Raw genomic sequence first — 55,796 nt, forward strand, 5'->3', positions numbered from 1 at the left:
CACGAGGTGGTCGAGATCGGCCAGAAGACCCCCAAACGCACCGCGACCGACAGCCTGTCCGCGGGGCAGGTGGGCTACATGGTCTGCAACATCAAGTCGCTCGGCAACGTGCACATCGGCGACACCGTGACCACCGCGCGGGGCCAGCAGGCCGAGCCGCTGCCGGGCTACGAGCAGCCGAAGCGGATGGTGTTCTGCGGGCTGTACCCGTCGGACGGGCAGGACTTCGAGCAGCTCCGCGAGGCGCTCAGCAAGCTGCAGGTGAACGACCCGAGCTTCGTGTTCGAGCCGGAGACCTCCGACGCGCTCGGCTTCGGTTTCCGCTGCGGCTTCCTGGGCCTCTTGCACATGGAGATCGTGCAGCAGCGGCTGGAGCAGGAGGCCGACATCGACCTCGTGCAGACCGCGCCGAACGTCACGTACAAGATCCAGCGGAAGAACGGCGAGTGGATCGAGGTCCACACGCCGACCCGTGTCCCCGAGATGGGCGACATCGAAAGCTTCGAGCAGCCGGTCGTGCGGGTCAGCTTCGTGATGCCGGCGGAGTACGTGGGCGGGATCATGAAGCTGTGCGCCGACCGCCGCGGCGCTTTCGTGCGGCAGGAGTACCTCAGCCCGATCCGCGTGATGCTGGTGTACGACATCGCCCTCGCCGAGGTGGTGTACGACATGCACGACAAGCTCAAGAGCACGACCAAGGGCTACGGCACCATGGACTACGAGCTCCGCGGCTACGAGCAGGGCGACCTCGTGCGGATGGACATCCTGGTCAAGGGCGAGCGGATCGACGCGCTGTCGATTGTGTGCGACCGCCGCGACGCCGACTCCCGCGGCCGGGCGATCATCAAGAAGCTCCGCCAGGAGATCCCCCGGCACATGTTCGAGGTCGCGCTGCAGGCGGCCATCGGCACGCGGATCATCGCCCGCGAGACCATCAGCGCGATGAGCAAGAACGTCACGGCCAAGTGCTACGGCGGCGACATCAGCCGCAAGCGGAAGCTGTGGGAGAAGCAGAAGGAAGGCAAGAAGCGGATGAAGTCGATCGGCCAGGTCGACATCCCGCAGAAGGCGTTCCTGGCGGTGCTGGAGACCGGCGATGGCGACAAGCAGGGCTGAGGCCAACGAAGGGCCGCGCGGCGCATCCGCGACGCTTCATGGGTTGGTTGCAGCCACGAACAGCGCGGGCCTGTTACTCGGCCGCGGCGTTTGGCTCGGGGCCGCGGGAGCCTAGTTCGCGGTCGAGGTCCAGCAGGGACGACGGGTCGTCCTTCACCAGGTTGAACTTGTGCACGATGTCGCGGAGGGACTTTTCCTCTTCGACTTGTTCTTTGACAAACCACTCGAGCTCCACGAGGGCGGCGAACGCCTTCTGCTCGATGGCCAGCTCGAACAGGTTGTCGATCTGGCTGGTGACGGTCCGCTCCTGCTCCAGCGCGGCCTCGAACACCTGCGGGATGCTTTCGTAGTCCTTGCGGGGCTCGGCCAGCGCCTGCAGCACGACGCGGCTGCCGCGGGCGGTGAGGAAGTCGTACAGCCGCATGGCGTGGTCGTTCTCCTCGGCGCTCTGGGCACGCATCCAGGCGGCGCAGCCGAGGAACTGCTCGTGCTCGAGGTAGGCCGACATCGCCAGGTAGCTGTAGGACGAGCTGAGCTCGTTCTTGATCTGGTCGTTGATGGCGTCCTGCATGACCGGCGAGAGTTCTTTCATAGCGGCGTATCCGTGAGCGGCGCGTCGAGCGGCGGGGCGAGGTGTACGTGACAGCTGAGCGATACAGCTGTGCGGCAAAGAAAAAAGCAGCGGGGGAGGACTGACCTCCGCCCGCTGCTCTGAGGGTACCAAGATGAGGACCGACCGCCCAGGAGGGCCGCCTCGATGCGACCAACCGAAGAGCAGAGGTCCTCGTGAGCCGATTCCGGCTCGCTCGTGTTTCTGGGGGGCTGTTCCCAGCCTCACCAGTGGGCCCGACTGGAGTCGAACCAGCACGCCCTTGCGGGCACATGCCCCTCAAGCATGCGCGTCTGCCAATTCCGCCACGAGCCCAAAATGTGCGGCGGGCCCGAGGGCCCGCCAGCCCCAAAGTCTAGCTGATGGTGCGAGTGCGTCAAGTTGGGGCGGGGCAGGGGCTAGCAGGGGAAAGGCGCAATTGGAAAGGGGAAGTGGTGCCGGGAGGGATGCCGCGGGTGGCCGATGCGTCTTGCCCCTTACGGTTTTCCCCCTTTGGCGCAGGCCGGGCGTGATATGCCAAACCCGCCGATCTCCCGCCGGGAGCCGGGCGCCTGCCGCTGCGGGGGAGTCGTGGTTATCTTGGCTGGATGGGTGAAACGGAGCGACTAATCGCCGTGGATGTCGGGAACAGCCGGGTCAAGCTCGGCCTATTTGAGCGGCCTGTGGAGTGCGAGCAGGCGGCCCAGGCGGGGCTGCTGCCGATTGCCGGCGGGGCCCTGCCAGAGCCGGTGGACACCTTCAGCTTTGCCCACGTCGAGGGGGAGCCGAGCGGCTACAACGCCCTCCGTGAGTGGCTGCGACCCCACGCCGGCATCCCGGCCCTGCTGGCGTCGGTCCACCGCAGCGCGGGGCAGGCGACCATCGAGGCACTGCGGGGGTGCGGCGTCGACAACTGCCGGCCGCTGGTCGGCAAGCAGCTGCCGATCGCCACCCGGGTCGACCAGCCCGAGCGGGTCGGCATCGACCGGCTGCTGGCGGGCGTGGCGGCCAATCGGCTGCGGCGGCCCGAGTCGCCCGCGATTGTAGTCGACCTCGGCACCGCGCTGACGATCGACCTAATCGCCGCCGACGGGGCGTTCGAGGGGGGGGCGATCCTGCCCGGCCTGCGGATGGCCAGCCGGGCCCTGCACGATCAAACCGACGCGCTGCCGGACATCGCCATGCAGCAGCTCGAGGACTCGCCCGACGCGGTCGGCAGGAACACGGTCGACGCGCTCCGAGCCGGCTTGTTCTGGGGCGCGGTGGGGGCGATCCGCGAGGTGGTCGCCCGCCAACGCGACCGCCTCACCGTCCCGCCGCAGCTGTACCTGACGGGTGGCGCCGCGCCGTCGGTCGCTCGGCTGCTGGGGGGGCCCGACTGCACGGTGCGGTACCTGCCGCACCTAGTGCTGTCGGGGGTGGCGATCGCGTCCGAGTCGAAGCCCGGCCCGGCGCCATGAGCGTCAGGCCTCCGACCCACGCGCCAACCCTTGCAACGGTTCAGACCGCCGAGGGCCGCGGCGCCGTGGCCGTGGTGTGGGTTAGCGGCCCCACGTCGGTGTCTGCGGTTGACGCCTGCTTCCATGCCGCCAACGGCCGTCCGCTAGCCGAGCAGCCGGTGGCCGCCCTGCGGTTTGGCCGCTGGTCCTCGCCCACCGGCGAAGAGGTGGTCGTGACGCGCCGCGGGGCCGACGTCGAGGTCCACTGTCACGGCGGGACCGCCGCCGTGCGGGCGGTGGTGCGGGACCTGATTGAGCAGGGCTGCGTCGAGAGTCGGGCCGACGCGCCCGGGCTAAGCGGCGTCTGCCGGGCGACGCACGAGGCCGTGCTCGCCCTCCGCAGCGCCCTAACCGAGAGAACCGCGGGCGTGCTGCTGGATCAGGCCGAGGGGGCGCTGGAGGCCGAGCTGCGGTCGATCGCCGACGGCCTGGGCGCCGGCGACGGTTTGGAGCGGCTCGAACTGCTTGCTGTCTGGGGCGAGCTTGGTAGGCGCCTCACGACGCCGTGGCGGGTGGTGCTGGCCGGGGCCCCGAATGTCGGCAAGAGCAGCCTGACGAACGCCCTGTTGGGCTACGACCGGGCGATTGTGTTCGACCAGCCGGGGACCACGCGGGACGTAATTTCGGCGGACGCGGCGGTCGAGGGCTGGCCCATTTCGCTGAGCGACACGGCCGGGCTCCGCGCGGCCGACGACCCGACCGAGGCGGCCGGCGTCGAGCTCGCGATGCGGGTGCTTGACCAGGCCGACCTAATCGTCGACGTCCGCGACGCTGCGGCGCCCGATCAGCCTAGCGTCATCCCAGGGGCGATGGCGGGGCGGCGGCTAGTAGTGTGGAACAAGCTCGACCGAGCGGTTTGCGGAACGGCGGAGGGTGGTACTTCAGAGGGCCTCGGCACGGTCGCCACGACCGGCCGCGGTGTGCCGGAGCTGCTGGCGGCGATCGCGGCGGAGCTAGTTCCCACGGTCCCAGCGGCCGGCCGGGCGGTTCCTGTGAACGCGGTGCAAGCAGGGCTGCTCCGCCGGGCTGCCGACGCAGCGGCGGGGGGTGATTGGGGCGCAGCACGGGCGGACGTGCAGGCGCTGCTGGCGCCGGCCGACAGCGAGTTCGACGCAAGTTGAGTGGCAGGCTGTGCCGATTATGGCGGGTGTGCGGCCGCGTGAGGCGGGCGCCTGCTCCAACGAGGCACGAAGCATGAGAGTCACCTACGCCGCGATCGCGATGTCCTGCGCCCTGCTGGCCTGCTGGGCCTCGCCCGCTTGCGCCCAACGCGGCGGCGACGCGTACTCGCTGCGACGCTACCTGGGCAGCGACGCCTACCTCGCTGAGAGCTTCTCCCGCCCGTCGTCGCCGGTTTCGAGCCAGGCGACCGTCAACGAAGCGGCCCGCCAGGCGTTGCCCCAAGTGGCGCCACCGCCGGCGACGCCGAGCTACACGTCTGGCACCAGCAGCACGCTCAACTACTACGGCGGCGCCGCGGCCCGCCAGACGCTCGATCAGATGCCCCGCCGCCCGCGATTTATTCCGCAGGGGGGGCAGCCGGTTGGGGCGGGCAGCAAGCCGTACGCCGGCGGGGCGGCCGACCCGACTATCAGCCCGTACCTGAACCTGTTCCGCGAGGAGCCAGAGGACTCGCTCCCCAACTACTACACGTTCGTCCGGCCGCAGCAGAACCAGATCGAGACCAACCGTTCCCAGCAGCGCCAGCTGCAGGGCCTGCAGCGCCAGGTGCAGCGGACCTCGTACCAGGCGCCTGCCAACGCCGGTGGCGGGATCCCGGCGACCGGCTTCCGGGCCCGGTTCGGCGACACCGGCCAGTTCTACAGCGGCTGGCGCTAACGGCGGCCGATTTGCCCTCCGGGGCGTCGCGACGGAATAATGGCGGGTAAGCGGTCGTTGGATCGCGCCTGTCCCCGATCGAGCCGACGCTCGATCGCCGCCGCGGAGGATTCAGATGGCCGTTCGCCTCGCTGCTTTGTTGTTCTGCCTGCTCCCCGCCCAGCTGCACGCTGAAGAGCCCGCCAAGGAGCCGCCCGCCGAGGAGTCGGCCGAGCTGACGCCCGCCGAGCAGGCCTTCGCCAAGGCGATGAGCAACGCAACCTTGCGGGGCGCGTTCACCACCGGCGCCGACGCCGCGCCACGGGCCGAGCGGTACGACCTCGGCAAGGTGAGCAAGGTCGGCGACGGGCTCTGGCAGATCCGGGCCCGCATCCGCTACGGCGAGCACGACGTCGAGCTGCCCCTGACGCTGCCAGTTGACTTTGCCGGCGACGCGGCGGTCATCCGGGTCGACAACGTCGGCTTCCCCGGCCTGGGCGTCTACTCGGCGCGGGTCATGATCCAGGGCGGCAAGTACGCCGGCTACTGGCAGGGCGGCGGGCACGGCGGGCACCTGTTCGGCGAGCTGGTGCACGGTGCTGAAAAGACCGAAGCCGAGTAGCCTACGCCGCCCTACAGGGCCGCCCTACACGCCGCGGGCGATCAGCGTGATGTTCTGGCCGCCGAAGCCGAAGCTGTTCGACAGCACCACGTTGCACTTCTGGTCGCGGGCCTCGTTGGGGATGTAGTCGAGGTCGCAGTTGGGGTCGGGCGTTTCGTAGTTGATGGTGGCCGGCAGCTTGTTGTCCTTGATCGCCATCAGGCTGATGATCAGCTCGGTCGCGCCCGCCGCGGCGATCAGGTGCCCCATCATGCTCTTGGTGCTCGAGACCGGCGTGGCGCGGGCGTCGTCCTCGCCGAGGGCCTGCTTGAGGCTGAGGGTCTCGACCTTGTCGTTGACGGTGGTGCTGGTGCCGTGGGCGTTGACGTAGTCGATGTCGCCCGTGCCCAGGCCGGCGTCCTTCAGCGCCATCTTGATGCAGCTGGTGGCCCCGCGGCCCTCGGGGTGGGTGTCGGTGATGCGGAAGGCGTCGGCGGTGGCGCCGTAGCCGATCAGCTCGCCGTAGATCTGCGCGCCGCGGGCCTTGGCGTGCTCGTACTCCTCGAGGACCAGCATCGCGGCCCCCTCGCCGAGCACGAAGCCGTCGCGGTTGCGGTCGAACGGCCGGCTGGCGCGGTGGGGCTCGTCGTTCCGCTCGGACAGGGCCGTGAGCAGGTTGAACCCCGTGACGCCGAACGGGTGGATCATGCTGTGCGCGCCGCCAGAGATCATGACGTCGGCCTCGCCCCGGCGGATGATCTCGGTCGCCTCGCCGATGGCCTGGCTGCTGGCCGCGCAGGCGGTCAGGCAGTTGAAGTTGGGGCCCTGGGCGTCGAACTGCGCCGCGACGTACGCGGCCGGCATGTTCGGTTCCTGCTCGAGCTCCTCGACCGGGTCGAGCAGCTTCAAGCCCTCCTGCACGAACGACGTGAGGTTGAAGTCGCCCTGCTTGATAGCGGCGGTCATCATCGCGCTGAAGGCGGCGAAGTCCTGCTGCCCCTCGCCGGCGCCCAGGTAGACGCCCATCCGGGTCGGCTCGACCGTGCCGGCGGCCCCGGAGTCTTCCATGGCCTGCTTGGCGGCCCCGATCGCGAAGCGGGTGTGCCGGCCGCGCTTCTCCCACACGGCCGGGTCTTCGCCCACCGCGGCGATCGACCAGTCACGCACCTCCGATGCGATATTGGTCGGGAACTTCGACGCGTCGAACAGCGTGGTATTGCGCACGCTGCTCTTGCCGGCTAGCAGGTTCTCCCACAGCTCGGGGACGGTGGTCCCCAGCGGGGTGACGCAGCCAACTCCGGTGATGACAACTCGGTTACGCATGGCAGGACTCGTTATGGGCTCGTTGCGGGGGGCAGACGATTGAGGTCGGGGGCGGGGCCCGCCGGTCATTCTACGCGTGTGGGGTTCGCCGGGTGTACCCCAGCGAGCCGCTGGCCCGCGCTAGCCGTGCTCGGGATGGCCCCCGTCAGGCGTAGGCGAGAAGGCCCCTGTCAGGCATACACGGGAAGGCCGTAGTCGCCCGGCTGCATCGGGCTGCCGTCCTGGTGCACGCCAACCTTAAAGACGTCGGTGATCTGCAGCCAGTGGGCCAGGTCCTGGGGGTCGAACAGCCGGCTCGGCAGCCCCTGGGCGCTGGCGGCGCCGGCCTGCATGCGGGCGAAGAAGATCTCCGCCCGAGCCTGGTCGCGGTCGCCAACGGTAGCGGTCACGGTCGCCTGGGCGCCCACTTCCTTGGTGGCCCCGACCTCGGCGCGGTAGGTCAGGGTCTCGCCCGGGCGGACAAGGCCGTTGAACTCCAGCTTGGTGAACTTTGCCAGCACCACCAGCTCTTTGAACTCGTACAGCTCGCTGATCAGCAGGCCGGAGGTCTGCGCCATCCCCTCGGCGATCAGCGTGTTGGGCATCACCGGGTACGACTCCCAGTGGTCGTGCAGGTGCTCCTCGCTGAGGGTCACGCCCTTGACCCCCACCGCGTGCGACCCCGCGACGTACTCGGTGAATCGATCGACCCAGAACCAGCGCATGGCGGAGGGGGGTGGTTGGTGGCTAGTGGTTGGTGGCTAGGCTAGCGGCGCGACCAGGAACCCCCGGAGTGAGCCGGGGGAGCGGATCAACTACTTTGCCAACTTCTATTGGGCCAGCTTGTGCTCGACGAAGCGGACCATGTCCTGCACGGTGAGCTGCTTGCCGAGGTTCTGCACGACCGGGTTCGCCTCGAAGGCAGCCAGGTCGGCGAACGGCATCCGCTCCTTCAGCTTTACCAGGCCCTCGTCGGTGACCTTGCCGTCCTTGACGTAGTTGGCGTCGGTCAGGATGTCCTCGGGGAACAGCTCGCCACGCTCGATCTTGATGTCGAACGCCTTCTCCAGGCGGAACACGATGTCCAGGAAGTCGATGCTCTCGGCGTCCAGGTCGGCCTGCAGCTTGGCCTCCGGCGTGACCTCGTCCTCCTCGACGCCCAACGCGTCAACGAGGGCTTCCTGGACCTTGGCGAAGATTTCTTCTTGGGTAGGCATCGTACGTGTCTCCGGTTGAATCGGGGGCGGTGTGGGATCGGCCGGGCGTTTGGCCGGCCACGTTCTTGGTTCGTATTGTGGGGCCGCTTAGGCGCCGCCGAGCGTGGCCTGGAGCGTCGGGTTAACGATCGCCTTGGACCACTTCTTCAGCGAGGTCCGCAGCCGCTCGTCGGACTCGATCATCGCCGGGTCGTCGTCGCTCAGGCAGTAGCGTTCTAGCACGATCCGTCCGCTCAGCGACGTGCTCTCGCCTACCTTGCCGGTTACTTTGAACCCAACCTCGCGATCGTCCTGCTTGAAGATCTCGGCGGTGATCGTGAGCCGGCTGCCCGGCGACACGAAGTCGGCGTACTTGATGTTCTTCGCTTCTTTCAGCGAGATGATCGTGTGCTGGTAGTTGTCCGTCAGCCGCAGCAGCCACGCGGCCGACTGGGTCGCCGCCTCGAGCATGAACACGCCCGGCAGCACCGGGAACTCGGGGAAGTGGTCCTGCAGGTACTCCTCGCTGTACGCAACATTCTTGTGCGTGACGATCCGCTCGCCGGGCACGAACTCTTCGATCGCGTCTATCAGCCAAAAACGCATGGGCAGGTTCTCTTGGCGTCGCGAGGGCCGCTGGCGAGTGGGTGGAGGGTACGGGGGTAAATTGTGGGGGAGTGGGGGGAATGGATAATATCAAGCCCCGGATTATAGCCCGCCAGACTAACCGCTACAACACAGCAAGTCTGCCTGGCCTGGTCGGCTGGCGGCCATCCGGCATCTCGTATAGCCGTGCCGACGGTTTGCAGCAAGGCCGCACCCTGGGCTCAGACCTTATCGGGCAAGAGGTTCTCCCCATCGGGTATCGGCTACTCGGCCCGGCGGCTCCATCGGTCTCGGGGTGGCCTGGTTGCAAGAACCCCGCTGCTAGCACCGGCCTTGCGGCCTGGACGCTTCAGCGGACCCCCATTTGGGAGCACCTTGGCCGCCGGGCTGGCCCAGCAGCCCCCAGGTTGCGGGCGGATGCAGGATAACTCTGCAGCGAGCAGGCAGTCGAGCCTACGGCGAGTCGTCCTCGGCTCGGTCGGGATGCGATTCTCGGCAGTCTGCTATAACAAACGGACGACGGCCCGCGGTTGCGGAAAAACGCCCCGCGCATCGAAGTTCATCTCCGGCCAACCGATCCTCCTCCCCGCCCGCGGCCCCGCCCGTTTGGACAGCGAACCCACCCAGCCCGCTCCCTCCCCAGAGCCGTACCCAGACCCCGACCTGCTCCCCTGGCCGCGGTTCGGGCGGCTGCTGATGTTCTTCTGGGGCGTGCTGGCGCCAGTGGCCTTCCTGATCTTTCTCGCAGCCGAGAATCCATTCAGCGCGGATGTGTGGCAGTCGGGGAAGCTGGGCCACTACGCAATGCTGCTGCTGACCTGGCCGAGCCCGGCCCTGGTTTACCTTTTTGTGCTGGCGGCGGCCTACGCGATGGTGCTGTGGCTGTTCGGACCGCAACGCGATCAGGGCAGCCCGTGGGTGCTGGCTGGCTTACTGACCGGCGTCGTGGTGTGGCTGGAGTTGTACGTGCTCTGGTTCTGCGGCCTCTGTGTCGATGAAGGCGCCCTCTCCTTCGTGGGCTTGCACATGGCCGCGCCCATTGTGGCGGTGCTCTGGCCATTGCCGTTGCTCCTACTGATCCGCGTGTGCCAGCCGATCATCGGGGACGAGCGGATCGCGATCCTTGCGCTGATGCTAGTTCTCGGCTTCATGGTAGTGTTGACTTCCGAAGCCACACCCGCCATCTATCTTGGCCTCGCAGTCTTTACCGCGCCCGTCCTCGCGCTAGCGTGCTACTGTCGCGCGGCTTGGTTGGCGTGCCAGTCCCTCCGCAGCGACAAGTATCGGTTGCCGCTGAAGGCCGTGTTCGGCCTCTTTGCGTGGTTCTCGATGCACCTGGCGGCGTGGCGGTACGCGGTCAACTCGATGCTGACGCTCTATGCGCAGGCGCCTACCGAAGAGCCGGTCACATGCTTCGTCGCCTCGGCCGCGGCGCGGGGGCATGCACGGTTGGTAGGGGCGTGGCCGGCGGGCAGCGGCCGGGTGACGCGGCAGTTGCAGCGGCTCAAGGCGCTGGAGCTGGTCCTCGCCGTGACATCTCCCGCGGCGCACCGACTCGTTCGGCGGCACTACAACCAGTGGGGCCCCCGCGCCGCGCGGCGGCTCACGACCCCGTGGCTCGCCGACGCGGCCTACCTGCTGCTGAAGCCATGCGAGTGGCTCGCGGCGCTGGTCGTGCTGCCGGCCGCTGGAGTGCGACAGCGCGAAGTGTCGCGGCTGTACGAAGCCGAAGACCAGTAGCCGGGGGGCTACGCACCGCGGCGAAACAAGGGCACAGTGCGCCAGCGGGGCTCCGCCGAGGCGTAGCCCGCCGGCTATTCGTTGAGCGGCTCAAGGCGGATCTCGTGCTCGACCGGCTGCATGGCGTTGGCCACCGCGGCGGCCAGCGGGGCCCGTTCGGCCTCGGTCTCGCGGACTGCGCGGTCGAAGTCTTGGCGGCCGCGCTCGCCGTGGAAGACCCGTTTGACCTGCTCGGTCTCGAACGCCTGTTTGACCTCCACCGCGTTGTCAACGCGGAAGAACGCCTCGCAGAACGGGTTGTCGATGAACTCAGCGGCCAGGTTCACGCCCTTGGCAAGCTGCTCGGCAGTGAACTCTGCGGTCGAGTCTCCCCAGGTAACACGGTACTGCTCGGCGGCGCCGCCACTGACCTTCAGCGTCAGTCGGTTGAGCTCCTCGTCGAATGGCACGAGGGTCATGCCCGAGTGGATCGAGTTGTCGTCGTCGGGGTCGCCGGTCGCGCAGAACGGGTAGCGGGTGCTGGTGACGCGGAAGCGGCCAGGGGCGAGTGGGGTGATCGTGTGCCCGTCGGAGGCGTGGGCCGTGTTGCCCGCGAGGTCGATCTCGAGGACGCCGATCTGCCCGTCGAGCCCCATCGCCTTGAGGAACGCGTACGCCATCACCACGTGGCCCGCCCAGCCGGGGTGGATGCCGTCGGCTCCGGCGACCTCGTAGGGGTTCTGCTCGGTAGCGCCGTGCTGGCCGGGCGCGAACACCTGCGCCTGCAGCATCGGCCAGAACACGTCCGCCAGGCGGCAGTCCTCCGACTCGGCGACGCCGATCGCGATGTCGCGCAGCGCGCACAGCGCGACGTTCTGCTGGTCGAGAGTGCCGGACCGCGAAGCGACCCACGACGCCGTCTTGCCGGCGCAGCCGGGCGTGCCGACCACCACCCGCACGCCCTCTTGCTTGAAGCGGCGGACGATCGCGCGGTAGTGGTCCTCGTACCAGCGGCCGTTGGTGACGTCGAACGGGCGGTAGCGCGCGTCGTTCATGCCGTAGCACAGGGTCGCCACGGTCGGGTCGAAACGCAGGCAGTCCTGCTCCATGCGGCGGAGGAAGCCGTCGGTCTTCTCGCCGCTCCAGCCGTACTGCCGCACGGTGACGCCGAGCTGCGGCGTGCAGGCGGTCAGGTAACCCTCGATGATCCGCGAGTACTTCCGCTGCTCGGTAATCGAGTCGCCGCAGACCGCCAGCCGGTCGCCCTCCTTCAGCAGCAGCGGCCCCGCGGCGGGCGCCTTGCGGGGGAAGAACTGCGCGAAGGCCGGGTCGTCGGGCTTGGTCTCGTACTCGTAGGGCCCGAGCGTGACGCCGGCGACCTCCGCCACGGCGTCCGCGGCGTGGCTTCGCGCGGGCGGCAAGAGCAGCGTAGCGAGGGCGATGGCGAGAACAGCACGGGCGGCGCGGATCGGCGGCATGGGGAGCACCTGGGGAATCGGGGGCAGAAGAGCGGTCCCCTATCCTAACCGATGCGCAGCCGGGTCGCCGCTACTCGAGGTCGCTGTCGTCCTCGTCCACCGGCAGGGCCGACGGGTCGAGGTTCAGCACCAGCGACGCGCCGCCGAGCCGCAGGTCGATGGTCTTCACCTGAACCTTCACGACCGGCAGGCCGGTGCGGGCGCGGAGGTCGGCCAGCAGCTCGTCGTACCGCTCGGGGGCGAGCAGTTCGATGCGGTCGTACTCGACGGTCTGGCGTTTGACCTGCTTGACCTTGGGCTTCTTGGCCTCCCGCGACAGGGCCGCCCAGACGACCCGCTCGGCGAACATCGCGGCGACTAGCATCGTCGTGTTGACCGCCAGCAGCTCGAGGTGGCTGGTCTGCTTGCCCGACAGCGAGTTGATCACCGCGATGCCGATCAGCAAGAAAAGGTAGGTCATCTCCTTGGTGCGGATGGCGTCGGTGCGGTAGCGGAGCACGCCGAAGATGGCGAACAGGCCGAGCGCCATCCCAAGCCCGATGTCGAGCTTCTTCAGCGTAAAGCAGATAAAGAACACCGTGATGTTCAGCAGCACCGCGGTGAACGTGAACTCGCGCTCGGCCCGGTTGGGGTGCAACGCGAACCGCACCACGAGCATCAGAAAAAGCAGGTTCCAGGCGAACCGGACAACAAGTTTGATGAAGTCGTCGTCGTAGAGGGGGGTATCAAAGATTTCCATGCCACGCCTGCCTGCGAAATACTACCGGGGAGCCTTGTAGTTTAACAAGAACTCACGTCGGGCGTCGCAGAATCCTCTGAGCGAACCGTCCAAGCCGGCGTCGGGCGAGGTCGCCTGAATAAACGCATCGTAGGTCGACAACTTGCGCGTGTCCTGCTCGACCGAGCCGGCGACCTGCCCGCGGATCTGCGCAACCAGCGGCCCCAGCGTCCGCCAGTCGAGTTGCGTCTGGGCGATGTCGCGGACGTGCTGCAGGTACCGCTCGCGGAGCTCGGGCACAGCCAGCAACCGGCTGCGGAGCGGCGTGCGGTCGTTGTCGAGGCCGACCAGCGGGTCGAGGTCGGGACCGCCGTGGCCGGGTCCGCCACCCCGCCCGCCGCGTCCGCGGCGTCGGTCGCCCTGTTGACGTTGGTCGTCGTTGCGGGCCTGGCGGTCCGAGCGCTGGCGCGGACCCTGGAAGTCGCCTGGCCCCCCGGCCGGAGGCGGACCATCAAACCCGAGCGGAGGTCCAAACGGCGGCGGCCCGTCAAACCCGGGAGGCGGTCCCGCACCGCGGGGCGGGCGGAAGCCACCTGGACCGCCGGGGCCGCCCGGGCCACCGTGCAGGGCGAACGCCTCGTTCATGTCGTGCGGGATGACATGGAACCGGCCGTCCTCGTCGCGCAGCAGGCTGTAGTCGCTGGCGCGTGTCCAGTAGCCGTCGCTGTTGACGAGCGCCACGTCGAGCGCCAAGAACCACAGCGCCGCGTCGATGTCGAGCAGCGGGGTTAGTTGCGCCTCGAGCTGGTCGAGCGGCGTCTCGTTGAGCGTGCGGCAGAGCTCCACCAGGGCCTGCCACGACTCGTCGTCGTCCTTCGACTTGATTGTGTACCGCCGACGGTACTCGGCCAGGTCGTCGCCGGTGTAGCGCAGCCCGCCGTCGCCGTTCGGGCTGCCCGAGACCTTCCACCGCACGGCCGTCGACGAGCCGTAGTTCTCCTCGGCGAACACCTTGTTGAACTGCTGAACGTTGGTGTACACGCCCCAGTACTCGCCGTTGATCACCACGCGGGCCAGGTTTGCTTCGGGAGCGGGGATGTGCTCCCGCGCGATGTGCGAGTAGAGCACCGTGCTCAGCAGCGACGGGTCGCCCGACGCGTTCAGCAGGTTCAGCGTCTTGTGGCCGTAGAGTCGCTGCTCCTTGTCGACCATATCGACCGACAGGTTGAGCGACCGCTTCTTGCCCGCCGGGACCATCATGAACGACGACATGCCGCGGAAGCTGACGCCGACGTTCTCGTAGGTGTTGCCGTCGACGGTCAGCCGGGCGGGGACCTCGACGTCGGTCGGCTTGAAGGCCTCGAGCTCCGACTCCCAGTCGTCCGACTCGAAGTCAAGGAACAGCGTCCGCAGGACCGACGTGTCGTACAGCTCGGCGTCGGGATAGGACTCGACGTCGGCTGGGTTCATCTCTGGCCCCGGCTGCGGGGGTTGCTGGTCGACCCCGCCGAAAGGCCCACGCCCGCGCCGGCCACCCCCGCGGCCAAACGGGCCGCGCTGCGGCTGGTTGGCGAGTTCCTCACGGGCGGCGTCGCGTTCTTCCCGGTTGAGCCAGCCGTCCTCGTTGGCGTCGAATTTCTTGACGAGCTTCAGGTCGGGCCGGCCCATCGGGCCACCGAAGCCCCGCCCGCCAGGACCGCCACCGAAACTGGGGGGCCCCTCAAACCGCGGAGGCCCGTCAAAGCCCGGGGGACCATCGAAACGTGGCTGCGGCCCGTCGAATCCTGGGGGCCCGTCGAACTCAGGCGGTTGGGCGTACAGGCCGACCGCGACGAGGCCGCCGCAGGTCATAAGGGCAATGCCAAGCAGACGCCGGTTCATGAGGAGTCCTTAAGTATCGATGCGTGTGGGAGGGGAGTGGTGCCGCCGCGTGTTAAACGTGAGGCCACGCCGCGATTCGCCACCCGGCCCCCTAAAAAGTAAGGGCGCCGCCTGCAGAGAGAATAGGAACCCCGGCGCTCAGTCGAGGCGCCGCTAGCCCCACAGGCGTCGCAGCCACAGCGCCCAACCGCTCGCCCCTTCGACCGCGTCGAAGCGGCGGAACTTGGCCAGCTCGTTCCGCACCGGCTGGCTGACCGGCGTGCGGCGGAGGTCGAGGTACCGCAGGCTGGGGGCGCGGGTCACCAGCAGCACGCCGTGGTCGGTGACCTTCGTGCCCGCCAGCAGCAACGACTCGAGGTAGACGATGCCGTCCGCCTCGGCGAGCAGCTCGCTCAGCTCGGCGTCGCCGATTGGGCAGTCGGTCAGGTTGACCTCGCGGAGCCGGTCGGCCAGCTGCGAGAAGTCCTCGCCGACCGTGTCCTCGAGCCAGTCGAGTCGCTCGAGGTCGACCGAGCCGCCCCACTTCTCAACCAGGTCGACCACCGCCCGCTGCGCGACGTACATCGGCAGCTGGGCGCCGAGCCAGGGCAGCCGCTTCTCGTGCTTCTTGGCGTACTCGACCGCCTCGTCGAACGCCTGCTGCACCTCGCGGAACGCGGCCGCCGAGCCGTTGTGGTCGGGGTGCGTCTGCCGGGCCTTCACGCGGAACGCCTGCTTGACGTCGTCCATGCTCACTGGGAGCGACAGGCCGAGCACCTTCAGGAAGCCCCGCTCGCGGCGTCCGCGGCGGACAATCTCGGCGTTGCGCTGGATCGTCGCGTCCAGCGCAGCGGCGTCCTCGCGGTGGGAGTCTCGGGCGTCGAGCATGATCGTGAGGAGCGCTGGGGTCGGGCGGGGACGCGACACGCTCATTCTAGGCACGCGGCGTGCCGCGGACAAAGAAATCTCACCCGCCTCTGTCGGTCTGGCCTCGCAACCGCGGTCCTACACGGGCTGCGGTGCGGCAATCTGCGAGGCGATCGCGTCCCACAGGGCGAGCCTCGCCTGGAGCGTGGCGACCGCCGTCTGGGTGGCCTCCCGCCAATGCTCGTCCGAGTCACCGCAGAGCGAGGTCACTAGCCGCTCGGCCATCGGCCCGTGGTGGTCCTCGTCGAGCTCGATGTGGCGGCTCAGGTAGTATTCGAAGTCGTCGAGGCCGCCCTCATCGCGGTTCAGGCCGGCCACGATCTGCCGGAAAACATCGGGCAGCAGGTCCTCGCGGCCGAACGTAAACGCCGAGGCAACCTCGTGGGTCGAGCCGTGATCCACCAGATCAAACGTCGCGCCGACAAAGGCCACGACGCTCTGACCGATGGCGCCCTCGTCGCGCAACTGATGGAGCGCTTCACGCACCGGGGCGCCGCCGCGGACTAGCTCCAGCAGCCGCTCCACCGCGGCCGTGTCGGCGCGGCAGGCGTTCATGGCCGTGAGGTACAGGTCGTAGTGGCTGGCGTAGCCGGCCCCGGCCGCTCCACCTGGCCGCTCGTCGGTTTCTTCGCCGAGGACGATCTCGTTGACGAACCGCGCCGCCTGCGGGTTAGCCGGTGGCAGCCACGGCGCCGCCGAGCTGGTGAGGTCGGTCTGCAGCCGCTTGAGCAGTGACATGAAGTCCCACACCGCGAACACGTGGTGCTCCATGAACGCCCGTAGCGCGGCGACCTGATCGATCGCCCGGTACAGGGGGTGGTCCAGCAGCGCCTGGCGGTGCGGCTGGATGGCTTCGCGGAGCGCGTCGAGGCGTTGGTTGGGCTGCATGATTCTCGCAAGGGCGGTGGCGTGGCGTCAGGATCGCTAGGACTATAGCGCGGCGGGCGCCAAAAGCCTACCGTGGTATCCACATTGCCCGCGAGGCTGTTTTGCCCTCGAGGCGGCTATCCCCGCGGAAACTGGCGGCAGTACTCGTATAACGCCATGGCCGTAGCGGTCGCGACGTTGTAGCTGTGCGGCATGCCCCACACGGGGATCTCGACCACGTCGTGCAGGAGGGCGAGCGCGTCGTCGGTCAGGCCGGTACGCTCGTTGCCGATCACCAGCGCCGTCTTCCGCTCGAACGGGAAGTGGTGCAGGTCGGTCGAGTCGGTGGTCTGTTCCAAACCAACCAGCCGGTAGCCCTCGTCGCGAAGCTGCTTGAGCACCGGCGGCAGGCTCCGCTTGACCTCCAAGGCGACCGTCTCGGCGGCGTCTCGGGCGATCTCCGGGTCGAGTTTCGCCCGCCCGGTGGCGATGATCCTGGTCACGCCGCAGCAGCCCGCCGCGCGGAAGATCCGCGACAGGTTCACGTTGCTCCGCAGCGGGGCACAAACCAGCAGCAGCTCGCGGGCCTGGTCGAGCTCGTTGGGCGGCTTGTGGCGGAGGTGCTCGAAGGACATACCGGGTATCGTGCCAGCCGTGACGGTTAAGGGCTAGTGGGACGACTCTCTCTACTCCCTTTCTCTCCGGGGGAACGCCGGGGTGGGGGGAAGCGGGTACACGGTTTTTCGATGCCGGGGCAAAGTGGAGTGCTGGGGGGCACGGGTGCCGGGGGCGCTCCCGCCAGGGAAGCCCCCGACGAGGTACTTGCCGAGGCTCGCAGGCGGTCGGGGGCTTCCGCTGTTTTGGAGCGCCCCCGGCACCCGAAAAGACTTGTTGCAGCGAACACCGGGCCAGCCCCCCTCCCTAACCCTCCCCACGAGGGGGAGGGGAGTCGCTTCGGGCCCTGCGCGGACATCGGTCGCTATCGAGTGACTCCTTCAGCAAGTTGGCCCGACGTGGGTACTCGGGGCGTCCCCACCCTAGCCCTCCCCCCGAGAGGGAGGGGATTTCGCGCCGGCATTGGCCCAGCCTTCCGGGGCGTATAAAGTAGGGGCTTCCTCGCCCGCCCTGCAGAATTCGGCTCCCCGCGACATGACCCAACGGCTGCTGATCTCTGCGCTGGTGCTGCTTGTGATCCTGGGGGCGCTCACGTGGATGGTCTCGCTGGGGCGGCTGCCGCCGGCGGACTTCTCGTTCTCCAACGGCACCGAGGTGCAGTCGCTCGACCCGGCCGTGGTGTCGGGGGCGCCCGAGGGCCGCATCCTGTGGTCGATCTTCGAGTGCCTGGTGCAGCTCGACCCCGACACCCGCGAGGCCCGGCCCGGCGTGGCCGAGAGCTGGGATGTCTCCGAGGACGGCCGCACCTACACGTGGCGCCTGCGTGACAACGCCCGGTGGTCCGACGGGACGCCGGTCACCGCGCACGACTTCTACTACTCGTACCGGCGGTTCCTCGATCCGCTGACCGCCGCCAAGTACTCGCAGGCGATGTGGTACGTGAAGAACGGCGAGCGGTACACGCTCGGCGCGAGCAAACTCAAGGTCGGCGACAAGGTTGAGGTCGAGCTGCACGAGCGGCCCGCAGGCACACCGCCGCACGCGCGGGGCACGGTGCTGCGGGGCGAGCTAGTGGCGATCGAGCGCGACGCCGAGTACGCCGACCAGGAGGTGGCCGACAATGACTTTGGCAAGCGGCACACGCTGGTCATCAACGTCGACGGCGAGGACCAGCGGTTCCGGATCACCGGCCGGCCCGACGAGGCCGCAAACGACCAGGCCTGCAAGGCGGTGCTGATCGACTTCAACGAGGTCGGCATCCGTGTCGAGGACGACCACACACTCGTCACCGAGCTCAACGACCCCACGCCGTTCTGGCCCGAGCTGGTTGGCTTCTACGCGATGTCGCCGGTAAACCGGAAGTGCGTCGAGACCCACGGCTGGCCCGAGTGGACTCGGCCGGAGAACATCGTTACGAACGGGCCGTACGAGATCCAGTTCCGGCGCATCCGCGACCGCATCCGGCTGGTGAAGAGCGACAAATACTGGGACAAGGAGAGCGTGCAACTGGGCGTCATCGACGCGTTGGTAGTCGACTCGCTGATCACCGCCTTCAACCTGTACGAGACCGGCCAGATCGACTGGTCGTACACCAACCCGAAGCTGATCAACCGCAAGCTGCTGGCGGCCGAACCGCCGCGGTCCGACTTCAACCCGGCGCCGCAGCTTGCCACCTACTACTACAACTTCAACACCACCCGCGAGCCGCTCAACGACGTCCGCGTCCGCAAGGCGCTCGCGCTGGCGCTCGACCGCGAGCAGATCCTCGACACGGTCGGCGCGGGCGAGCCCCCCGCGTACGCGCTGGTGCCGCCCGGCATGCAGGGTTACACCTCGCAGGAGTGCGCGGCCAACAACGTCGCGGAGGCTCAGCGGCTCCTGGCCGAGGCGGGCTACCCCGAGGGGGTCGGCTTCCCCCGCATCGAGATCCTTTACAACTCGGGCGCCGAGGAGCACGAGACCATCGCCGAGCTGGTCCGCAAGCAGTGGCAGGAGCGGCTGGGGATTTCGGTCTCCGGCCGCAAGGAGGAGTGGGGCACCTACCTGTCGAACAGCGCGCAGCTCAACTACGACATCTGCCGCCGGTCGTGGATCGGCGACTACATGGACCCCAACACGTTCCTCGACATGTACGTGTCGAACAACGGCAACAACCAGTCGGGCTACGCCGAGCCGGAGTACGACGCGCTGATCGCCGCCGCCGGGGCCGAGACCGACCCCGCGGCCCGGATGGAGATCCTGATGCGGGCCGAGCGGATGCTGATGGACGCGCAGCCGCTGCTGCCGGTCTACACCTACGTCAGCAGCAACCTGATCCGGCCGAACATCCGCGGGTTCTACAACAACCTGCAGGACTCGCACCCGCTCAAGGCAATCTGGATCGACCCCGACCTCGAGGGGCCCAACGAGTACATGCGCGACGCGCCGCTCTACAACGATTCCCAACCGCAGCAGACCGAGCTGCAGGGGGCCGAACAGTGATCCCGTTCATCCTCCGCCGCCTGGTGGGTCTGGTCGTCGTGCTGCTGGTCGTGTTCCTGTTGACGTTCGCCCTTGCGCACGCGGTGCCGGGCGGGCCGTTCCAGAGCGAACGCGTGCTGCCGGACGTGGTGAAGGAAAACTTCGAACGCCGGTACCGGCTCGATCTGCCCTACCACGAGCAGGCATACTACATGCTCCGCGACTACGCCCGCGGCGACCTCGGCCAGAGCATGAAGATGGATGTCGAGATCAACGACGTCGTGGCGCAGGGGTTGCCGATCTCCGCGGCGCTCGGCGCGCTAGCGCTGACCTTCGCGTTCACCGTGGGCCTAGCGGCGGGCATCCTCTCGGCGGTGCGACGGGGCACGCGGAGCGATTTTCTGCTGATGAGCACCGCGGCGCTCGGCATCGCGCTGCCCAACTTTGTGGTGGCCGGGTTCGCCATCCTGTTGTTTGTGTTCATGATCCCGATCTTCCCGGCCGGTGGCTGGGGGACCCTGCGGCAGCTGATCCTGCCGGGGCTGTGCCTGGGCGCGCCGTACGCCGCGTACGTCGCCCGCATCGCGCGGACCGGCATGCTCGACGTGCTCGGCCAGGACCACATCCGCACCGCCCGGGCAAAGGGCCTGTCGCCGTGGAGCGTGGTGATGCGGCACGCGCTGCCGACCGCCATGCTGCCCGTGATCTCGTTCCTTGGCCCCGCGGTGGCGGGCGTGCTGACCGGCTCGCCGGTGGTGGAGCAGATCTTCGCGATCCCCGGCATGGGCTGGCACTTTGTGCAGGCCGCCTTCAACCGCGACATCACCATGGCAATGGGCCTGGTGATGGTCTACACGGTGCTGCTGTACACGATGAACTTCCTGGTGGACCTGTCGTACGGGCTGCTCGACCCCCGCGTGGAGTACAAGTAGCCCGCTATGCCGTCATTCGGATCTACGAAAGAAGTCACGCCTAAGCCCAATCCCGGGAAACCCAGCGAGGGGGGCCCCAAGCGCGGGCTGTCGCTCACGCAGGAGGCGATCCGCCAGCTGCGGAAGAACCGCGTGGCGATGGCGTCGTTCTGGACGCTCGTGGCGGTGGGGCTGTTGTCGTTCTTCTCGCCGCTGTTCCCGATGCAGCCGCCCGACAAGGTGTTCACCGACCAGAAGTTCTCTGAGCCGTCCTGGCTGCTGCAGGAGCCTGCCAAAGGGACCGCGGAGCAGGAAGAAGAACCGATCGACCGGTCACTGTTTATCAAAACCTTCTCGCTCGACGCCGAGCGGATCGCCGACCAGGGCGAGCGGGTTGAGGCCGCCGAGGCCGACCTGGCCGAGGCCCGCCGCGCGTACCGTGAGTCGCGGGGCGAAGAACGCGACGAGGCGATCCGCCAGCTCCGCCGGCAGAAGAACCGGGTCGAGGACATTGTCCAACGCCCGTACCGCGACGCCGGCTTCCCGGTCCTCGGCCCGTTGAGCCGCGCCATGGTCCGCGCCCGCTACGCGCTGTTCGGCGAGTGGTCGATCAACGCGATCTGCGGCCGCGACAAGCTCGGCCGGGACATCTTCTCCCGGATCTTCTGGGGGTCGCGGGTGTCGCTGATCGTGGGCCTGGTGGCGACGATCGTCTCGGTAGTGATCGGCGTGACCTACGGCGCGATCGCCGGCTACACCGGCGGCTGGGTCGACGGCGCGATGATGCGGCTGGTCGACGTGCTGTACTCGGTGCCTTTTATCTTTGTCGTGATCTTCGTGATCTCGATCCTCGACGACCCGCAGATCCGCGCCTGGCGCGAGGAGTACGGCCTCAGCCGGATCGTCATCTTCTACCTGGTGGTCGGCGCCATCTACTGGCTCACTATGGCCCGCGTGGTCCGCGGCCAGGTGATCTCGCTCCGCAACGAGCCGTTTGTGGAGTCCGCCCGGGCGATCGGCGTGACGCACGCCGGCATCGTGTTCCGGCACATCGTGCCGAACCTGCTGAGCGTGGTGATCGTGTACCTGACGCTCACCATCCCGCGGGTGATTTTGTTCGAGGCCTTCCTCTCGTTCCTCGGCCTAGGGGTCGAGCCGCCCGACGTTTCGTGGGGACTGCTGGCCAACGAGGGCATCCAGGTCATCACGCCGGTGAAGGTCTACTGGTGGCTGATCGTGTTCCCCAGCGGAGCGATCGGCATAACCCTCTTCGCCCTCAATTTCCTGGGCGACGGCCTGCGGGACGCGTTCGACCCGCGGTTGCGGGACCAGTAGCGGCTGCCAAATGCGTCCAAGGTCATCTTCTTTGCGGCGTGCGCCCGGGGGTCCCGCGGTGCAACCGCGCAACGCGGCATGAACCGACTCCAGGCAGGTAAAAAAGCACGCCCCAATATCGGATGTCCACATGGGGTAGGGTTTCCACAGCTACGGTCGAATAGTGACCAGGGGGCCGTTGCACCTGAGGGCCCCGACGCGGTTGATCCGAGAGGCGTAACCCATGAATCAATCTCGACCCTATGCCGCCAGTGATCGGTGCGCCGGCCGAAGCCCAACGGGCATGGCGACTCCTTGCTGCGCTGGGTGCCAACACGCCCTCGACTGGCCAGCGCCTATCCCAGGGGTTTGGGCCGCCCCGGTCGCGTGCGGCCAGTGCGGACGGGTCTACTACACGCGGGTGGACGCCAACCTAGCTCCATGCGACAGCCTGCCGGCCGACTGCGAGTCGTCGGCCCGCGGATTGGGCCGCCAGTTCCAACCGCGGGACATCGCTGCCGTCGCCGCCAAACTCGGCGTGTTCCCGGACGTGCTCATTCCGGGCGTCCCGCTGGACGCGGGCCTCAAGATTCACGACGCGACGATCGAGGCGCGGCTTATTGAGCTGACGACCGCCGGTTGCCGGCTGCAGATCGAGGCCTCGCTAAAGGTTGGCTACCTGCTGCTCGACTTCGCTAGGCTCGGCTTTCCTGGGCTGCAGGCGCTGGCCGCGGTGCGCCGGCTGCAACTCGAGCGGGACGCGATGCGCGTCGGGTGCGAGTTCCTGACCGGAATGGAAGTGGAAGCGGCGCTCCGCGGCTAGTTGGCACTCGCCGATGCGCCCGGCTCGTCGGCCGTACGAAGACGCCGACTTCGTACTCGAGACTTCTGCTGTCGATTGCTGCTGCGCACTCGCGACCTCGCTCTATCCGCATGCCCTGCCGGGAAGCCGAACAAATTCCCGCCCGCAGAGCGGTGTCTTAAACGCCAGTACGCAACTAAGCTTTTGAGTGTCACCGTAGCAGGGTGGCTTATCGTTGCACGTGCTGCATCGAAGGGACCCCTGCGCGACGGAAGCAGCGGGCAGGCAGTATGGATCAGCATTCTCCCAACGACCGTTTTGCGGGCCAGCCCGCCAACATTAGCGGCATCCGCTGCAGCGTGTGCAGCAACCAACTCAACGCCGCTGCCCCGACTGAGAACCGCCGCGTCGTGCTGCGGGCGTGCGCCTCGTGCGAGGCCCGCTACTACACGGCCGACCTGCCCGGCGCGCTCTCCGGGGCGCCGCACGTCGGGCTCGCCTCGCCAGCCAGTCTGCCGACGCACGAGCACCGCCGCCTGCGGCGGTTGATTTCGGTGCTGGTGGCCGCCGGTGAGTTGGCGCACGGGCTTGCGCTGCCGGTCACCGCGACGCCGCTTGACGAGCGGTACGTCCCTGTTGGGCAGACCGTGGCGGGCGTTGTGTCCGATCTGACCGAGCAGTGGATCCGGGTCACGCTGCCCACCGACCGCCACGCCAGCTACTGGCTGCTCGACTTCGGCCCCTCGGGCCACGCCGGCTGTCAGGTGGCCGTGCGATGCGAGACCGCCTCGCCCGTTGGCGACGGCTCCTGGCGGGTCGCCGGCGCGCCGGCCAGCTGACCCGGCTCGTCTGTCAGTGCCCGCTCCTTGCCCGGGCAATCGCCCCGCCCGCTACAGCCGCACCTCGGCGGGTGCGAGTTGTGCGAATTTCCGCAGGCTGGGCGTCGCGAGCACGGCTTTCCGCTCCTAGGTTTGGATAAGCATGTGGCTGACCACAGGCGGAAAACCACGACGGTCGTTAAGGACTCTTACCGATGAAAGACTGCCTCCCCCAACTCGATCCCGAGATCATTGCCGCGCTCGGCAGCAGCGGCCCCGATCGCCGGAACCTGCCGATGACGATCATGATCGGCCGTTGCCTCGGCTGCGAGCGGCGGCTTCCGTGGCCCGCTCCCAAGCCGGGCTACTGGGCGGCGGCGGTTCCGTGCCCCGAGTGTGGCCGGTGGTACTACACCGAGGCCCACAACCACACACTGCCGGTCCTTCGGCTTGGCGACCAGCGCACCCCCCAGGGCCTCGCCGAGCAGTACAGCCCGGCGGGGATGAGCGAGCTCGAGCGTGCGCTGGGTTCCCTCGTGCCGAGTGACGACCGCCGCGGCGACGACCGCCATGAGGTCCGCGTCAACCTCCCCGCGGTTCCGCTCACCGAGTCGCTCGAGTCGCCGTGCGAGGTGCTCGAGGTCCGCCTGGTGAACCTCTCGCCTGTGGGCTGTTGCCTGCAACTGAACGAGCCGCTCTCGGTGGCCTACCTGCTGCTCGACTTTAGCGTGGTGGGCTTCCCGGGCTTCCAGGCTCTGGCGGCCGTGCGTTGGCTCGAGACCAAGTCCGGCGTAACCAAGGTCGGCTGCAAGTTCCTGCTCGGCTCTGGCGGCGACCTGCCGCTCGACGCGCGCTAGCCCCGGGCCCCACCCAACCGAGAACCGCAGCGATGCACCCCTGTCTGCAAGACCGAAACGCCGACGCGATCGCGGACCACCGGGTGGTCTACCACTGCGGCCAATGCGGCGGCAGGCTCGGCGTGCTGGCGCCGATCGAGCAGACCCGGGTCGTGGTCAAGAAGTGCAGCGACTGCGACGCGCGGATTTATTGTGCGGACGCGGCCGAGCGGGTCGAGCCCGGCCCGTCGCCGCTCGCGGGCTTCTCGCCAAGCCGGCACCTCCCGCACCACCAACGCTCGCGGCTGCGGGCGGCGATCGCCGGGCTGGTGCGTGAGCAGCGAAACGGCCAGAAGCTCGCGTTGCCGGTGACCGCCACTCCGCTCGACGAGCGGTGCCACCCGCTCGGAGTGACCCTTGCCGGGCTGGTCACGGACCTGACCGAGCAATGGATCCGGGTCACGCTGCCCACTGACCGCCACGCCAGCTACTGGCTGCTCGACTTTGGCCCGTCGGGCCACGCCGGTTGTCAGTTGGCCGTGCGTTGCGAGACCGCCGCCCCTGTCGGCGACGGCTCCTGGCGGGTCGCCGGCGCTCTGGCTAGTTGAGCGCCGCGGCGACGACCGCCTCGGACTGCCAACGCCAGGCCAGCGGCCGCCAGCGAAAGCCCGCCGGGGGCCGGGATCAGCGCTACATTGTCGAGCGAGCCGGTGTCGCTGCCAGAGCGGTACTCGCCGCGGATCTGCAGGTCGGTCAGGTCCGATAGCACTTGCATCATCTCGGCCGCGGTCGGCGCGGCCGCCGGGGACGAGCCGCCGACGGTCCAGCCAGCCGTTTCCTCTAGCGGGACGCTGTAGCTGGTCCACGCGACGCCGGGGTTCATCGACGTGTCGTAGGTGAGAAACAGGCCGCCGCCACGGAGGATCACGTCCTCGTCGTCGAACTGGCTCGAGATCGAACTCTGCATCAGGTCGAAGGTCAGGTCAGCGCCGTAGGCAAACGAGAAATCGCCGTGGAACTTAGCGGGCGCCTGGAAGTACCACGTGCCGCCCAGCACGTTGTCGGCGGCAGCGATGTGCCCGCCCGGGTTGCCGCCCGCGGCCAGGTAATCGGGCGAACCGGTCCCGCTCTGGGCGTCGCCGATGATGGTCCAGCCCTCGTCGTCGACGTCGAACGTGCTCGAAGCCGCGTGAGCACCGGCGCTGGTCAAAGCGGCTAGCGAGAAGAGCAACGCGGCGACAGCTTTCATGAGACGCTTCCGTGAGCAAGGTCCAGGCATTTCAATAGTGTCGAAGTGTACGTCCCGCCGCAGAGTGGCACAACCACGGTGCTCGGCAGGCCAGGTTACAATGGCCGTAGGCGCACTGCACGCACCACGAGGACATCGAATTGCTAACCACCACTTATCTGCTGATGCGTCCCCGCTGGCAGACGCTGATTCTTGCCGCGTTGCTTGCGAGCCCCGCGGCCGCTGCGCCGCTGCCCGGCTTCGCGCCCGGGGCGTGGTTCGGCGAGCAGGTCCGCACGGCCACCCTTTCCGGCGATGTCCGCGCGTACGCCAACGCGGCCGGCGATTTCGACCCGGTTAAGCCGATGCGGCTGATCCTGTTCTCGCTGCCCAACGGCAACACGATCGAGCAGACGCTCGGCTGCCAGATGCGAGACGACCTCGACTGGCATTTCGACATCCAGCACATCGCCGCCCAGACGCGGCGGCTCCGCGAAGTGACGCCCGACGAGAACCTTGTGCTGGTCTGCCTCGAGGCCCCGGGGCTGAGCTGGCCCGCCTGGCGCCGCGGCGTCGAGGACCGCCCTCAGCAGATCGCCGACGTCTACGCGGCCGCCACGCGTCTGGCGCCGCCGGGCAAGGTGACGCTCGCAGCGCACAGCGGCGGCGGCAGCTTCGTGTGGGGTGTGCTCGACGCGCACGAAGCAATCCCTGCGGAGGTCGACCGCATCGCACTCTTGGACGCGAACTACAGCTACGACGACGCCAGCCGCCACGGCGACAAGTTCCTGGCATGGCTCAACGCCGACGCGCAGCGGCGGTTGGTTGTCCTCGCCTACGACGACCGCCACATCACCTACCAGGGCAAGCCGGTCGTCGGCCCGACCGGCGGCACGTACCGCGCTACCAACCGCATGGCAGACCGCTTTGCCAAGGAGCTCGCGATCGACGAGGGCGCCGACGGCCCGCTCATGCGCCGCACCGCGCAGGGCGGCCGCATCACGCTGCTAGTGCACCAGAACCCCGACAACAAGATCTTGCACACGGCGCTAGTGGGCGACATGAACGGCTATTTGTACGCCACGACGCTCGGCACGCCCCAGCAGGACGCGTGGGGTCGGTTCGGCGGCCCCCGCGCGTTCGCCGATTGGATTGAGCCGCCGCCGGCTAGCCTCCCGCCCCGCTCTGCCGATGCGATTGGCGGCGCCACGTTCTTCGCACAGATCGCCGACCTCGCGCCCGCCGAACGCGAACAGGCGATTGCCGAGCAGTTGCGTGCCGGCAACCTGCCCGACCGGTTGCGGGAATTTACGCCGATCAGTATTGTCTCACTCGACGCCGAGGGCCGCGAGCGTCGGCTCACCTACCAGGCAATGCCCGACTACCTGGCGGTCGGCTCCGACGACGATTTCGTCCGCGCGCCGATCAACCCCGCCACCGCTCAACAGATCGCCGATCGGTTCGGCTGCACGCTGCCAACCGCGCGGATGGTCGACCAGATCTACCAGCACGCCGTCGTGAAGGTCGAACCGCGGCCACTCACCGAACGCCGCGAGGCGGCCGCCACCTTCGCCCAGCACAGCGCGATCATCGAGCAGCAACGCGGCGGCCGGAACGGGCTGATCGCCGGCGTCAAGAAGGACGTCGTCCTAACCAACCGGCTGCTGGAGCGGCCCGGCCGGGTCGCGATCTACGGCTGGCATCGGCTGACCGGCGAGCCGATCCAACCGGTAACGACGGTTCACACCCGCGCGTACGTCGACTACAGTCACGGCGTCCGACTGGTCCGCGAGGCGATGACGCTCGACGGCGAGCCGACCACCTTCGAGCAGATCGCGACCGACCCGAACCTCGCCGCGCTCGTGAGCAGCGACGGGCCTCTCAAGGTGCTCCGCTACGAGACCGAGTGGTAAAGAAGATCCCCCTCCCTACGAGGGAGGTGGGGAGGAGTGGCCTCCGCCATCTCATAACAACACCGCCGACTGTCGACACCTAAACGGGATTACAGCCACGCATGACCATCCTAGTCCTCGGCGCCACGGGCGCGACCGGCGAGCTGCTTGTCGCCCAGCTCTTGGGCCGCGGCGAAGAGGTCCGCGCGGTGGTCCGCTCGCCCGACCGGCTTCAGCTCGAGCTGCGGCAGTGTGTGAACCTGTCGTACACGACCGCCAGCCTGCTCGACTTGTCCGACGAGCGGCTGCAAGAACTGACCGCCGGCTGCGACGCGGTCGCGTCTTGCCTGGGGCACAACCTGACGCTGCGGGGCGTGTTCGGCCAGCCCCGCAGGCTGGTGACCGACGCCGTGCGGCGGGTTTGCCGGGCGATCGAGGCCAACCAGCCCGAGCGGCCGGTCAAGTTCGTGCTGATGTCGAGCGCCGGCGTGCGGAACCGCGACCTCGACGAGCCGCTCACCACGGGCGAGCGGGCGGTGCTCGCCCTGCTGAGGACGCTGGTCCCGCCGCACGCCGACAACGAGCAGGCCGCCGACTACCTGCGGACGCAGGTCGGTCAGTCTTCGAAGTTCATCGAGTGGTGCGCCGTCCGCCCCGACAGCCTCACCCACGCCGACGAGGTAAGCCCCTGCACGCTGCACGAATCGCCGACCCGCAGCGCGCTGTTCAACCCGGGCCGCACCAGCCGGATCAATGTCGGCCACGCGATGACGCGGCTCATCGTCGACGACGAGCTGTGGACCAATTGGCGCGGCCGCATGCCGGTGGTTTACAACGCGGAGTAGGTCGCCGTCATCGCGTGGGCGACGTTGATCCGGCAGTCTCAACGCAGCGTGGTGCAGCATCGCTCGGCACAGGTGCGAGTGCTCGGTGGGCCAGCTCGCGCGAGCCTACTCGGAGAGTAGGGCTACTCTTGGGCCGCTGCGGGCGACCTAGATACCGCCGGCCAGATAGTCATCGATCCTCGGGTTGAAGCGGCGGGAGAGAACGCCGTGGTAGGTCGGCCGCCGTAGTTCGCAGGCAAGCAGGGCGAAGGTAAAGACCGACTGCAGTGCGAACAGCCACGGGAGACTTACAGTCCCCAACCAGAGCCACACGGTGGTGTGGATCAAGAACACACCGGCCCAGAGGAGCTCCGGACGGCAAGGAATGCGGAAGACGTTGCAGAACAAGAAGAAGTGGAAGACCACAAACGGCACGAACGGCGAAAAACCCGCCGTGTAGGAATAGCCCGCCACGCCCCCCGCGGTGGCGGCCGCCATCACCACGACATCCACCGTCGACAACCGCAGGCCGCAGGTGCGGGGGCGTCCCTGGTAGGTAAGGGCATTTGAGGGAGAGGCCATGGCGATCCGCGGGTCGTGTTGGTGTCCCCTGCAGCTGGGCCGGCCAGGGGGGCTCGACTCGAGAGCCAAGAGTTAGTCGCCCCGCGAGGGCGCATCACTCGATGGCGGTCAGCCGTCCCCGCGGAAGCTGCCGGCGGAAGCCGGCGGGTTGGATCCCGAGCGTCAGTCCACGGTCGCGACGACCCTGCGCTGCCGCAACCCGGCGGCCATTAGGGAAACGCACAGCAGGCAACCCGCGCTGGGCGTTGGCGCGGCGGTCGCGGCCGGCGCTGGTTGGGGGCCGTAGGCGTCACGCCACACCGCGTAGTCCTGCTGGTCGACCTGCTGGTCGCCGTTGCCGTCGGCGGCTAGACCAGGACCGCTAGCGCCGTTGGCGTCGCGCCACACGGTGTAGTCGGCCGCGTCGACCAGGCCGTCGCGGTTGTAGTCGCCGGGCGCCGGCTGGATGCTCTCCAGGTAGTCCTGGATTCCCAGCAGGAAGGCGTCGGCGATCTTCGCCGCGCCGGTGGCGTTGGGGTGGTACAGGTCGCTCATGTCGGAGGTGTGGACGTAGCTCGCGACGTCGACAAAGCTGACCGACTCGCCCGCCTGCTGGTGCTGGGCCACCAGCCCCGGCAGCACGGCGTTGAACGCGTCGGTCGGCGCCTGCTTGCCCGCCTGCCGGTTGGGGATCAGGCTCCCTACAATGAAGTGCGCGTCGGGCGCCAGGCCGTCGTTCGGGTCGACGATGCGGGTGATCAGATCGCTGAGACGGTTGGGCGCCGTGGCGAGCTGCAGGTTGTCGATGACATCGTTGGTGCCGATCATCAGCAGCACAATGTCGGGACCAATCGGCACGCGACGCCTGCCGAGCCAGGAGTCGATGTTCTCCGCCAGGCCGTTGCGGGTGGGGGAGATCCGTCCGTCGATCACCCAGCCGGAGTGGCCCGAGTGGTTCTGCTGCCCGGCGGCGGTCAACGCCGAGGTCGGGTTGTTGGCGTGGTCGCCGACGAACAGCGTGTCGAGGCCCGCCTGCTGCAGCTTGCTGTACAGCGGCGCGCGGTACCCGCCTGCCAGTGCGAAGCCATCGGTAACCGAGTCGCCCAGCGGCATGATCCGCAGCGGCTCGGCCACGGCCGCGGGGAGCAAGGAGAGGGAGAGGCAAGCCGCCAGCGCGAATCGTTTCGTCAGCAGAGCTGTCAGAGCCGGTCGAGCGGACGCGGCGGCAGACATTCGCATCGTTGATTTCCAGTGGCATCGCGGTGGAGCCAGAACGCCGGCGCCGCCGCAAGGCAAACGGACGAGGGATCGCCACTGGCAGTGGCTTCCGCGCTCGAAGAGTTTCAAACGCACAGTATGCGTTGCCCAGGGCTGATGGGGCAAGCAAACGGCGGCAATCGCCGCTGTGCGTGTCCTGTCACGGGGCAATCAGTGCAACGCCGCCGACGCTCGCCGCAAAAATCGCCCGCGCTGACCTCACACCAGCGGCACGCCGGCGTCGAGCAGCCGCTGCTTGAGCACGGTCGCGACCTCGTCCGGCTGCGGGCCGAGGTCGACGCGGAACTGGCGTTGGTTGACGCTGTGCTCGGTGGTGTACAGCAGCACGGCGTCGGTCCGGCTGAAGCGGGCGGCGTCGATCCGCGACCAGCGCAAGAGCCGCTTGCGGAGCAGCCCGCGGACGCTGACGCCGTCGCCGGTCATGGCGTAGCGGATCGGCAGCAGGTGGTTGGCGAGGGTCGCCAGCAGCAGGGCGAGCGCCAGCAGGCCGCTGGCGGGCGAGCGGAGCGTCACGCCCGCGGTGACGGCCGCCGCGGCCACGACCAGCAGCATCACGGCGGTGCGGACCGGGTGCTCGCCGGCGTCCCAGCGGGACCACTCGAACTCGCCGGTCGTGGTGGAGCGCCCGCCGTCGGTCGCCTTGACGTGGGCGGGGATGCGGAGGTCGGTGTCGTCGAGGTGGCGGGGCACGGCGGGGGCCTACGCGGATGGGCGAGCGGTGTTCTTGGTGCTGGTCGATGGCCACGAAAAGGCACAAGAACGCACAAGAAGAAAGAGGTGAAGATTCTTCTCCCGCTCTATTCTACGACACGCTGCGCCGAGGACCACTTTTGTGCACTTTCGTGCCTTTTCTTGGCACTCTCTTCTCCACCCGCTTGCGCCGCTAGTTCTCGACCGGCAGCAGCTCGCGGACGATGGCGGTCATCGACTTGATGCCGGTCGCCAGCGTTGGCTTGGGCGCTGGGTAGAACTTGGCCGAGTGGAGCGACGGCGGCGGCGTGCCGGCGGCGGCGTACTGGTCGAGCCGTTCCTGGGGGATCGTGCCCAGCTTGAACATGCAGATCGGCACGCCGGCGATGCCGTAGCGGCTGAAGTCCTCGCCCCCCATGGTCGGCTTGGAGGGGGTCATGTTCTCCGGGCCGAGCACGCCGCCGACCGCCTTGGCGACCCGCTCGGTCAGCTTGGGGTCGTTGTAGAGCGAGGGGGTGCCCTCGGAGATGTCGACCTCCGGCTCCGGCGCGTTGGCGCTCGCGGCGGCGGCCTTCGCCTTGCGGATGATGGCGTCGGCGATCTGCTGGCGGACCTGGGGCGAGTAGCTCCGCACGGTGAGCTGCAGCTTGCACTCGTCGCTGATGATGTTGTGCTTGGTGCCGCCGTGGATCGAGCCGACGGTGATCACCGCGGGCTCGATCGGGTCGAGCTCGCGGCTGACGATGGTCTGCAGGTCGAGCACCAGCTTGGCGGCGATCACGACCGGGTCGGCGGTGGTGTGGGGGTAGGCGCCGTGGCCGCCGCGGCCCTTCACCGCGATGTCGACGCTGTCGACGTTGGCCTGCGAGTAGCCCGCCAAGTAGCCTGCCTGGCCGGCTGGGTAGTCGGCCGCGACGTGCAGCGCCACCGCGTAGTCGGGCCGGGGGAAACGGGCGAACAGGCCGTCGGCCAGCATCGCCTTGGCGCCGGCGCCGCGCTCCTCGGCCGGCTGCGCGATCACCATCAGCGTGCCGCTCCAGGAGTCGCGGTTGGCGGCGGCCCAGCGGACCACGCCGGTCATGTTGGCCATGTGGATGTCGTGCCCGCAGGCGTGCATCACGCCGACCACCGCGCCCAGCTTGTCGGTGGTGCGGACCCGGCTGGCGTAGGGAACGCCGGTATCCTCGATGACTGGCAGGGCGTCGGTGTCGCAGCGGAGCATCAGGGTGGGGCCGTCGCCGTTCTCGAGCACCCCGACCACCCCGTGCCCGCCGACGCCCTGGGTCACGTCGAAGCCGGCGGCGCGCCACTGCTTGGCGAGCCGGTTGCCGGTTGCTTCTTCCTCGTACGAGAGCTCAGGCGTCTGGTGCAGCTCCTTGTACAGCTCAACCACGCCGGCCAGGTTGTCGTCGAGCCAGGCGTCGATCGCGACGCCGGGGGCGCTAGGGGCGGCGGCATTGGCGGCGAATGGGAGGGCGGTCAGCAGCAGGGCCGCGGCGAGCCCGGCGGTTGGCGGGTGGGGCATGGCAGGGGATTCCCGAGGCCTTGGGGTCCAGCGTGGTTGGTCTCAGCGCATTGTAACCCACGGCGGCGACGCCCGGAGCGATCCCGGCCGGAAGCATCCGGAGCGGGACGCCCGCTACGACGTGATTTCATGGCGTTCGAGGAAGTCGCCGGGGATCTCGGCGGTCTTCTGGGCGACCAGCGCGAAATAGTACAGCGGGGTCCCTTCCATCGACAAGCGGTGGCGGTACCGCTCGAGGTGGTGCAGGTCGAGGTACTCGGAGAAGATCAGCTCGCGGATGAACCGGGAGAAGCCAGACTGGTCGGAGCGGTCGAGGAAGGTCTCCTTGATGTTGAAGGCGACCCAGCCCCCGACCTCCACAAATCGCATCGCCTGAAAGAACGCCGCCGCGGAGATGTCGCCGAAGCCGAGCGCCGCGACGCTGGTCAGGCAGTCGATCGACCAGCCGGACAGCTCGTCGATGGAGTCGGGGTCGAGGTCAGTGAAGTCGGCCACGTAGTACTCGTCGTACACACTCGGCCGGTCGCGGAGGCACGCGTCCCGAGCCTCGGGGATGATGTCGGCGCCGATCAGCCGGGCGACGCCGTTCCGCTTGAGCACCTCGCCCATCATGCCGTTGCCGGCGCCGAGGTCCAGCACCCGCAGCTCGGTGATTCTCTTGCCGTAGGCGTCGAGCGTCTGCTTGAGCTGCTCGCTCACCTTCTCGGGCGAGTTGCACTTCAGCCGCTCGTAGAAGACCTGCTCGTACAGGCCGGGCCGAGGGTAGATTTGGTCGTAGTCGTGGAACCGCAGCCGCGTCTTGCGGCCGTTCTCCATGACGAAGAAGCTGACTTCGTCCTGTTCTAGATGATGAGCGTCGTGAGGAGGAAACTGGATGCGGTAGCGGTGCGGCATGGGACCTTAGGGGTGGAAGATGCGTCTGCGATCACTCCACCTTAGGGGAAACCGCGCGGCGGGGCCACCTTGCGAGCGTCCGGGCGGCGCGGTCGGGCTAGCGGGCTAGCTCGCGGACGATCGCCGGCAGGATCGACCGCATCGCCCGCGAGCGGTGGCTGAGTGCCTTCTTGACCGCGGGGCCGAGCTCGCCGAAGGTGCGGTGCAGCTCGCGGATCTCGAACAGCGGGTCGTAGCCGAAGCCGTTCGAGCCGCGGGGCTTGGGCACGATCACGCCGCGGCAGACGCCGGTCGCCTCGCCGCGGATCTCGCCCGACGGGTCGGCCAGCGTGACGTGGCAGTAGTAGCCTGCGCCGCGTTTCTGCGGCGGCAGGCCGGCGAGCTTCTCCAGCAGCAGGCGATTGTTGGCCTGGTCGTCGCACTCGGGGCCGGCGAAGCGGGCAGAGAACACGCCCGGCGCGCCGCCCAGCGCGTCGACCTGGATGCCGCTGTCGTCGGCCAGCAGCCACTGGCCGAGGTGTTTGGCCTGCTCGACTGCCTTGAGCCGGGCGTTGTCGGCGAAGGTCTGGCCGTCCTCGACCACCTCGATCGCGCCGTCGACGCCGGCGAGCGTGCGGACCTCGACGCCGTGGGGGGCGAGCGCCCCGGCCAGCTCGGCGCCCTTCTTCTGGTTGTGGGTGCCGATGATCAGCGGGGCGGCGGGCATGGCGTTGGGATGCGGTTGCGGCGTGGGTTAGGCCGAGCGGTCCTGCTGCTCGTCGGACTCTTGCTGCTCGTTGGGGGCGGGCTGGGGCACGACGCCCTCGGCCAGCTTCTCGTTCTGCGACTCGCGCTCCAGGCGTTCGATCTCGCGGTCGATCCGCTCGACCCGCTTGCGGTACAGCATGTAGCCAACGCCGATCAGCACCGCGACCACAATCACGGTCACCAGCTTCTCGGCGTCGCCGATGACCGGCTCGATCCAGGGGCCGAACAGGTAGCCCAGGCCAAACACAATCAGCACCACCAGCGAGGCCGCCACCAGGTCCCACAGCAGGAACCGCAGGTAGGGTACCCGCGCGGCGCCGGCGGCGAAGTAAACCGCGCCGCGGATGCCGATCAGGAACCGGGTGCCCAGCAAGATCTTGAAGCCGTGCTTCTGGATCACGTGCTCCAGCTTCTCTTCCTCCTCCGCGTTCACAAACCGCGAGATCAGCGGGTGCTTCAGCAGGAACGCGTGCCCTAGGTGTCGGCCGATGGCGTACATGATCGAGTCGCCCACCAGGGCGCCCATCAGGCAGAAGGCCAGGGCCTCGAACGGGTCGAACCTGCCGGCCTTGCTCAGCACGCCCGCCAGCACCAGCGGCGCCTCCTCTGGGATCGGCACGCCGACACCCGTCAGAGCCAGGAAGGCGAAGATGCCCCACAGCCCGACGCGCTTAACTAGGAAATCAAGAATCACGTTCCGTCTGCAGGGTTTCGCGCGCTGCGGGGGCGCCTGGGTGGGGCCGTGAGGCCGAGGGGGGTTACTGTATGGGGGGCCACGTTGGGGCGACCCAGCAAGTTTGGGTAGCCCGGTATTGTAGCCAGAATCAGCCCCCGCCAGTACCGGCCTGGGGGCCGGATTGTGCAGGCGGCCGCAATCCCGGTCGGCAAAATCAATGGGCTGCTGGCGCCGGCGGCTACAGCTCGCTCACCTGGCGCCAGCGGTCGGCGGGCAGATGGACGACCTCCAGCCGGACTTGGTTGGCGTGCTGCCCCGGCATTACGAACGCCGCCCCCACGCCGGGATGGGCCTCGCAGTACACACGCGACCGTTCCGGCCCGAGCACGTAGAACGCGGTCGACAGCGCGTCGGCCTCCGCACCGGTCGGCGCGATCACGCTGACGCTGTGCGGCCCGACCGCCGGCCGCCCGGTGCGGGCGTCGAGGATGTGCCCGTACCGCTCCCCTCCAGAGACAAACCCCTGGGTGGCGGCCCCGGAGGTCGAGAACGCCTGGTCGACCAGCGCGAACTCAGCAATCACCAACTGCGGCCGCAGCGGGTGCCTTAGCGCGACTCCCCAGCCGGCGACCTGCCCGCCCGGCCGGTTGCCGCGGGCCACCAGCGTGCTCCGGCCGCCGTGCATCAGGAAGTCGTCGACCAGCGCGAGCCCGAGCTGCTCGGCGGCCAGGTCGAGCGCGTGCCCCTTGCCGACGCCGTTGAAGTTGACCTCGATGCCCTGCTTGTCGAACGCGAGGGTTTGTGTGTCGGCGTCGAGCTTCACGTGCGACCAGCCGACCAGTTCGCGGGCGGCGGCGAGTTGTTCGTCGCTCGGCACACGGGGCTCGCGCTGGTAGAAGCCCCACGCCTTAGAGAGCGGCCCGGTCGTGGTGTCGAAGGCGCCTTCGGTCTCGCGGTGCAACTGGTCGCACAGCTCCAGGAGCGCAAACATCTCGGCGTCGGTCTCCGCGGGTCCGAACTGCGCTGCGTTGTTGAGCAGGCTGATGTCGCTCGAGTCGCGGTAGACGCTCAGCCGGTCTTCTTGTTCGTCGATCAGGTCGAGCGCAGCGAGGGCGGGTTCGGTCTCGTTGCGGTGCGGGCTGGCGATCAGCTGCACCTGGAAGTCGCACGCCATCGCGCGGCGGGTGAGCGAGAGCGTGCAGTCGGCCAGCCCGGGGTCGGCGGCGCCTGCCGGCAGGGCGTCGCCGATGCTGCCCAAAGCCTCGACGGCCGACTTGCCCTTGAGGAAGTCGCGGCGGTTAGTAGGGGACTCGGCCATGGCTTGATTATAAGCGGAAGCACTCGACCCGCTCGACCGACCCCGGGGTCGCCACCGCGCCGCGGAGGTGCTCGCCGGTCGGCAGCGGCCGGACCCAGCAGCGGCTGAGGGCCAGCGGGTTGTCTTTCGGTAAAGTTACCTCGGCCCCAGTTGGCGCGTCGAGCGGCGTGGTGAACGCCGGCAGGGGGAAGCCCAGGCCCGTGCCGATCAGCTTGACCACGGCCTCCTTGTTGGTCCAGAAGCGGAAGAACGCCTGGTCCTGCCGGTCGACCGGCTCGCCACGCAGGCCGGCGACTTCGGTGGGCGAGAAATACCGCTCGGCGATCCCGTCGGCCCAGCGGGTCGGGCGGACCGCCTCGATGTCGGCGCCCACGTCGGCGTCGGCCGACACCGCGGCTAGCGCCACGCCGGCCGAGTGCGACAGGTTGAACCGCACCGTGGCCCCGTCGTGCTCGAGCGCCGGCTTGCCGAGCCCGTGGTAGCGGAACGCCACCTCGGCCGGCGACCGACCGGTCGCCGCCGCCAGCAGCCGCCGCAGCCCACAGCGGGCCGCGACAAAGTGCTGGCGGTCCTCGCCGAAGTGGAACCGGTCGGCCCGGTCCCGCTCGTCGACCGACAGCCAGCGCTCGTCGCAATCGGGGCACGGCCCATCGAGCGACCACAGCCAGACCCGCACCACGCCCGGCGCCAGCGGCGCCGCGGGGTCACCCACGGGCCAGTCGGGCAGTTGTTCCGGCGACAGCGGTGGGCGTCTGGCCATCAGCATTTTCCCCTCCCCTCGATGGGGAGGGGCTAGGGGAGGGGTGTGGCGTCGCTAGCTGCTCTGCCTCTACGTTCTCGACGAGGCGAGCCGCAGTGGCGGGGCGCCCCCCCTCCCTAACCCTCCCCACAGGGGGGAGGGGATTGAAGCGGGTGTGGGGGGAAGTGGGCACGCGCCCCACCCCGTTTCGTCCGTCGATTGGCCAACGGCCAATCTCACCGTAGCCTAGGGCATCGCCCTAGGACGCGGATGGTTTAGACTTCCTTCTCGTCGATCCAGCTCATCAGGCGGCGGAGCTGCTGACCGGTCTTCTCGATCGGCAGGTTCCGCTCGCGGCGGCGGGTCGCCTTGAAGCCGGGGGCGCCGGCCTTGTTCTCGAGCATCCAGTTGCGGGCGAAGGTGCCGTTCTGGATCTCCAGGAGCACCTTCTTCATCTCGGCCTTGGTCTCGTCGGTGATGATCCGCGGGCCGGTGGAGTAGTCGCCGTACTCGGCGGTGTTGCTCACGCTGTAGCGCATGTAGTTGAGGCCGCCCTGGTAGAACAGGTCGACGATCAGCTTCACCTCGTGCATGCACTCGAAGTAGGCCATCTCGGGCTGGTAACCGGCCTCGACCAGGGTGTCGAAGCCCGCCTTGATCAGCTCGCTCAGGCCGCCGCACAAGACGGCCTGCTCGCCGAACAGGTCGGTCTCGGTCTCTTCGGCGAAGGTGGTGCGGATGACGCCGGCGCGGGCTCCGCCCAGGCCCTTGGCGTAGGCCAGGCCGATCTGGAAGGTGTCGTCGCTGGCGTCCTCGGGCAGGGCGATCAGGCAGGGGACGCCGCCGCCGGCGGTGAACTCGCTGCGGACCAGGTGGCCGGGGCCCTTGGGGGCGACCAAGAGCGTTTCCACGCCCTTGGGCGGCTCGATCAACCCGAAGTGGATGTTGAAGCCGTGCGAACACATCAGCACGTTGCCCTTGGACATGTTGGGCGCGATGTCGCTCTTGTAGACGTCGGCCTGGACCTCGTCCGGCAGCAGGATGTTGATGACGTCGGCCGCCTTGGCGGCGTCGGCGGCGCTCATCGGCTCGAAGCCGTGGCTCTTGGCGAGGTCGTAGTTATCGCCGCCCGGTCGCTGGCCCACCACGACCTTGACGCCCGAGTCACGCAGGTTCTGCGCGTGGGCGTGCCCCTGGGAGCCGTAGCCGATGATGGCCACGGTCTTGCCCTCCAGGGCCTTCATGTCTGCGTCTTTGTCGTAGTAGATCTTTGCGCCCATGGCGAATGAACCTTGTCCGTTTGTGTTGGGTTGTGGATTGGGAACCACAAAGGCACGAAGGGCACAAAGCAGAGAACGCGGGGCCGCCGCTGCGGCCGTGTTCTCGTTGTGTCCTTGGTGTCTTTGTGGTTACAGGAAATAAATCAGCCTGCCGCGCCGACCGCCGCCGTCACGCCGCCGCTGCCCAGCGGGCGGTTGACCGAGCGGACCATGGCGATGCGTCCGGTGCGGGCCAGCTCGAGGATGCCGAAGGGCCGCATCATGTCGATGAACGCCTGGATCTTCTTCTCCTGGCCGGCCAGCTCAATCATGATCTCATCGGGCGCGACGTCCACCACGCTGCCGCGGAAGATGTCGGTCAGCTCGCAGATCTCGGTCCGCTTGCCCTCCTGGCAGTTGACCTTGATGAGCATCAGGTCGCGCTCAACGTGGTCCTGGGCGCTGATGTCCGTGACCTGCACCACGGTGACGATCTTCTCGAGCTGCTTGCGGACCTGCTGCAGCACGTTGTCGTCGCCGACCACGACGAACGTCATCCGCGACAGGTGCGGGTCTTCGGTCTCGCCGACGGCGAGGCTGTCGATGTTGTAGCCGCGCGAGGCGAGCATGCCGGCGACGTGGGCCAGCACGCCGGGGACGTTTTGCACCAGGGCAGAGAGGACGTGACGCATGGGACTACCAACAGTTTAAGGCAGCAGGTTAACGGGCGGATCTCGCCGGCAGCGGCGAACCCATGATCTTAGTTGGGGGCCCGACGCCCCGCAACCGGCGGGAACACCCCGGATCCCGGGGAAAACCCGCCCTGGAGACAGCCCACCGGTCGCCGGGGTTCGGGGGCAATGGGGTGCAGCCAACCGCAGGGCGGGGCGCCTGCCTGATTTCGGCCCGCGAACGCCCCAGGTCCAATTGATCCTCGTAGCGCGCAGACCGCTCAGATTGATTTCGGGCGGCCCTTCCGCGGACCTGGTAGTCTGGGGCAAATTATCTCCTCCATCCCTCGGGGCGCCATGAATGTCCCTGCGTTCCTGCGTCACCGCCGTGGCTCTTGTGGCGGTCCAGTGCAGCTGGGCTGCAACGCCCGGCCGGTGCGAACAGCCGCCGACCCGCGAGCAGGCCCTTGACGCCCTCCGCGCCGCGGCCGGGTTCTTCAGCGAGCGGGTCGCGATCCAGGGGGGCTACGTCTACCACTACTCGCTCGACCTCCAGCAGCGGTGGGGGGAGGGGCCCGCCGGGCAGGATCTCGTCTGGGTGCAGCCCCCGGGGACGCCTAGCGTGGGGATGGCGTTGCTCCGTGCCTATGACGCCACTGGCGACCGCTACTTCCTCACCGCCGCCCGCCGGGCGGCCGATGCCCTGGTCTACGGTCAGGTGCGGTCGGGCGGGTGGAGCAACAAGATCGACGTGTCCGGCATGCGGCGTGGCCAGCAGCACGAAGGGGGCCAGCGACGGGCCGCCGGCAGGTCGTCGCTCGACGATGGTCAGACGCAGTCGGCGATCGAGTTCCTGATCCGCGTCGATCAGGCCCTCGACTTCAACGACCAGCCCATCCACGACGCCGCCCGGCTGGCGCTCGACTCGTTGCTGGCGGCCCAGTTCCCCAACGGCGGCTTTCCCCAGGTTTGGAAGGGGGCGGTCGAGCCGCGGCCGGTCGTCGCGGCCAACTACCCGCACTACGACTGGCGGACCGAGGGCCGGATCAAGGAGTACTGGGACCTCTACACGCTCAACGACAACGTCTGCGGCTATGTCGCGGACGCGTTGATTGCTGCTCACAAGATTTACGATGACCCGCGCTACGAGACCGCGCTGCAGCGCCTGGGCGACTTCTTGATCCTGGCCCAGATGCCCGCCCCGCAGCGGGGCTGGGCGCAGCAGTACAACGAGCAGATGGAGCCCGCCTGGGCCCGGGCGTTCGAGCCGCCGGCCGTCGCCAGCGACGAGACCCAAGAAGCGGTCGAGACACTGCTAAAGATCGCCGCCGCCACCGCCGACAACCGCTACCTGGAGCCGATCCCCGCGGCGCTGGACTACCTGCAGCAGTCGCTGCTGACCGACGGTCGCCTGGCGCGGTTCTACGAGCTCGAGACCAACCGGCCGCTCTACATGACCCGCAACGGCCGGCAGTACTCGCTGACCTACGACGACTCGCAGTTGCCGAGCCACTACGCGTTCAAGATTCCCGCGCGGCTGCCAACGCTCCAGACGCGCTACCGGGCCGCGCTGCAGGGCGCCGACCCCCCTGCGGTCCCGCCCCGCAGGATTGCCCAGCGGGCCGCGGCGATTGTCGCAGGCCTCGACCAACAGGGACGCTGGGTCAGCGTCTACCACGGCGGGCGGCTGGTCGGTCAGCCAAAATTCCAATCCGGTCAGCCGTACCTGTCGAGCTTGGTGTTCTGCCGGAATGTCCGGGTGCTGTGCGATTACCTCGAGACCGCCGCGTTCTAAATGCCTGCGTCGGCGGCTTCGCGTTCTAGTTCGGCGCTTAAGGTCTCGAACTGGGCAATCAGCTCTCGTTGGGTAATCTCTCCCCTCTCGAATTGATCGACGATAGTCTTGGTCCCTGACAGTTCCACACTTCTACTTCCTTGTTTCCAAATAACCCAATCCACGGTCTTGGTGATGACCGTTCCTCTACTGCTGCTATAGGTCTCGGTGAGGCCGCGGCCGCTCGCCTTGCAGCTGAACCTGGTCCCATTTGGGAACGCGGTCTGGTACCAGAGTTCATCGCCCGCGCTGAGCACAAAGCGGACCTCGCCGTTAGCATTGGTCGAGACCGGAGGCCGACCGTCGAGAAAGGTGACGACCGCATTGGCTCCTGGCTTGCCGTTGAGGACGAACCGGTGCGTGTGGGTCCGAGGTCCGAGGGCGATGTAAACGGCGGCCAGCACGACCACCGCCACTGCGATCGGCACCAGCCGGCGGCCCCAGGTTCGCCACCTCGGCTTGGCGTACGAGAGCGCGCCGCTCATGTCCACGGCCCACCGAACTTCTCGTCCTTCGGCAGCCCCTCGGTCAGCTCGTCGACGCCGTCGGTCGCCTCGGGCGTGTCGGACGGCAGGCGGGAGAACTCGCGGCCCTCGGCCGGGTCGACCGGCTTGAGGTCGTCCGTGGTGTACTTATTCGGCAGCGGGCGGTCGTTCTCCTGGATGTGGAACACAACCTGGCCCAGGTAGTTGTCCCACTGGACCTCGGTGACCCGCCCGGTGTGGGGTTCGTTCCGCATCAGCCGGGTGCGGACCTCCACCAGCTGGCCGATCTGGAAGTCTGGCTCGGGGACCTCCTGCCACAGGGCCGACTTCACGCGGAGCGTCGTTGCGCCGTAGCGGATCACGTGAAACTCGCCCGACTCCTCGTCCCGGCGCCAGATTCGCGTACTGGGAAACTGGGTCCGCGCCAGGGCGACGTCCTCGGGGTGAATCCAGTTGTCGCCGTCCTCCGGCCAGGCCGGGTAATACCCGTACTTGGGGACCTGCTTGAGCGGCGGCGGGTGGGTGGCTTCGTCCATACCAGCAATTATACGGAAAATTCCGGTTTGCGGGCCACCGGAAACTAGCTGGGGCGCGGCGGAGCGGGCCCTGGCAACCTACAATTACGAGATTCGAGCCCTGCCTTTCTTACCCCGATTCCCCCGCCCGGCAGCATGCGCACCGACCAATTCCTCAAGCACCACGGCGTCGCCTCCAACCCGTTCACGGAGGAGGACGCCCAGACCGACCCGGTGTTCAAGTCGAAATGCCGCGGCACCACCTTCCACCCCGCCTGGGACAAGATCTTTGGCGAGCCGACCGACCCGGCCACCTCGATCGTGTTCGGCGAAAAAGGCGCCGGCAAGACCGCCATGCGGCTGCAGGTCGTCGGCCGGCTGGCCGACCACAACAAGGAGGTCAAGCAGGGCCGGCTGTGGGTCATCGAGTACGACGACTTCAACCCGTTCCTCGACCGCTTTGCCGACCGGCTCAGCGCCCGCAAGCAGCGCGACCCGTCGAAGGTGCTGGCCGAGTGGAAGCTGTGGGACCACATGGACGCCATCCTGTCGCTTGGCGTGACCGACCTGGTCGACCACCTGCTCGACTCCACCCACCGCGACGGCCCGGAGGCCAACCGCCTGCGGCCGAGCCCCGGCGCGACACAGTTCAAGAACGCGCTAGACCGCTCGCAGAAGCGGGACCTCCTGCTGCTGGCCGCCTGCTACGACAACTCTACCGCCGAGCCGTTCACGGTCCGCTGGAAGCGGCTCAAGTGGGCGATCGGTTACGGCGCGCTGAGCGCCTGGGGCGAGGCGCTCATTGGCCTGGCAGTCACCGCGATCGCCGTCGGCGCGATGGCTGCTACGAGCAACTGGGGGTGGCTGTCGGCGCCGTGGATCTACCTGGCGGTCGCCTTCGGCTGGGTCCCCTGGATCTACAAGTGGGCCCGCCGCCGCTGGCTGGCCGGCCGCATCAGCAGCCACCTGCGGGTGCTGCGTCGCGAGGCCGGTTCGCTCCGCGAGCTGCTGATGTCGTTCGCGTCGCGTGACCTGCTGAACCAGCCGCTCCCCGACAAGAACCGCACCGACGACCGCTACGAGCTGCTCGGCAAGCTGCAGGGCGTGCTGCGGGCGCTCGGCGTGACCGGCATCGTCGTGCTGGTCGACCGCGTCGACGAGCCGCACCTCTTGAACGGCAAAGCCGAGCTGATGCGCGACCTGGTGTGGTCGATGCTTGACAACAAGTTCCTCAAGCAGCCCGGCATCGGCCTGAAGCTGCTGCTCCCCTCGGAGCTGGCCGAGTACGTGCACCGCGAGGACCGCGACTTCCACCAGCGGTCGCGGCTCGACAAGCAGAACATGGTGCCGTCGCTCGACTGGACCGCCGAGGCGTTGTGGGACCTGACCAACGACCGCATCGCCGCCTGCAGCGACGACGACGCGTCGCCGACCATCCGCGAGATGATCTCCGACGACGTATCGGACGAGCGGCTGCTCGACGCGTTCCGCTCGCTCCGCACGCCGCGGCACCTGTTTAAATTCTTGTTCCGCCTGATCTCGACCCACTGCGGCGCCCACAAGGACACCGACCCGTCCTGGAAGATCAGCCGCGAGACCTTCGAGTCGGTCCTGGCGGTGTACACCCGCGAGCAGGCCGCGGTCGATCGCGGGCTGTCGGTCGGCTAACGGCCGCCGCCGCAGAACGCACCACCCAGCCGCCGGCGGATGCCGAGGGCGCGTTGCGCCGCGGGGGCGACGGTCCGGCGCCTCGCATGTCGCCGGCATCGCCGCTAGTATGGGCGCTCGGCGGCCGTGCGAACTCAACACCCGAACCTCTCGACTCGAAGACCCGATCTATGGCCAGTGGACAATGCATCGGAGTTCTCACTAGCGGGGGCGACTGCCCCGGGCTGAACGCCGCGATCCGTGGACTCGGCAAGGCGGCGATCGACCAGTTCGAGATGTCCGTCATCGGCTTCCGCGACGGCTTCCGCGGCCTGGCCCTCGACCGCATCGTGCGGATCACGGGCGACCAGCTCTCAGGCATCCTGACCGACGGCGGCACGTTCCTCGGCGCGAGCCGCGACAAACCGCACAAGATGCCGATCGGTGAGCGCACCGAGGACATGACCGACGCCATCGTCGCGACCTACCAGCGGCACGGCCTGGACTGCGTGGTCTGCATCGGCGGCGGCGGCACGCAGAAGAACGCCCTGCGGCTGCAGGACGCCGGGCTCAACGTGGTGTCGCTCCCCAAGACCATCGACAACGACATAGCGAAGACCGACGTCTCGTTTGGGTTCGACACGGCGCTCGGCATCGCCACCGAGGCGATCGACCGCCTGCACTCCACCGCCACCAGCCACCACCGCATCATCGTGGTCGAGCTGATGGGCCACCGCGCCGGTTGGCTCGCGTTGGGGGCCGGCATCGCCGGCGGGGCCGACGTGATCCTGATCCCCGAGATCCCCTACGCGATCGAGCACGTCGCCGAGGCGATCAACGCCCGCGCCCGACGCGGCAAGCGGTTCAGCATCGTCGCCGTGGCCGAGGGCACGATGACGGTCGAACAGTCGAAGACCATCAACGAGCTGGCCGCCGCCAAGAGCAGCGCCGAGACCAAGGACGACAAGAAGAAGGCCTCGCAGCAGCTCGCCGCCTTCCACCACGAGCACGTCGACCACACGCTCAAGCTGACCCACCAGCTCGAGGAGATGACCGGCCTGGAGTCGCGGCTCACCATCCTCGGGCACCTGCAGCGGGGCGGCACCCCGTCGGCCGCCGACCGGCTGCTCGCCACCCGGCTCGGGGCGACCTGCGCCGAGCTGCTCCACGAGAAGCAGTACGGCTACATGGTCGCCGCCCGCGGCGACGGCTCCGAGGCCGTGCCCATCGAAGAGGTCGCCGGCAGCAAGAAGCTGGTCCCCGCCGACCACCCCTGGGTCCGCGCCGCCCGCAGCGTCGGCACCAGCCTCGGCGACTCCTAGAGAACCACCCATGGCAGCCGACCCCGCTACCGCTCCCAACCGCCTGCAGGCCCTCGACGTCATGCGCGGCGCCACGATCCTGGCGATGATCCTCGTCAACAACCCGGGCACCTGGGCGTCGGACTCGATCTACCCGCCGCTGCAGCACGCCGAGTGGCACGGCTGGACCCCGACCGACCTCGTCTTCCCGTTCTTCCTGTTCATGGTCGGGGTCGCGATGGCGTACGCCTTCCGCAAGTACGAGCAGGCCGACCGCGCCGCGATCGCCGCCGCTTGGCCGCGGATCCTCCGCCGCACGCTCACGCTGGTCGGGCTCGGGTTGTTCCTCAACGCCTACGGCGGCCTGCTCGCCGACGCCCTGGGGACCGGCGAGTTCAGCCTCGCCACGCTCCGCCTGCCCGGCGTGCTGCAGCGGATTGGCTTGGCCTACTGCGGCGCGTCGATGGTGGTGCTGCTGTTGCCCAGGGCCGCGCGGTGGGTCGCCGCCGCGGTGATGCTGTTCGGTTACGCCGCGCTGCTGATGTTCCTCCCCGCGGACCTGAGCTACGAAGAACGCTTCGCCGCCGACGGCAACCTGACCCGCGCGGTCGACATCGCCGTGCTCACCAAGCCCCACATGTACACCCAGGCGACCAGCGAGCCGACCGAGCCCGAGGGCCTGCTCAGCACGCTGCCGTCGATCGTGACCGTGCTGATCGGCTACCTGGTCGGCGGGCTGCTGCGGCGTGGCCCGCTCGGCGCGGGCACGCTGCTGACGCTCGTGATCCTTGGCGTCGCGCTGACGTCGCTGGGTCTCGCCTGGGACGTGCGGTTCCCGTCGCCCGGTGGCGTGCCGATCAACAAGAAGCTGTGGACCAGCAGCTTCGTGCTCTTGACCGGCGGCCTTGGCACGCTGACGCTCACCGCCATCCTGATCGTGTTCGACTGGCTCGGCGGCGGCTCGAAGCTGATGCAACGGATCGCCATGCCGTTCACCGCGGTCGGCGTCAACGCGATCACCGCGTTTGTGCTCGCCTCACTGACGGGGGCGACCATCGCCCGCGTGCCGGTCGGCGACACCAGCCTCAAGAACTGGATCTACCAGAACGTGTTTGTCGCCCCGCTGGGCCCCGGCCCCGCGTCGTCGCTGGCGATGGCCGTCGCGACGGTCGCCATCTTCTGGGCGCTGATGATCGTCTTCTACCGCCGCGGCTGGGTCATCCGGGTGTAGCCGAGCGGCCGACTTTTGTCCGCTATTCGGACATCGATTCCTAGCGACAAAAGTCGGGCCCGTTGTCGGGCGCCCGAATTCGTAACCCTCTCAATGAGAGGGGCTTGCGCCGACCGCCCCGCAGGGGGAGGGCCGACTTTTGTCCTTTCCTGCCCACCAGCGCGGACAAAAGTGACAAAACGCGTCGGACCCTTGAACCGCAACCCGACCCTCCACCGCCTCGCTCAGCGACCCTTATTGGACCACGGTCGGGTCAGAATTTCTACAAAGAAATGGGGGGTGTAGTTGGGAAATTCGCTACGCAGGCGTGTCGGGCCGGCGCAGGTTTGGCGTAGAAATTATCCGCTCTGCATGAATCGACATGGGCCACTGACACTGGCTTTCCAACTCCGCTCATCGTCATCCAATCGACTACAACCGCTGCATTCCCAGAATGAAGTCGGTGAAGACCACGGTCCTGCCCCAAAAAACTGCACCAGTTGCAGTGAGAGTCTGGTTAGGGCAGCGGGCCGCGAACTCGGTAGGGGTGACGTACCCCAGCGAGCTGTGCGACCGGTGGTGGTTGGAATCCTCTCGCCAGGCGTCGGACAGCTTCCTGGCCGACGCCCGACTCTCGAACGACTGGATTGCTAAGAACTCGTTTCAGAACTCGCTGTTGTGACTCGGGCGGCAGGTGGCGAGTCGATCCACCCAATGATCCCGCCGCATAAAGTGCATTTGGAACGGTTTCTGGAATCCGCACTATCCCCCCCCAGCTGTCGGAGGTACAATATCCGCACCCGCAAAAACGGAACCTCTATTTGTAAGCACGGAACCACGTATGCAAGCCGTCCTGCTGACCCGCGATGATTTCCTTACTGATCGTCAGGGCAGGACGTTTGCCGATGTGCTGAATGATCCTGACCAGCCCTTTGACGAGGTCCTCGAGTTCTTCGGCGATGAGTCGCGGCAGCGGCGTATGGAAGACGCCGAGGTCCACCACGATCGCGCGCCACTAGCCGGAGTGGTGCGGGAGCTTGAGGCCGCGCCTGCAGTAGATTGCTACCTGGCCGGGTTCCACCCCGCAAAGACCAAACGACTGCGTCAGGCGATCGGAGTGGTGGTGCGGATCATTATGGAACGCCGCGGTTGGAAGAAGACGGGCCGCAAGGGCTCGCTCGGTGTCCGCGCCGCTGCCGCCGACGGTACCCCTTCGCACAACACAGGCGGGTTGGCGATGTGGTTTGTGCGTGCGGAGCGCTACGAGCTTCCGGAGGGGATGCCTTTTCTATCGGTGTCGCAACGCTGCCAGCAACTGACAGATTCCGCAGCGTCCCAGCAAAACAACAATCGCTAGCAGAGAATCGAGCACTCCCCCACGAACATCTTCTCTGATGTGTGCCTGAAGAACGAAGGCTACGCTTGTCGGGTGTTTGTCGATAGTTCTGAGAATGCCTCCTGGCTTCTTGACAAACTGAGCGGCCTGTTTGTCTTCAAGACGAGCGAGCCGATGCATGAAGCGCGAACACACGAGTGGTGCAGTTTCCGTGTGCCGTACGGGCCAACGCTTTCGCACCGCGTGCTTTCACACCTCTTGTCATCAATCCCTGGCGTGCGCATGGGGGTAGACATCGAACGGGACGAAAACGATTGATCGGTCCCTAGAGCAGCGGGGCGATTGGTGTTGCCGCGGCTTGTGAAAGATCAACGGCCGCTTCCCCGCATTGCTGCCGCTTCTCTGTTGCTACCGAAGCGTGCGAAGAGACCCCCTGTCCCGCGGGGGCAAGTTTATCAGCGGGCGGCGTGGATTGCTGGCGCGCGTTCCTTCACCCGTCCGATCGGCGCGCTAGAACCTCATTGAACAGGCTGTTAAGAAATGCAATTGACCCCGCACCCCCAGCACACCGCACAGACCGGCCAGACTGCTCGATACGTCCTGCTTGCGGCCGACACGCCAATCGGGCCGGCATGTAACGCGGCGAACGGGGGCGAGTCCTACTCGGCGGTCTACGGGTTTAGTGATCGCAGCGCTTACGAGAAGTTCTGCAGCACCAGTCCTGATCCGCTCCGCCCCTACCCGCTAGTCGGCGGCCTTCTCAAGAATCACCCGACCGGAACGGACGGGAGCGTCAGGCTCGTGGTACTCGACGCGCCGGGGGTCCAGGCGGACTGCCTGCACGCGGCCACGGTGGACGAGGTCAGCACGGCCCAGCTCAAGCGATCGCCACAGGTCCGAGCGACCTACGTGTTGGACCGCAACGACGCGACAGGCGTCTACACGCCCGGCCCCTCGCCCGAGTAAGGCCGCAGAGTACGTGGGGTAGGCCGGCTGTCACCGGTGGTGGTTCAATCGCGAAGGAACAACAATGACCGTGCTGAAAGGAATCCCGATCTCACCAGGCTTGGCGAGAGGAACCGCCATCGTTTACGACTTCGATGTTGGTCGGCACCTGACGGTTTCGCAACGCGATGTCTCGACCACGGAGGTCAAGTCGGAATGGGAACGGCTGGACGAAGCGCTCGCCAAATCCAGTCACGATCTGTCGCTCGTCGCGACATCGGTCACCGCCGGATCGCCCCGGAGCGCTTCGCTAGCAATCCTTGCCGCCCACGCGGCGATGACCGCGGAGATCGCTTCGCTGGTAAAGCAACACATCGAGAGCGAACTCGTTAACGTCGAACAGGCGCTCGCGTCGGTCGTCGGTGATTGGGTGGAACGGCTCACTCGGCTTGACAGCGAGTACCTCAGGCAGCGCGAGCAGGATATACGCGACGTCGGGAGGCGAATGTCTCGCTACTTGGCGGGCTCGCTCGCCTGGAACAAGGGGCCGCTCCCATTGGGCTCGATCGTCGTGGCCCGAGAGCTTTTGCCCTCGGAGGCAATCGAGCTAGCCAACTGTGGGGTGGTCGGTATTGTCACGGAACGGGGCGGTCACTACAGCCACACGGCCATCATCGCCCGCTCGCTGGGCATTCCCGCCGTGTCGCGGGTGCTGCACGCGACGTCGCTGATCCACCCGGGGATGAGTCTGCTTCTCGACGGTGACGAAGGGGTGGTGACGGAGTCGCCGTCGAAGGCGCAGGGGGTCGACTTCGCCGAACGGCAGCGCCGCCGAGAATTAGAGGTCGCCAACCTGTGGGACGACGCCGGCGAGCCGAGCGTCACAACCGACGGGGTCGAGATCACGCTTGTCGGGAACGTAGGCCGCCCGGAGGAAATCGCGTCCGTGCTGAAGAGCAAGCTGAGCGGCGTTGGGTTGTTCCGCACCGAGTTCCTGTTCTTGGAAGCCGCTGAGCGACCATCGACCGACACCCAGGCCGAAGTCTACGGCGGCATGGCGTCGTGCCTCGGCGGCCTGCCAATGGTGGTCCGGACGTTCGACCTAGGCGGAGACAAGCAGCCGCCGTTCCTGTTCACCGAGGGGAGTGAGCAGGACGCAAACCTGTTCGTGCGGGGGCTGCGGTTCTCGCTCGCGGAAGGGCGCCTGTTCGAGTCCCAGATCCGCGCGATCCTGAAAGTCACGCGGACGGCGGACCTACGCATCTTGCTGCCGATGGTGGTCGGGTTGGACGGCTTCGCCCGCGCGGTGGCGGTCATCGAACGCATCGCCGTGGAGTGTGGGCTGCCCCGGACGCCACCGATCGGGGCGATGATCGAAACGCCCGCATCACTCTACGCACTGGATCAGATCCTCGACCTGGCGGACTTCGTGGCGATTGGCACGAACGATCTGACCCAGTACATGCTCGCCACCGAACGGGGCCTGGCGGACAAGAGCGAGGACTGCTCGGCGATGCACCCCGCGGTACTCCAGGCAATCCGTCAAATCGTCGCGGCGGGCGTCAGGCTGCAGTGCCCGGTGAGCGTCTGTGGCGAGGAAGCGGGGAACCCCGATTTTGCATGCCTGCTTGTCGGCCTCGGGATACGCGAGCTTAGCCTCAGCCCATCGCAGGCTGGGGTGGTGCGGCAAGCGATTCGCGCGATCGACTCGAAGTCCGCACAGGCGATCGCGGAACAGGCGATCGCCTGCGGCAACACCTCCGACGTGCGGGCGCTGGTAGCCCGGTGGCGTTCGGGAGCCACGGAGTCGCCGGACGGCGCCGCTGGTTCTCCCGCGGTCGTCGTCGCAGACCACTGACGCAAAAGGCGCTTAGCGACTCGAGACGACTCGGAATCTTTCACCAGGGCAGACCTTTCACAACAGGATCGACGCTGACCCCCGCCTGGGACCGCAGCGCAAGCCATGAGCGAGAAGAAACCGCTGCCGCTAGACATAAGTGTAAAGCCAAAACCTAGTGTGTGTCCCGTGTGCGGGCATTCGTCCTACTCACGGGCCGGCATCCACCCGCAGTGCGTCGGCGTGCAGGTGGACAAGAAGCACCGCACCCAGCAGGCGCTGGAAGCAAAGGCGGCCGTCAATCAGGACGATGGGGACGCGCCGAGCACGCCGTCACCTTCATCGCCCACGGCAGAGTCGAACTGAGACGCGGGCGTCTCGGTGGCGGAAATAGCAGCAGCAGTATCAGGAGCCTCAAATTGGCTAATCCAGAAGTCCGGAAGATCGCTTTCGTCGGCGACTACTTCCCTCGCAAGTGTGGCATCGCCACCTTTACCCACGACCTGCGGAAAGCGGTGACCGAACTGGGGGCGGAGTGCCCGGTCGTTCCCGTGGACGACATCGAGGGCGGCTACGATTACCCCCCGGAGGTAAGGTTTCAGATCGCAGAGCAGGACCGCGAGTGCTACAGCCGCGCGGCCGACTACCTGAACCACAGCAACGTGGACGTGGTGTCGCTCCAGCATGAGTTCGGCATTTATGGCGGACCGGGCGGAGCGCACATCATCACCTTCATGCGCAGCTTGCGGTTGCCGGTAGTGACGACCCTGCACACCGTGCTCCCCGAGCCCAACGATACGCAGCGTCGGGTCATGGGGCAGCTGCTGGACCTCTCGACCCGGTTGGTGGTGATGACCGAACGAAGCCGGTCCACCCTGATCACCGTGTACAAGGTCAGCGAATCCAAGATTGATCTGATTGCCCACGGCATCCCGGACCGGCCGTTCGCGGACCCCAACTTCTTTAAGGATCAGTTCGGCGTCGAAGGCAGGCACGTCGGGCTGACCTTCGGGCTGCTCTCCCCCAACAAGGGGATCGAGAACGTGCTGAAGGCGCTCCCCGCCGTGATCCGGGTGGAGCCGAACTTCGTGTACCTGGTGCTTGGGGCGACGCACCCGAGCCTGCTGCGCGCCGAAGGAGAGAAGTACAGGATCGGCCTTGAACGCATGGCCAAGGAGTTGGGCGTGCAGAAGAATGTCGTGTTCTACAACCGGTTTGTCGACCTGGCCGAGCTGACGGACTTCATCGGCGCGTCGGACCTGTACATCACGCCCTACCTGAACGCCGCGCAGGCAGTGTCTGGCACGCTCGCCTATTCCTTTGGGTGCGGGCAGGCGGTGATCTCAACGCCCTACTGGCACGCGGAAGAGCTGCTCGCAGACGGCCGGGGAGTGCTGGTGCCCTTCGACGACCCCGATGCGATCGGTCGAGAAATCCTCGCGCTGCTAGGCGACGAGAAGCGGCGGCACGCGATGCGGAAACGAGCCTACCTGCTGGGGCGTGAGATGGTCTGGAGCCACGTGGCCGGGCAGTACTTGGCGTCGTTTGAGCAGGCGCGTCTGAGCCGGCGTCAGTCGGCCAAGCCGCTCGCCATCCGTACGCTTGAGGAGCAGCCGCTCGCCCTGCCGAGAATGAACCTTGAGCACGTGCTGCGGATGACCGACTCAACGGGCATCTTCCAGCACGCGACTTTCTCGCTCCCGAACTTTGAGGAGGGGTACTGCACCGACGACAACGCCCGCGCGCTGCTGCTGATGGTGTTGCTGGAGGATCTTGGGAGGAACTCCCCCGAGGTGCAGCAGGTCGCGTCGAGCGCGGCGGCGTTCCTGAACTACGCGTTCAGTCGCGAGACCGGGCGGTTCAAGAACTTCATGAGCTTTGATCGACGCTGGCTGGAGCGCGATGGTTCCGACGACTCGCAGGGGCGCTCGGTCTGGGCTTTGGGGGCCTGCGTGGGGAGGTCCCGCAGCCAGAGCCTGCAGTCGTGGGCGGTCCAGCTCTTCCACCAGGCGCTGCCCGCCTGCGCCGAGACAACCTCGCCGCGGACCTGGGCGTTGGCGCTGATCGGCATCCACGAGTACTTGCGCCGGTTCAGCGGCGACCGCCTGGTGGATCAGATGCGGGACACGCTGACCACCAAGCTGGTGGACCTCTACCGCCGGACGGCCACCGACGAATGGCCCTGGTTCGAGGACGTGGCGTCCTACGCCAACGCCAAACTGCCGCACGCGCTGATCCTCAGCGGCCGCTGGGCCGGCAACCAAGAGGCGCTCGATATCGGCCTCCGGTCACTCCGCTGGCTAGCGGCCAAGCAGCTTTCGCCAGAGGGGCGTTTCCGCCCCATCGGCTGTAACGGGTTCTGCCGACAAGGGCAGCCGGTCGCGGAGTTCGACCAGCAGCCCATCGAGGCGCACGCCATGGTCTCGGCCGCTATCGAGGCCCATTCCGCCGATGACGACCCGTTCTGGATGGAGCAAGCCCACCTGGCGTTTGACTGGTTCCTCGGACGCAACGACCACGGGCTGCCCCTCTACAACCCGAGCACCGGCGGCTGTCACGACGGGCTACAGGAGAATTCCGTCAACGAGAATCAGGGCGCCGAGTCGACGCTGGCGTTCTTGCTTTCGCTGGCCGAGCTCGAGCAGTTGGCAAACTCTCTGGCAATCGGCAGCCCCATCGCCGACGGACCGCCTGGCGGCCTCTCCGGCGCCCTAATGGATTCGAGGCTCGTGCATGCTAGCTAAACGCACCGGGATCATCCTCAAGCCCGACAGCAGGCGGGTTGTCCTCCGTCCGTTCATCCCGTCCGCGGCGGAGCGGCGGTTGAAGATTGTCGCCAGGGTGTCGGCGCTGCCGGACGCGGTGGTCGATGACCTCATCGGCCAAGTGCTGCAAGACTTCCATGGGCGCCATCAACGCCCCGGCGAGTTCTTTGGAGATCGGTTCCAGGACGTCCGTGAGCACGTGCTCACGGACGCGTCACTCAGCGAGAACCGGAAGCTGCTTATCGGCGCGTACTTCACGCAGGAGTACGCCCTGGAGTCTGCCGCCCTGTTTAATCCGTCGATGGTGTGGCACCCGGATCAGTCGAACGTGCCGAACGGGTCGAAGCGGTTCCTGCTCAGCCTCCGTGCGATTGGCGAAGGCCACTTGTCGTCGATCACGTTCCGATCAGGGACCGTCGACGCCGCCAACAAGATCGTCGTGGACGAGCCGACCCGCTTCGCCACCGCGCCTAGGGTTGCGCCCGACGCCGAGTACGACAAGGCGTTGTTCACGCGGAAGCTCGCAGAGATGGGCCTGTCCAACAGGTTCACCAGGATAACCCTGGGAAGACTAGGCGTGGGGTTCACGCTGGAAGAGCTAGAGGCGTCGCTCACCGCCGCCATCCAGGAGAACCGTGCTCGCGAGCAGGAGTTCGGACCCACGCGAGACGGGGTCCGGACGCTGGCGAGATCGAACTACGAGATCGCCTACACGGCAGAGCAAGATCTGTCTGAGCGGCTCATCTTTCCCTACGGCCCCACAGAGACTAATGGCATCGAAGACGCCAGGTTCGTCGAGTTCCAGCGTGAAGATGGCAGCGTGCGGTACTACGCCACCTACAGCGCCTACGACGGCAAGATTGTGCTGCCGCAGCTGCTCGAGACCAAAGACTTCCTGCGGTTCCGGATGCACACGCTTAACGGCCCGGCGGTCGCCAACAAGGGGCTGGCCCTCTTCCCCAGGACCATCAACGGCCGGTATGTCATGCTCTCCCGGCAGGATGGCGAGAACCTGTATGTGATGGACTCAGACAACCTCTGCTTCTGGCACGACAAGCGACCGCTCGCCAAGCCGACGAACCCCTGGGAGTTTGTGCAGATCGGTAACTGTGGCTCTCCGATCGAGCTCGACGAGGGCTGGCTGGTGCTGACCCATGGGGTCGGGCCAATGCGGCGGTACTGCATCGGCGCCATGCTGCTTGACCTGGATGACCCCACCCGCGTGATCCGAAGATTGACCGAGCCGCTGCTCACGCCCGACGAGAACGAGCGTGAAGGGTATGTCCCGAATGTCGTGTACAGCTGCGGCGCGGCCGTGCACAACAACGAACTCATCCTGCCGTACGCGATGTCGGACTACGCCTCGAGCTTCGCGACAGTTAACCTCGATGAGCTGCTGTCCGCAATGGACCTTGAGTAGAGCGGGGCGATGCGGCCGGGCAAGCCTGTTGGAAGACCTACCCCGTTGGCTACCACCTGTGCTTCATCAAAGCCAAAATTGCATTCGAACAGCAGGCAACTTCTTCTCTCCAATGCTACCGCCGATTGCAAGTTGACGCACAAGCAACGTCGCTGGCACGGACATGATTCTGGATCCCACCGCCGGAGATTTGACGGCTCCCGCTTCCCCGCTTGTTGGGCGCCTCGCGGTTATTGGCCAAAAGTACCCGAAGTTGGACCAATCGCGGGCTCGAACGCTCTGATGCGACTGCGGGAGGCGTAAAAGACGAATGGCACTTAGATCGCCATAAGCCCCTTGCGCATCAACCGTTTGAGTTCCTTTCGAGGCTTGGTCATCATAGCTGCCTTGCGAGGATTCCGTTTTCTCATGCGAGGTTCATAGCGAACAGGGCGCTCGGCCGTCTGCGCAAAGCCGTTGCGAGGCTGGACGTGAAGAGCCGTGACGCCCCGCTGGCTGCCATTCCACAAGTCTATCGCAGCGGCTTTGTGTCGCCGTCTCGCTGGAACTCCGGTGCGGCGCGAACGCCTACGTTCCTGCGAGACGCACAACGCTGGAGTACGGGTGATCCTATAAGGCCGTAAACTCCTGCGGCTGGTGGCCAACGGAGAGCACCTAGGGCCTGCCACCGCCAGCCTCAGCAGGAACAGTGCGCCGGCCAAGACCCCCCGGAGGGCAGCGAGGATCTGCTGGGCCTTGGGCAGGTCGTGCTGGGCGACGTCCTCGGCAATCGGCGGCCAGCAGGCGAACGCCCCGGCCTCCGACGGGAGGGACGGCATTGCGCAGCACAGCGTGACGGCTCCGCCGGCTACTCGACCGTTTCGCCGGTCATCTGGTAGATCGCCAGCGGCCGGCCGTCGGGGCCCGGGAACTCCTCGACCGCCAGCCGGCCCTCGACCGACACCGGGCGGATCGAGAACTCGGTCGACTCGCCCGGCTCCATGCTCACCAGGATGCAGTCGTACAGCGCGGCGCCGGGGCCGAAGCAGCACTCCTGGTTGTCGCGGACGAGCACGAACTGCTTGATGCCGCGCTTCTGGGCGGTCGGCAGGATGTAGCCGCGGATGCGGATCCGCTGGCCGTGGAGCGCCTCGATCGAGGGGGTCAGCATGCTGCGGAAGAACGCCGCGTCGGGCTCGATGTCGAAGGCCAGGTCGTCGAAGGTCTGGTCGATCAGCCGGTCGGGGTCCCTCGCCACGGGCGCGGGGTCCGACGGCCGCGGCTCCGCTGACTCGCTCTGCGCGCGTCCTGCGGAGTCGGCAGCCGCGTCGGTCTCGGCCGGTGGGTCGCTGGCCTGAGGGGCAGCGGCTGGATCGCTGAGGCTGTCGGCGGTCGTCTTAAGCGGGGGCAGCGAGCCGTCGGCGCCCGGCTCGCAGCCCGACAGCAGCAGGGCGCCGGTCAGTCCGCAGAGGGTTGCTAGCAGGCGTGGCACGGGGGACGGCCCTTTCCTTGGGGTCGGTCGCCTGGGGGGGCGAGGCGGCGCCGCTAGCAACGCGACGCGCGGGGGCGTGGCCGCCCAGCCGCTTACTTTATGTAGTCGCCTTCGAGCGAATACACCAGCTCAGGTTCCCCCTGGGAGAGGTTGCCCAGCCGCACCGACAAGCGGCCGCCGACGCGGTACAGGCCGAGGTTCTGGTCGGCCGTGTGGTCGCCGGTTAGGTTCACCATGATCTGGTCGAAGTACATCACCTTGCTGGCGTCGCCGAAGCAGCACTGGTTGTTGTCGCGGACCAGCAGGAACTCCTTGTTGCCCTTCTGGAACTTGGCGGAGTCGGGCCGCATGTAGCCCTTGATGAAGATCGGGTCGCCCGACTTGATGTGCTCGCCGATCTCTGTGGGGATCGGGCGGCCGGCCAGCTCGTCGTCCTCGGACGGCTTCATCTCCTCGAACGAGATCGGTGAGTATCCCTCGGGGACTTCAGTAGCAAAGAAGTAGCCGCCGTAGGCTGTTCCAGTGATCAAAGCGACAAGAGAAAACGCAAGCCCCATCTTGGCAAGCTTTTCGCCAGTGTAGACATCGCTATTCGCTCTTATCGAACGAAATGCTATCCACGAGACTCCAAGGCCGATCAGCGGAACACCTGCGAGCGGAAGCATGTACTGGGCGT

Annotated in this window: 53 protein-coding genes and 1 tRNA gene (2 of these 54 cut by a window edge); 25 read left to right on the forward strand and 29 right to left on the reverse strand. The window is 67.5% G+C overall.

Annotated features, from left to right (window positions below; all coding sequences use genetic code 11):
* Positions 1-1,116, forward strand: the 3' portion of a protein-coding gene (lepA, locus tag Pla123a_RS00225) for a translation elongation factor 4 (protein WP_146583518.1). It extends 762 nt beyond the left edge of the window; the window shows 1,116 of its 1,878 coding nt (coding positions 763-1,878); its start codon lies off the left edge, out of view; it ends in the stop codon at positions 1,114-1,116.
* Between the two features lie 73 nt (positions 1,117-1,189).
* Here the strand turns inward: lepA and Pla123a_RS00230 are convergent, their stop codons facing one another.
* Together Pla123a_RS00230 and Pla123a_RS00235 are read right to left on the reverse strand one after the other, a co-directional pair.
* Positions 1,190-1,708, reverse strand: coding sequence for a ferritin (locus tag Pla123a_RS00230; RefSeq protein ID WP_146583519.1), 519 nt, complete (start codon positions 1,706-1,708; stop codon positions 1,190-1,192).
* Positions 1,709-1,957: 249 nt separating this feature from the next.
* Positions 1,958-2,041: transfer RNA gene (locus Pla123a_RS00235), tRNA-Leu, on the reverse strand.
* Between the two features lie 299 nt (positions 2,042-2,340).
* On the opposite strand from Pla123a_RS00235, the gene Pla123a_RS00240 reads away from it, so the two are divergent.
* From Pla123a_RS00240 to Pla123a_RS00255, 4 genes are all read left to right on the forward strand, one after another.
* Positions 2,341-3,165 carry a type III pantothenate kinase gene (locus Pla123a_RS00240; protein ID WP_197527547.1) on the forward strand — a complete coding sequence of 275 codons (825 nt, stop codon included), beginning with the start codon at positions 2,341-2,343 and terminating at the stop codon, positions 3,163-3,165.
* The gene (locus Pla123a_RS00245) at positions 3,162-4,325 is read left to right on the forward strand and encodes a GTPase (RefSeq protein ID WP_146583521.1); all 1,164 of its coding nucleotides are present in this window, start codon (positions 3,162-3,164) and stop codon (positions 4,323-4,325) included. Before Pla123a_RS00240 ends, Pla123a_RS00245 begins: the two co-directional genes overlap by 4 nt.
* A 73-nt stretch (positions 4,326-4,398) precedes the next feature.
* The gene (locus Pla123a_RS00250; RefSeq protein WP_146583522.1) at positions 4,399-5,043 is read left to right on the forward strand and encodes a hypothetical protein; all 645 of its coding nucleotides are present in this window, start codon (positions 4,399-4,401) and stop codon (positions 5,041-5,043) included.
* Between the two features lie 115 nt (positions 5,044-5,158).
* On the forward strand, positions 5,159-5,644 hold the full coding sequence (locus tag Pla123a_RS00255; RefSeq protein ID WP_146583523.1) for a hypothetical protein: 486 nt from the start codon (positions 5,159-5,161) through the stop codon (positions 5,642-5,644).
* 24 nt (positions 5,645-5,668) lie between these two features.
* Here the strand turns inward: Pla123a_RS00255 and Pla123a_RS00260 are convergent, their stop codons facing one another.
* From Pla123a_RS00260 to Pla123a_RS00275, 4 genes are all read right to left on the reverse strand, one after another.
* Complete coding sequence (locus tag Pla123a_RS00260; RefSeq protein ID WP_146583524.1) at positions 5,669-6,946, reverse strand: beta-ketoacyl-[acyl-carrier-protein] synthase family protein; 1,278 nt, start codon at positions 6,944-6,946, stop codon at positions 5,669-5,671.
* 170 nt (positions 6,947-7,116) lie between these two features.
* Positions 7,117-7,650 carry a 3-hydroxyacyl-ACP dehydratase FabZ family protein gene (locus tag Pla123a_RS00265; protein WP_146583525.1) on the reverse strand — a complete coding sequence of 178 codons (534 nt, stop codon included), beginning with the start codon at positions 7,648-7,650 and terminating at the stop codon, positions 7,117-7,119.
* 105 nt (positions 7,651-7,755) lie between these two features.
* Positions 7,756-8,142: an acyl carrier protein gene (locus Pla123a_RS00270; protein WP_146583526.1), complete on the reverse strand. Its 387-nt coding sequence runs from the start codon at positions 8,140-8,142 to the stop codon at positions 7,756-7,758.
* A gap of 87 nt (positions 8,143-8,229) precedes the next feature.
* Positions 8,230-8,727, reverse strand: coding sequence for a 3-hydroxyacyl-ACP dehydratase FabZ family protein (locus tag Pla123a_RS00275; RefSeq protein WP_146583527.1), 498 nt, complete (start codon positions 8,725-8,727; stop codon positions 8,230-8,232).
* Between the two features lie 606 nt (positions 8,728-9,333).
* On the opposite strand from Pla123a_RS00275, the gene Pla123a_RS00280 reads away from it, so the two are divergent.
* Positions 9,334-10,467: a DUF6688 family protein gene (locus Pla123a_RS00280; RefSeq protein ID WP_146583528.1), complete on the forward strand. Its 1,134-nt coding sequence runs from the start codon at positions 9,334-9,336 to the stop codon at positions 10,465-10,467.
* A gap of 74 nt (positions 10,468-10,541) precedes the next feature.
* On the opposite strand, the gene Pla123a_RS00285 is transcribed toward Pla123a_RS00280, so the two are convergent.
* The 6 genes from Pla123a_RS00285 to Pla123a_RS00310 form a co-directional block, all read right to left on the reverse strand.
* Positions 10,542-11,924 carry an SGNH/GDSL hydrolase family protein gene (locus Pla123a_RS00285; RefSeq protein ID WP_146583529.1) on the reverse strand — a complete coding sequence of 461 codons (1,383 nt, stop codon included), beginning with the start codon at positions 11,922-11,924 and terminating at the stop codon, positions 10,542-10,544.
* Between the two features lie 70 nt (positions 11,925-11,994).
* A complete protein-coding gene (locus Pla123a_RS00290) occupies positions 11,995-12,663 on the reverse strand; it encodes a DUF4956 domain-containing protein (protein ID WP_146583530.1) in 669 nt (222 codons plus the stop codon).
* Between the two features lie 21 nt (positions 12,664-12,684).
* Complete coding sequence (locus Pla123a_RS00295; RefSeq protein WP_231956288.1) at positions 12,685-14,523, reverse strand: CotH kinase family protein; 1,839 nt, start codon at positions 14,521-14,523, stop codon at positions 12,685-12,687.
* Positions 14,524-14,676: 153 nt separating this feature from the next.
* On the reverse strand, positions 14,677-15,390 hold the full coding sequence (locus Pla123a_RS00300) for a J domain-containing protein (protein ID WP_197527548.1): 714 nt from the start codon (positions 15,388-15,390) through the stop codon (positions 14,677-14,679).
* A gap of 117 nt (positions 15,391-15,507) precedes the next feature.
* Positions 15,508-16,317 carry a DUF3050 domain-containing protein gene (locus Pla123a_RS00305; RefSeq protein WP_146583532.1) on the reverse strand — a complete coding sequence of 270 codons (810 nt, stop codon included), beginning with the start codon at positions 16,315-16,317 and terminating at the stop codon, positions 15,508-15,510.
* Between the two features lie 116 nt (positions 16,318-16,433).
* Positions 16,434-16,931 carry a TrmH family RNA methyltransferase gene (locus Pla123a_RS00310; protein ID WP_197527549.1) on the reverse strand — a complete coding sequence of 166 codons (498 nt, stop codon included), beginning with the start codon at positions 16,929-16,931 and terminating at the stop codon, positions 16,434-16,436.
* Between the two features lie 514 nt (positions 16,932-17,445).
* Between Pla123a_RS00310 and Pla123a_RS00315 the strand changes: the two genes are divergently transcribed.
* From Pla123a_RS00315 to Pla123a_RS00345, 7 genes are all read left to right on the forward strand, one after another.
* Positions 17,446-19,392: a peptide ABC transporter substrate-binding protein gene (locus Pla123a_RS00315; protein WP_146583533.1), complete on the forward strand. Its 1,947-nt coding sequence runs from the start codon at positions 17,446-17,448 to the stop codon at positions 19,390-19,392.
* On the forward strand, positions 19,389-20,303 hold the full coding sequence (locus tag Pla123a_RS00320) for an ABC transporter permease (protein WP_146583534.1): 915 nt from the start codon (positions 19,389-19,391) through the stop codon (positions 20,301-20,303). Before Pla123a_RS00315 ends, Pla123a_RS00320 begins: the two co-directional genes overlap by 4 nt.
* A gap of 6 nt (positions 20,304-20,309) precedes the next feature.
* Entirely contained in the window at positions 20,310-21,617 is a 1,308-nt protein-coding gene (locus tag Pla123a_RS00325; protein ID WP_146583535.1) for an ABC transporter permease, read from the forward strand.
* A 283-nt stretch (positions 21,618-21,900) separates the two neighbouring features.
* Positions 21,901-22,419, forward strand: coding sequence for a hypothetical protein (locus Pla123a_RS00330; protein ID WP_146583536.1), 519 nt, complete (start codon positions 21,901-21,903; stop codon positions 22,417-22,419).
* 269 nt (positions 22,420-22,688) lie between these two features.
* The gene (locus Pla123a_RS00335) at positions 22,689-23,237 is read left to right on the forward strand and encodes a hypothetical protein (RefSeq protein ID WP_146583537.1); all 549 of its coding nucleotides are present in this window, start codon (positions 22,689-22,691) and stop codon (positions 23,235-23,237) included.
* Between the two features lie 194 nt (positions 23,238-23,431).
* Complete coding sequence (locus Pla123a_RS00340) at positions 23,432-24,073, forward strand: PilZ domain-containing protein (RefSeq protein ID WP_146583538.1); 642 nt, start codon at positions 23,432-23,434, stop codon at positions 24,071-24,073.
* A gap of 32 nt (positions 24,074-24,105) precedes the next feature.
* Positions 24,106-24,660, forward strand: coding sequence for a hypothetical protein (locus Pla123a_RS00345; protein ID WP_146583539.1), 555 nt, complete (start codon positions 24,106-24,108; stop codon positions 24,658-24,660).
* Here the strand turns inward: Pla123a_RS00345 and Pla123a_RS00350 are convergent.
* Positions 24,582-25,301, reverse strand: coding sequence for a laminin B domain-containing protein (locus tag Pla123a_RS00350; protein WP_197527550.1), 720 nt, complete (start codon positions 25,299-25,301; stop codon positions 24,582-24,584). The two genes, Pla123a_RS00345 and Pla123a_RS00350, sit on opposite strands and share 79 nt — an antisense overlap.
* 140 nt (positions 25,302-25,441) lie before the next feature.
* Between Pla123a_RS00350 and Pla123a_RS00355 the strand changes: the two genes are divergently transcribed.
* On the forward strand, positions 25,442-27,193 hold the full coding sequence (locus Pla123a_RS00355; protein ID WP_146583541.1) for a hypothetical protein: 1,752 nt from the start codon (positions 25,442-25,444) through the stop codon (positions 27,191-27,193).
* A 101-nt stretch (positions 27,194-27,294) separates the two neighbouring features.
* Positions 27,295-28,017, forward strand: coding sequence for an NAD(P)-dependent oxidoreductase (locus tag Pla123a_RS00360; RefSeq protein WP_146583542.1), 723 nt, complete (start codon positions 27,295-27,297; stop codon positions 28,015-28,017).
* 147 nt (positions 28,018-28,164) lie between these two features.
* Here Pla123a_RS00360 and Pla123a_RS00365 read toward each other — a convergent pair whose 3' ends face one another.
* The 11 genes from Pla123a_RS00365 to ilvN all read right to left on the reverse strand — a co-directional run bounded on the left by Pla123a_RS00365 (position 28,165) and on the right by ilvN (position 38,375).
* On the reverse strand, positions 28,165-28,578 hold the full coding sequence (locus Pla123a_RS00365; protein WP_146583543.1) for a hypothetical protein: 414 nt from the start codon (positions 28,576-28,578) through the stop codon (positions 28,165-28,167).
* A gap of 162 nt (positions 28,579-28,740) precedes the next feature.
* Complete coding sequence (locus Pla123a_RS00370; protein ID WP_146583544.1) at positions 28,741-29,796, reverse strand: SGNH/GDSL hydrolase family protein; 1,056 nt, start codon at positions 29,794-29,796, stop codon at positions 28,741-28,743.
* A gap of 237 nt (positions 29,797-30,033) precedes the next feature.
* On the reverse strand, positions 30,034-30,525 hold the full coding sequence (locus Pla123a_RS00375) for a PH domain-containing protein (protein ID WP_146583545.1): 492 nt from the start codon (positions 30,523-30,525) through the stop codon (positions 30,034-30,036).
* 193 nt (positions 30,526-30,718) lie between these two features.
* Positions 30,719-32,050 carry an amidohydrolase gene (locus Pla123a_RS00380; protein ID WP_146583546.1) on the reverse strand — a complete coding sequence of 444 codons (1,332 nt, stop codon included), beginning with the start codon at positions 32,048-32,050 and terminating at the stop codon, positions 30,719-30,721.
* A gap of 114 nt (positions 32,051-32,164) precedes the next feature.
* On the reverse strand, positions 32,165-32,944 hold the full coding sequence (locus Pla123a_RS00385; RefSeq protein ID WP_146583547.1) for a class I SAM-dependent DNA methyltransferase: 780 nt from the start codon (positions 32,942-32,944) through the stop codon (positions 32,165-32,167).
* A 97-nt stretch (positions 32,945-33,041) separates the two neighbouring features.
* Positions 33,042-33,650, reverse strand: a complete 609-nt coding sequence (locus Pla123a_RS00390; RefSeq protein ID WP_146583548.1) for a non-canonical purine NTP pyrophosphatase — start codon at positions 33,648-33,650, stop codon at positions 33,042-33,044.
* A 27-nt stretch (positions 33,651-33,677) separates the two neighbouring features.
* Positions 33,678-34,385 (reverse strand): DedA family protein, encoded by a 708-nt coding sequence (locus tag Pla123a_RS00395; protein ID WP_197527551.1) that lies wholly within the window; start codon positions 34,383-34,385, stop codon positions 33,678-33,680.
* 220 nt (positions 34,386-34,605) lie between these two features.
* Complete coding sequence (locus Pla123a_RS00400; RefSeq protein WP_146583550.1) at positions 34,606-35,685, reverse strand: FAD:protein FMN transferase; 1,080 nt, start codon at positions 35,683-35,685, stop codon at positions 34,606-34,608.
* A 7-nt stretch (positions 35,686-35,692) separates the two neighbouring features.
* A complete protein-coding gene (locus Pla123a_RS00405) occupies positions 35,693-36,445 on the reverse strand; it encodes a 4'-phosphopantetheinyl transferase family protein (protein ID WP_197527552.1) in 753 nt (250 codons plus the stop codon).
* Positions 36,446-36,699: 254 nt separating this feature from the next.
* Entirely contained in the window at positions 36,700-37,704 is a 1,005-nt protein-coding gene (gene ilvC, locus Pla123a_RS00410) for a ketol-acid reductoisomerase (protein WP_146583552.1), read from the reverse strand.
* 143 nt (positions 37,705-37,847) lie between these two features.
* Positions 37,848-38,375: an acetolactate synthase small subunit gene (gene ilvN / locus Pla123a_RS00415; protein ID WP_146583553.1), complete on the reverse strand. Its 528-nt coding sequence runs from the start codon at positions 38,373-38,375 to the stop codon at positions 37,848-37,850.
* Between the two features lie 340 nt (positions 38,376-38,715).
* Here ilvN and Pla123a_RS00420 point away from each other — a divergent pair, with 340 nt between their 5' ends.
* A complete protein-coding gene (locus Pla123a_RS00420; RefSeq protein WP_146583554.1) occupies positions 38,716-40,149 on the forward strand; it encodes a pectate lyase in 1,434 nt (477 codons plus the stop codon).
* Here the strand turns inward: Pla123a_RS00420 and Pla123a_RS00425 are convergent.
* Complete coding sequence (locus Pla123a_RS00425) at positions 40,146-40,673, reverse strand: hypothetical protein (RefSeq protein WP_146583555.1); 528 nt, start codon at positions 40,671-40,673, stop codon at positions 40,146-40,148. The genes Pla123a_RS00420 and Pla123a_RS00425 overlap by 4 nt on opposite strands.
* Positions 40,670-41,209 (reverse strand): DUF6960 family protein, encoded by a 540-nt coding sequence (locus Pla123a_RS00430; RefSeq protein ID WP_146583556.1) that lies wholly within the window; start codon positions 41,207-41,209, stop codon positions 40,670-40,672. Before Pla123a_RS00430 ends, Pla123a_RS00425 begins: the two co-directional genes overlap by 4 nt.
* Positions 41,210-41,344: 135 nt before the next feature.
* Between Pla123a_RS00430 and Pla123a_RS00435 the strand changes: the two genes are divergently transcribed.
* From Pla123a_RS00435 to Pla123a_RS00445, 3 genes are all read left to right on the forward strand, one after another.
* Positions 41,345-42,856: a hypothetical protein gene (locus Pla123a_RS00435; RefSeq protein ID WP_146583557.1), complete on the forward strand. Its 1,512-nt coding sequence runs from the start codon at positions 41,345-41,347 to the stop codon at positions 42,854-42,856.
* A 170-nt stretch (positions 42,857-43,026) separates the two neighbouring features.
* Positions 43,027-44,157, forward strand: a complete 1,131-nt coding sequence (locus Pla123a_RS00440; RefSeq protein ID WP_146583558.1) for a 6-phosphofructokinase — start codon at positions 43,027-43,029, stop codon at positions 44,155-44,157.
* 10 nt (positions 44,158-44,167) lie between these two features.
* Positions 44,168-45,367, forward strand: coding sequence for an acyltransferase family protein (locus tag Pla123a_RS00445; RefSeq protein WP_146583559.1), 1,200 nt, complete (start codon positions 44,168-44,170; stop codon positions 45,365-45,367).
* Positions 45,368-45,778: 411 nt separating this feature from the next.
* On the opposite strand, the gene Pla123a_RS25240 is transcribed toward Pla123a_RS00445, so the two are convergent.
* Entirely contained in the window at positions 45,779-45,994 is a 216-nt protein-coding gene (locus Pla123a_RS25240) for an integrase core domain-containing protein (RefSeq protein WP_146584239.1), read from the reverse strand.
* Between the two features lie 193 nt (positions 45,995-46,187).
* On the opposite strand from Pla123a_RS25240, the gene Pla123a_RS00455 reads away from it, so the two are divergent.
* From Pla123a_RS00455 to Pla123a_RS00480, 6 genes are all read left to right on the forward strand, one after another.
* The gene (locus Pla123a_RS00455) at positions 46,188-46,703 is read left to right on the forward strand and encodes a hypothetical protein (protein WP_146583560.1); all 516 of its coding nucleotides are present in this window, start codon (positions 46,188-46,190) and stop codon (positions 46,701-46,703) included.
* Positions 46,704-47,222: 519 nt separating this feature from the next.
* Entirely contained in the window at positions 47,223-47,648 is a 426-nt protein-coding gene (locus Pla123a_RS00460; protein WP_146583561.1) for a hypothetical protein, read from the forward strand.
* Between the two features lie 64 nt (positions 47,649-47,712).
* Positions 47,713-49,485 carry a phosphoenolpyruvate--protein phosphotransferase gene (gene ptsP / locus Pla123a_RS00465; RefSeq protein ID WP_146583562.1) on the forward strand — a complete coding sequence of 591 codons (1,773 nt, stop codon included), beginning with the start codon at positions 47,713-47,715 and terminating at the stop codon, positions 49,483-49,485.
* 105 nt (positions 49,486-49,590) lie between these two features.
* Positions 49,591-49,830 (forward strand): hypothetical protein, encoded by a 240-nt coding sequence (locus Pla123a_RS00470; protein ID WP_146583563.1) that lies wholly within the window; start codon positions 49,591-49,593, stop codon positions 49,828-49,830.
* 53 nt (positions 49,831-49,883) lie between these two features.
* A complete protein-coding gene (locus Pla123a_RS00475; RefSeq protein ID WP_146583564.1) occupies positions 49,884-52,208 on the forward strand; it encodes a glycosyltransferase family 4 protein in 2,325 nt (774 codons plus the stop codon).
* Positions 52,198-53,649: a glycoside hydrolase family 130 protein gene (locus Pla123a_RS00480; protein ID WP_146583565.1), complete on the forward strand. Its 1,452-nt coding sequence runs from the start codon at positions 52,198-52,200 to the stop codon at positions 53,647-53,649. Before Pla123a_RS00475 ends, Pla123a_RS00480 begins: the two co-directional genes overlap by 11 nt.
* Before the next feature lie 847 nt (positions 53,650-54,496).
* Here the strand turns inward: Pla123a_RS00480 and Pla123a_RS00485 are convergent.
* Both Pla123a_RS00485 and Pla123a_RS00490 read right to left on the reverse strand, forming a co-directional pair.
* Positions 54,497-55,120, reverse strand: coding sequence for a DUF3299 domain-containing protein (locus Pla123a_RS00485; RefSeq protein WP_146583566.1), 624 nt, complete (start codon positions 55,118-55,120; stop codon positions 54,497-54,499).
* 92 nt (positions 55,121-55,212) lie between these two features.
* Positions 55,213-55,796, reverse strand: the 3' portion of a protein-coding gene (locus tag Pla123a_RS00490) for a hypothetical protein (protein WP_146583567.1). It continues 151 nt past the right edge of the window; the window shows 584 of its 735 coding nt (coding positions 152-735); its start codon lies off the right edge, out of view; it ends in the stop codon at positions 55,213-55,215.

Source organism: Posidoniimonas polymericola (assembly GCF_007859935.1).
Lineage (GTDB): Bacteria > Planctomycetota > Planctomycetia > Pirellulales > Lacipirellulaceae > Posidoniimonas > Posidoniimonas polymericola.

Excerpts from the sequence above, each read along its gene's own strand:
- Pla123a_RS00230 (WP_146583519.1), bottom strand. The coding sequence starts at position 1,708 with ATGAAAGAACTCTCGCCGGTCATGCAGGACGCCATCAACGACCAGATC.
- Pla123a_RS00245 (WP_146583521.1), top strand. The coding sequence starts at position 3,162 with ATGAGCGTCAGGCCTCCGACCCACGCGCCAACCCTTGCAACGGTTCAG.
- Pla123a_RS00250 (WP_146583522.1), top strand. The coding sequence starts at position 4,399 with ATGAGAGTCACCTACGCCGCGATCGCGATGTCCTGCGCCCTGCTGGCC.
- Pla123a_RS00255 (WP_146583523.1), top strand. The coding sequence starts at position 5,159 with ATGGCCGTTCGCCTCGCTGCTTTGTTGTTCTGCCTGCTCCCCGCCCAG.
- Pla123a_RS00260 (WP_146583524.1), bottom strand. The coding sequence starts at position 6,946 with ATGCGTAACCGAGTTGTCATCACCGGAGTTGGCTGCGTCACCCCGCTG.
- Pla123a_RS00265 (WP_146583525.1), bottom strand. The coding sequence starts at position 7,650 with ATGCGCTGGTTCTGGGTCGATCGATTCACCGAGTACGTCGCGGGGTCG.
- Pla123a_RS00270 (WP_146583526.1), bottom strand. The coding sequence starts at position 8,142 with ATGCCTACCCAAGAAGAAATCTTCGCCAAGGTCCAGGAAGCCCTCGTT.
- Pla123a_RS00275 (WP_146583527.1), bottom strand. The coding sequence starts at position 8,727 with ATGCGTTTTTGGCTGATAGACGCGATCGAAGAGTTCGTGCCCGGCGAG.
- Pla123a_RS00285 (WP_146583529.1), bottom strand. The coding sequence starts at position 11,924 with ATGCCGCCGATCCGCGCCGCCCGTGCTGTTCTCGCCATCGCCCTCGCT.
- Pla123a_RS00290 (WP_146583530.1), bottom strand. The coding sequence starts at position 12,663 with ATGGAAATCTTTGATACCCCCCTCTACGACGACGACTTCATCAAACTT.
- Pla123a_RS00295 (WP_231956288.1), bottom strand. The coding sequence starts at position 14,523 with ATGAACCGGCGTCTGCTTGGCATTGCCCTTATGACCTGCGGCGGCCTC.
- Pla123a_RS00300 (WP_197527548.1), bottom strand. The coding sequence starts at position 15,390 with ATGCTCGACGCCCGAGACTCCCACCGCGAGGACGCCGCTGCGCTGGAC.
- Pla123a_RS00305 (WP_146583532.1), bottom strand. The coding sequence starts at position 16,317 with ATGCAGCCCAACCAACGCCTCGACGCGCTCCGCGAAGCCATCCAGCCG.
- Pla123a_RS00310 (WP_197527549.1), bottom strand. The coding sequence starts at position 16,931 with ATGTCCTTCGAGCACCTCCGCCACAAGCCGCCCAACGAGCTCGACCAG.
- Pla123a_RS00315 (WP_146583533.1), top strand. The coding sequence starts at position 17,446 with ATGACCCAACGGCTGCTGATCTCTGCGCTGGTGCTGCTTGTGATCCTG.
- Pla123a_RS00325 (WP_146583535.1), top strand. The coding sequence starts at position 20,310 with ATGCCGTCATTCGGATCTACGAAAGAAGTCACGCCTAAGCCCAATCCC.
- Pla123a_RS00330 (WP_146583536.1), top strand. The coding sequence starts at position 21,901 with ATGGCGACTCCTTGCTGCGCTGGGTGCCAACACGCCCTCGACTGGCCA.
- Pla123a_RS00335 (WP_146583537.1), top strand. The coding sequence starts at position 22,689 with ATGGATCAGCATTCTCCCAACGACCGTTTTGCGGGCCAGCCCGCCAAC.
- Pla123a_RS00340 (WP_146583538.1), top strand. The coding sequence starts at position 23,432 with ATGAAAGACTGCCTCCCCCAACTCGATCCCGAGATCATTGCCGCGCTC.
- Pla123a_RS00345 (WP_146583539.1), top strand. The coding sequence starts at position 24,106 with ATGCACCCCTGTCTGCAAGACCGAAACGCCGACGCGATCGCGGACCAC.
- Pla123a_RS00350 (WP_197527550.1), bottom strand. The coding sequence starts at position 25,301 with ATGAAAGCTGTCGCCGCGTTGCTCTTCTCGCTAGCCGCTTTGACCAGC.
- Pla123a_RS00360 (WP_146583542.1), top strand. The coding sequence starts at position 27,295 with ATGACCATCCTAGTCCTCGGCGCCACGGGCGCGACCGGCGAGCTGCTT.
- Pla123a_RS00365 (WP_146583543.1), bottom strand. The coding sequence starts at position 28,578 with ATGGCCTCTCCCTCAAATGCCCTTACCTACCAGGGACGCCCCCGCACC.
- Pla123a_RS00370 (WP_146583544.1), bottom strand. The coding sequence starts at position 29,796 with ATGCGAATGTCTGCCGCCGCGTCCGCTCGACCGGCTCTGACAGCTCTG.
- Pla123a_RS00380 (WP_146583546.1), bottom strand. The coding sequence starts at position 32,050 with ATGCCCCACCCGCCAACCGCCGGGCTCGCCGCGGCCCTGCTGCTGACC.
- Pla123a_RS00385 (WP_146583547.1), bottom strand. The coding sequence starts at position 32,944 with ATGCCGCACCGCTACCGCATCCAGTTTCCTCCTCACGACGCTCATCAT.
- Pla123a_RS00390 (WP_146583548.1), bottom strand. The coding sequence starts at position 33,650 with ATGCCCGCCGCCCCGCTGATCATCGGCACCCACAACCAGAAGAAGGGC.
- Pla123a_RS00400 (WP_146583550.1), bottom strand. The coding sequence starts at position 35,685 with ATGGCCGAGTCCCCTACTAACCGCCGCGACTTCCTCAAGGGCAAGTCG.
- Pla123a_RS00405 (WP_197527552.1), bottom strand. The coding sequence starts at position 36,445 with ATGGCCAGACGCCCACCGCTGTCGCCGGAACAACTGCCCGACTGGCCC.
- ilvC (WP_146583552.1), bottom strand. The coding sequence starts at position 37,704 with ATGGGCGCAAAGATCTACTACGACAAAGACGCAGACATGAAGGCCCTG.
- ilvN (WP_146583553.1), bottom strand. The coding sequence starts at position 38,375 with ATGCGTCACGTCCTCTCTGCCCTGGTGCAAAACGTCCCCGGCGTGCTG.
- Pla123a_RS00420 (WP_146583554.1), top strand. The coding sequence starts at position 38,716 with ATGTCCCTGCGTTCCTGCGTCACCGCCGTGGCTCTTGTGGCGGTCCAG.
- Pla123a_RS00425 (WP_146583555.1), bottom strand. The coding sequence starts at position 40,673 with ATGAGCGGCGCGCTCTCGTACGCCAAGCCGAGGTGGCGAACCTGGGGC.
- Pla123a_RS00430 (WP_146583556.1), bottom strand. The coding sequence starts at position 41,209 with ATGGACGAAGCCACCCACCCGCCGCCGCTCAAGCAGGTCCCCAAGTAC.
- Pla123a_RS00435 (WP_146583557.1), top strand. The coding sequence starts at position 41,345 with ATGCGCACCGACCAATTCCTCAAGCACCACGGCGTCGCCTCCAACCCG.
- Pla123a_RS00440 (WP_146583558.1), top strand. The coding sequence starts at position 43,027 with ATGGCCAGTGGACAATGCATCGGAGTTCTCACTAGCGGGGGCGACTGC.
- Pla123a_RS00445 (WP_146583559.1), top strand. The coding sequence starts at position 44,168 with ATGGCAGCCGACCCCGCTACCGCTCCCAACCGCCTGCAGGCCCTCGAC.
- Pla123a_RS00455 (WP_146583560.1), top strand. The coding sequence starts at position 46,188 with ATGCAAGCCGTCCTGCTGACCCGCGATGATTTCCTTACTGATCGTCAG.
- Pla123a_RS00460 (WP_146583561.1), top strand. The coding sequence starts at position 47,223 with ATGCAATTGACCCCGCACCCCCAGCACACCGCACAGACCGGCCAGACT.
- ptsP (WP_146583562.1), top strand. The coding sequence starts at position 47,713 with ATGACCGTGCTGAAAGGAATCCCGATCTCACCAGGCTTGGCGAGAGGA.
- Pla123a_RS00470 (WP_146583563.1), top strand. The coding sequence starts at position 49,591 with ATGAGCGAGAAGAAACCGCTGCCGCTAGACATAAGTGTAAAGCCAAAA.
- Pla123a_RS00480 (WP_146583565.1), top strand. The coding sequence starts at position 52,198 with ATGCTAGCTAAACGCACCGGGATCATCCTCAAGCCCGACAGCAGGCGG.